At 70.1% G+C, this 57,671-nt stretch carries 42 protein-coding genes (1 of these 42 running past the window's edge); 16 read left to right on the top strand and 26 right to left on the bottom strand.

Translation table 11 applies throughout. The annotated features are described in order from the left end of the window. The coding region (locus tag ACOJUJ_RS15090) for a M16 family metallopeptidase (protein WP_420127719.1) at positions 1 to 1,433 on the bottom strand (1,433 nt) is incomplete at its 3' end. Then, positions 1,433 to 2,776 carry a M16 family metallopeptidase gene (locus tag ACOJUJ_RS15095; protein WP_420127720.1) on the bottom strand — a complete coding sequence of 448 codons (1,344 nt, stop codon included), beginning with the start codon at positions 2,774 to 2,776 and terminating at the stop codon, positions 1,433 to 1,435. The genes ACOJUJ_RS15090 and ACOJUJ_RS15095, both read right to left, overlap by 1 nt. A 478-nt stretch (positions 2,777 to 3,254) precedes the next feature. Between ACOJUJ_RS15095 and ACOJUJ_RS15100 the strand changes: the two genes are divergently transcribed. From ACOJUJ_RS15100 to ACOJUJ_RS15115, 4 genes are all read left to right on the top strand, one after another. Then, positions 3,255 to 4,709: a hypothetical protein gene (locus tag ACOJUJ_RS15100; RefSeq protein WP_420127721.1), complete on the top strand. Its 1,455-nt coding sequence runs from the start codon at positions 3,255 to 3,257 to the stop codon at positions 4,707 to 4,709. A 289-nt stretch (positions 4,710 to 4,998) separates the two neighbouring features. Continuing rightward, a complete protein-coding gene (locus ACOJUJ_RS15105) occupies positions 4,999 to 6,933 on the top strand; it encodes a M1 family metallopeptidase (protein ID WP_420127781.1) in 1,935 nt (644 codons plus the stop codon). A gap of 239 nt (positions 6,934 to 7,172) precedes the next feature. Beyond that, the gene (locus ACOJUJ_RS15110) at positions 7,173 to 7,448 is read left to right on the top strand and encodes a hypothetical protein (RefSeq protein WP_420127722.1); all 276 of its coding nucleotides are present in this window, start codon (positions 7,173 to 7,175) and stop codon (positions 7,446 to 7,448) included. A gap of 4 nt (positions 7,449 to 7,452) precedes the next feature. After that, positions 7,453 to 8,115: a hypothetical protein gene (locus ACOJUJ_RS15115; protein WP_420127723.1), complete on the top strand. Its 663-nt coding sequence runs from the start codon at positions 7,453 to 7,455 to the stop codon at positions 8,113 to 8,115. 95 nt (positions 8,116 to 8,210) lie between these two features. Here ACOJUJ_RS15115 and ACOJUJ_RS15120 read toward each other — a convergent pair whose 3' ends face one another. Further along, the gene (locus tag ACOJUJ_RS15120; protein ID WP_420127724.1) at positions 8,211 to 9,284 is read right to left on the bottom strand and encodes an LptF/LptG family permease; all 1,074 of its coding nucleotides are present in this window, start codon (positions 9,282 to 9,284) and stop codon (positions 8,211 to 8,213) included. Beyond that, positions 9,281 to 10,735, bottom strand: a complete 1,455-nt coding sequence (locus ACOJUJ_RS15125) for an LptF/LptG family permease (protein ID WP_420127725.1) — start codon at positions 10,733 to 10,735, stop codon at positions 9,281 to 9,283. The genes ACOJUJ_RS15120 and ACOJUJ_RS15125 overlap by 4 nt, the downstream gene beginning before the upstream one ends. A gap of 120 nt (positions 10,736 to 10,855) precedes the next feature. Between ACOJUJ_RS15125 and ACOJUJ_RS15130 the strand changes: the two genes are divergently transcribed. From ACOJUJ_RS15130 to ACOJUJ_RS15150, 5 genes are all read left to right on the top strand, one after another. After that, a complete protein-coding gene (locus tag ACOJUJ_RS15130) occupies positions 10,856 to 11,779 on the top strand; it encodes a M28 family peptidase (protein ID WP_420127726.1) in 924 nt (307 codons plus the stop codon). Beyond that, entirely contained in the window at positions 11,779 to 12,546 is a 768-nt protein-coding gene (locus tag ACOJUJ_RS15135) for a ComEA family DNA-binding protein (RefSeq protein ID WP_420127727.1), read from the top strand. The genes ACOJUJ_RS15130 and ACOJUJ_RS15135 overlap by 1 nt, the downstream gene beginning before the upstream one ends. Before the next feature lie 108 nt (positions 12,547 to 12,654). Further along, complete coding sequence (gene pilB / locus ACOJUJ_RS15140; protein ID WP_420127728.1) at positions 12,655 to 14,367, top strand: type IV-A pilus assembly ATPase PilB; 1,713 nt, start codon at positions 12,655 to 12,657, stop codon at positions 14,365 to 14,367. A gap of 347 nt (positions 14,368 to 14,714) precedes the next feature. Beyond that, a complete protein-coding gene (locus ACOJUJ_RS15145; protein ID WP_420127729.1) occupies positions 14,715 to 15,836 on the top strand; it encodes a type IV pilus twitching motility protein PilT in 1,122 nt (373 codons plus the stop codon). Positions 15,837 to 15,987: 151 nt separating this feature from the next. Next, complete coding sequence (locus ACOJUJ_RS15150) at positions 15,988 to 17,190, top strand: type II secretion system F family protein (protein WP_420127730.1); 1,203 nt, start codon at positions 15,988 to 15,990, stop codon at positions 17,188 to 17,190. A 162-nt stretch (positions 17,191 to 17,352) separates the two neighbouring features. On the opposite strand, the gene ACOJUJ_RS15155 is transcribed toward ACOJUJ_RS15150, so the two are convergent. From ACOJUJ_RS15155 to ACOJUJ_RS15170, 4 genes are all read right to left on the bottom strand, one after another. Then, positions 17,353 to 18,129 (bottom strand): Abi family protein, encoded by a 777-nt coding sequence (locus ACOJUJ_RS15155; protein ID WP_420127782.1) that lies wholly within the window; start codon positions 18,127 to 18,129, stop codon positions 17,353 to 17,355. Between the two features lie 349 nt (positions 18,130 to 18,478). Then, positions 18,479 to 19,888 carry a hypothetical protein gene (locus ACOJUJ_RS15160; protein WP_420127731.1) on the bottom strand — a complete coding sequence of 470 codons (1,410 nt, stop codon included), beginning with the start codon at positions 19,886 to 19,888 and terminating at the stop codon, positions 18,479 to 18,481. A gap of 374 nt (positions 19,889 to 20,262) precedes the next feature. After that, the gene (locus tag ACOJUJ_RS15165) at positions 20,263 to 21,744 is read right to left on the bottom strand and encodes a sensor histidine kinase (protein WP_420127732.1); all 1,482 of its coding nucleotides are present in this window, start codon (positions 21,742 to 21,744) and stop codon (positions 20,263 to 20,265) included. Between the two features lie 910 nt (positions 21,745 to 22,654). After that, positions 22,655 to 25,795: a BTAD domain-containing putative transcriptional regulator gene (locus tag ACOJUJ_RS15170; protein WP_420127733.1), complete on the bottom strand. Its 3,141-nt coding sequence runs from the start codon at positions 25,793 to 25,795 to the stop codon at positions 22,655 to 22,657. Positions 25,796 to 26,135: 340 nt separating this feature from the next. On the opposite strand from ACOJUJ_RS15170, the gene ACOJUJ_RS15175 reads away from it, so the two are divergent. From ACOJUJ_RS15175 to ACOJUJ_RS15185, 3 genes are all read left to right on the top strand, one after another. Continuing rightward, positions 26,136 to 27,017 (top strand): hypothetical protein, encoded by an 882-nt coding sequence (locus tag ACOJUJ_RS15175; RefSeq protein ID WP_420127734.1) that lies wholly within the window; start codon positions 26,136 to 26,138, stop codon positions 27,015 to 27,017. A gap of 74 nt (positions 27,018 to 27,091) precedes the next feature. Continuing rightward, entirely contained in the window at positions 27,092 to 27,952 is an 861-nt protein-coding gene (locus ACOJUJ_RS15180) for a hypothetical protein (RefSeq protein ID WP_420127735.1), read from the top strand. A gap of 272 nt (positions 27,953 to 28,224) precedes the next feature. Then, positions 28,225 to 29,595 (top strand): sigma-54-dependent transcriptional regulator, encoded by a 1,371-nt coding sequence (locus tag ACOJUJ_RS15185; protein WP_420127736.1) that lies wholly within the window; start codon positions 28,225 to 28,227, stop codon positions 29,593 to 29,595. Positions 29,596 to 30,174: 579 nt separating this feature from the next. On the opposite strand, the gene ACOJUJ_RS15190 is transcribed toward ACOJUJ_RS15185, so the two are convergent. From ACOJUJ_RS15190 to ACOJUJ_RS15270, 17 genes are all read right to left on the bottom strand, one after another. Continuing rightward, positions 30,175 to 30,516 (bottom strand): CU044_2847 family protein, encoded by a 342-nt coding sequence (locus ACOJUJ_RS15190; protein ID WP_420127737.1) that lies wholly within the window; start codon positions 30,514 to 30,516, stop codon positions 30,175 to 30,177. A gap of 158 nt (positions 30,517 to 30,674) precedes the next feature. Further along, a complete protein-coding gene (locus tag ACOJUJ_RS15195) occupies positions 30,675 to 33,776 on the bottom strand; it encodes an efflux RND transporter permease subunit (RefSeq protein ID WP_420127738.1) in 3,102 nt (1,033 codons plus the stop codon). A gap of 189 nt (positions 33,777 to 33,965) precedes the next feature. Continuing rightward, entirely contained in the window at positions 33,966 to 34,415 is a 450-nt protein-coding gene (locus ACOJUJ_RS15200; protein WP_420127739.1) for a hypothetical protein, read from the bottom strand. 54 nt (positions 34,416 to 34,469) lie between these two features. Continuing rightward, positions 34,470 to 35,504: a 6-bladed beta-propeller gene (locus ACOJUJ_RS15205; RefSeq protein WP_420127740.1), complete on the bottom strand. Its 1,035-nt coding sequence runs from the start codon at positions 35,502 to 35,504 to the stop codon at positions 34,470 to 34,472. 185 nt (positions 35,505 to 35,689) lie between these two features. Continuing rightward, positions 35,690 to 36,934, bottom strand: a complete 1,245-nt coding sequence (locus ACOJUJ_RS15210) for a 6-bladed beta-propeller (protein WP_420127741.1) — start codon at positions 36,932 to 36,934, stop codon at positions 35,690 to 35,692. Positions 36,935 to 37,513: 579 nt separating this feature from the next. Then, the gene (locus tag ACOJUJ_RS15215) at positions 37,514 to 37,900 is read right to left on the bottom strand and encodes a hypothetical protein (RefSeq protein WP_420127742.1); all 387 of its coding nucleotides are present in this window, start codon (positions 37,898 to 37,900) and stop codon (positions 37,514 to 37,516) included. A 98-nt stretch (positions 37,901 to 37,998) separates the two neighbouring features. Continuing rightward, a complete protein-coding gene (locus tag ACOJUJ_RS15220) occupies positions 37,999 to 38,199 on the bottom strand; it encodes a hypothetical protein (protein ID WP_420127743.1) in 201 nt (66 codons plus the stop codon). 56 nt (positions 38,200 to 38,255) lie between these two features. Next, entirely contained in the window at positions 38,256 to 38,726 is a 471-nt protein-coding gene (locus ACOJUJ_RS15225; RefSeq protein WP_420127744.1) for a hypothetical protein, read from the bottom strand. Continuing rightward, positions 38,723 to 39,760, bottom strand: coding sequence for a hypothetical protein (locus tag ACOJUJ_RS15230; protein WP_420127745.1), 1,038 nt, complete (start codon positions 39,758 to 39,760; stop codon positions 38,723 to 38,725). The genes ACOJUJ_RS15225 and ACOJUJ_RS15230 overlap by 4 nt, the downstream gene beginning before the upstream one ends. Before the next feature lie 311 nt (positions 39,761 to 40,071). Next, the gene (locus ACOJUJ_RS15235) at positions 40,072 to 43,236 is read right to left on the bottom strand and encodes an efflux RND transporter permease subunit (RefSeq protein ID WP_420127746.1); all 3,165 of its coding nucleotides are present in this window, start codon (positions 43,234 to 43,236) and stop codon (positions 40,072 to 40,074) included. A gap of 39 nt (positions 43,237 to 43,275) precedes the next feature. After that, entirely contained in the window at positions 43,276 to 44,643 is a 1,368-nt protein-coding gene (locus tag ACOJUJ_RS15240; RefSeq protein ID WP_420127747.1) for a TolC family protein, read from the bottom strand. A gap of 698 nt (positions 44,644 to 45,341) precedes the next feature. Then, positions 45,342 to 46,529, bottom strand: a complete 1,188-nt coding sequence (locus ACOJUJ_RS15245) for an efflux RND transporter periplasmic adaptor subunit (protein WP_420127748.1) — start codon at positions 46,527 to 46,529, stop codon at positions 45,342 to 45,344. Positions 46,530 to 46,767: 238 nt separating this feature from the next. After that, positions 46,768 to 47,451 carry a DsbA family protein gene (locus ACOJUJ_RS15250; protein WP_420127749.1) on the bottom strand — a complete coding sequence of 228 codons (684 nt, stop codon included), beginning with the start codon at positions 47,449 to 47,451 and terminating at the stop codon, positions 46,768 to 46,770. A gap of 100 nt (positions 47,452 to 47,551) precedes the next feature. Next, positions 47,552 to 47,734: a hypothetical protein gene (locus ACOJUJ_RS15255; RefSeq protein WP_420127750.1), complete on the bottom strand. Its 183-nt coding sequence runs from the start codon at positions 47,732 to 47,734 to the stop codon at positions 47,552 to 47,554. A 61-nt stretch (positions 47,735 to 47,795) separates the two neighbouring features. Then, a complete protein-coding gene (locus ACOJUJ_RS15260; RefSeq protein ID WP_420127751.1) occupies positions 47,796 to 47,978 on the bottom strand; it encodes a hypothetical protein in 183 nt (60 codons plus the stop codon). 126 nt (positions 47,979 to 48,104) lie between these two features. After that, a complete protein-coding gene (locus ACOJUJ_RS15265; protein WP_420127752.1) occupies positions 48,105 to 49,208 on the bottom strand; it encodes a sigma-54 interaction domain-containing protein in 1,104 nt (367 codons plus the stop codon). Positions 49,209 to 49,247: 39 nt separating this feature from the next. Then, positions 49,248 to 50,309 carry a 6-bladed beta-propeller gene (locus ACOJUJ_RS15270; RefSeq protein WP_420127753.1) on the bottom strand — a complete coding sequence of 354 codons (1,062 nt, stop codon included), beginning with the start codon at positions 50,307 to 50,309 and terminating at the stop codon, positions 49,248 to 49,250. A 616-nt stretch (positions 50,310 to 50,925) separates the two neighbouring features. Here ACOJUJ_RS15270 and ACOJUJ_RS15275 point away from each other — a divergent pair. After that, complete coding sequence (locus ACOJUJ_RS15275; RefSeq protein WP_420127754.1) at positions 50,926 to 52,998, top strand: carbon starvation CstA family protein; 2,073 nt, start codon at positions 50,926 to 50,928, stop codon at positions 52,996 to 52,998. Between the two features lie 241 nt (positions 52,999 to 53,239). Here ACOJUJ_RS15275 and ACOJUJ_RS15280 read toward each other — a convergent pair whose 3' ends face one another. Then, complete coding sequence (locus ACOJUJ_RS15280) at positions 53,240 to 54,784, bottom strand: peptidase (protein WP_420127755.1); 1,545 nt, start codon at positions 54,782 to 54,784, stop codon at positions 53,240 to 53,242. 411 nt (positions 54,785 to 55,195) lie between these two features. Between ACOJUJ_RS15280 and ACOJUJ_RS15285 the strand changes: the two genes are divergently transcribed. The 3 genes from ACOJUJ_RS15285 to ACOJUJ_RS15295 form a co-directional block, all read left to right on the top strand. Then, the gene (locus ACOJUJ_RS15285; RefSeq protein ID WP_420127756.1) at positions 55,196 to 56,128 is read left to right on the top strand and encodes a glycosyltransferase family 9 protein; all 933 of its coding nucleotides are present in this window, start codon (positions 55,196 to 55,198) and stop codon (positions 56,126 to 56,128) included. 167 nt (positions 56,129 to 56,295) lie between these two features. Beyond that, the gene (locus ACOJUJ_RS15290; RefSeq protein WP_420127757.1) at positions 56,296 to 57,027 is read left to right on the top strand and encodes a hypothetical protein; all 732 of its coding nucleotides are present in this window, start codon (positions 56,296 to 56,298) and stop codon (positions 57,025 to 57,027) included. Beyond that, positions 57,024 to 57,671 carry the start of a sodium:solute symporter gene (locus ACOJUJ_RS15295; RefSeq protein WP_420127758.1) on the top strand. 801 nt of this gene lie beyond the right edge of the window, so 648 of the gene's 1,449 nt are visible here — the first part of the coding sequence; the start codon lies at positions 57,024 to 57,026; its stop codon lies off the right edge, out of view. Before ACOJUJ_RS15290 ends, ACOJUJ_RS15295 begins: the two co-directional genes overlap by 4 nt.

Below are 57,671 nucleotides of genomic sequence, written 5' to 3' on the forward strand. Positions count from 1 at the left end.
ACGAACTCCGTCACCTCGCGGATCTCCACCGGGCCCACGTTGGCGGCGCGGACGGCGGCTTCCACCACCTGCCGGTCACCGACCACGACCACCACCGCGCGTTCGGGGTGCACGTACTGGTTGGCGACGCGCCGCAGGTCCTCGGCGGTCACCGCCATCACCCGCTGCACGTAGTCGTCATAGTACGACGCGTCCAGCCCGTAGGTCTCCAGCCCCGCCAGCTGGCCGGCCATGTCGGAGGTGGTCTCCAGCTGGTCGGGCAGGCGCAGCGCCACGAAGTTCTTGATCTTGTCCAGCTCCTGCGCCGTAACGGGCTCGGTGCGGATGCGGTTGATCTCGCGGAAGAACTCGACCAGCGCGCTGTCGGTGGCGTTGGTCTGCACCCCGGCCCGCGCGGTGAACGGCCCCGCGCCCTGCAGGAACTGGAAGCTGCTGCTGGCGCCGTACGCCCAGCCGTGCGTCTCGCGCAGGCTGGTGTTGAGCCGGCTGGTGAAGGTGCCGCCCAGCATGGTGTTCATCACCAGCACCGGAAAGTAGTCCGGGCTGCTGCGCGGCACGCCCGGGTGGCCGATGCGGATCTCCGACTGCGCGGCGCCCGGCTTGTCGATCAGGTACACCACCGTCCGCGTGATGCTGGGCGGGGTGGGCAGCTGGCCCGCCGTCCCCGCCGCGCCCTGCCCGCGCCACGCGCCAAACGCCTCGGCGATCAGGGGCTGCATGGTGGCCGGGTCCACGTCGCCCACCAGGATGAGCGTGGACGATTCCGGGCGGTAGCGGCTGGCGTGAAAGCCCTGCACGCGGCCGCGGTTAAGGCCTTGCGTGCTCTCCACGTTGGCGGTGCGCCCGTACGGGTGCTGCCCGCCGTACACCAGCGAGGCGAACGCGTTATTGGCGATGGTGACCGCCTCGTCCTTGGCCCGCGCCAGCGCCGTAAGCCGCTCGTCGCGCAGGCGGTTGACCTCGCGCTCGGGAAAGTCCGGGCGCGTCACCACGTCGGCCATGATGCGGACGGCCGCGGGAAAGTTCTGCCGCAGCACGTACAGGTTCGTCTGCGCCGCGTCCGTCCCGGAACCCGTGGAGAGCGACGCGCCCAGCAGGTCCAGCGCGTCGGCCAGGGCCAGCGCATCGCGGCCGCCGGCGCCTTCGTCCAGCATGTTGGCGGTGAACGAGGCCAGCCCCGGCGCCTCGGCCGGCTCGCCGGCGCTGCCGGCGCCGCGGGTGACCAGCACCGCGCTGACCACCGGGAGCTCCGCCTGGCGCACGTACATCACGGTAAGCCCGTTGGGCAGCCGCATGCGCGTGGGCTCCGGCAGGTCCACGCGCGGCGCGCCGGCGGGGCGCGGCGGCGTGGTGGGAAAGTCCTGCGCATCCGCGGCGGGGGCCCCGGCCAGCAGGGCGGCGCCCGCGGCGAGTGAAAGGATGGTACGCTTCATTACTGGTTCTCCTGGGCGGCGAGCTCCGTCTTGCCCTGCGGCACGATGCTGATGACCACGCGGTTGCGGCCGGCCAGGTACTGCTGCGCCGCCCGCTGGATGTGCGCTGGGGTCAGCGCGCGGTAGCGGGCCAGGTCCTGCTCGGCGTACCCCGGGTTGCCGGCGTAGTAGAGGTAGTCGTTCAGCCGGTCGGCCTTGCCTTCCACCGTTTCCAGCACGCCCACGAAGCCCGTCACCAGGCCGTTGAGCACGCGGTCCAGCTCCTCCTGCGACGGCGCCGTGGCGGCGAGCTTCGCGATCTCCTCGTCCACCGCCGCCTCGATGCGGTCCAGGTCCACGTCGGGCTTGGCGCGGATGCGCATCATGAAATCACCCGACAGCAGCTGGGCGTCATTGCCCGAAACGGTAAAGGTCGCCACCTGCTCGTCGTACACCAGCCGCTTGTACAGCCGCGCGCTCTTGCCCTGGGTAAGGATGGCGCCCAGCGCGTTCACCGCCGCCTCGTCCTGCGAAAAGCGCGGCCCGGTGCGCCAGAACATGGTCACCTCGGGCAGGGTGACGCGGTCTTCGCGGGTGGTGTAGGTGGTGCGCGCCAGCGCCGGCGGCGGAATCTGGGGCCGCTGCACCTCGGTGCCGCGGGGGATCCAGCCAAAGTAGCGCTCCACCCACTGCCGCACCTGCGCCGGGTTCACGTCGCCCACGATGGCGATGGAGGCGTTGTTGGGCGCGTAGTAGGTGCGGAAGAACTGGTTCACGTCCTCCAGCTGCGCCGCGTCAAGGTCGGCCATGGAGCCGATGGTGGTCCACGAGTACGGATGGCCCTCGGGGTACAGCAGGGGCGGCGCGGCCTCCCACAGCAGCCCGTACGGCTGGTTCTCGTAGCTCTGCCGCCGCTCGTTCTTTACCACGCCGCGCTGCCCCTCGAGCTTGCTGGGGCTCATGGCGTCCAGCAGGCCACCCATGCGGTCCGCCTCCAGCCACAGCGCCAGCTCCACCGCGTTGGAGGGCATCACCTCGTAGTAGTTGGTGCGGTCGTTGTTGGTGCTGCCGTTGTTGCGGGCCCCGGCCGCCTCGAGCCAGTTGTCGAAGTCGCCCTCGGGAACGTTCTTGCTCCCCTCGAACATGATGTGCTCGAACAGGTGCGCGAAGCCCGTGCGGCCGGGGCGCTCGTAGCCGGAGCCCACGTGGTACCACACGTTCACCGCGGCCAGCGGCGCGGAGTGGTCTTCCGCCACGATCACCCGCAGCCCGTTGGGGAGCGTAAAGGTGGTGTGGGGAATGCTGACCTGCTGCGCCGCTACCGGAAGCGCCAGCAGGTTCAGCAGCAGGATGAGGCGTTTCATCGTTGCTGCCTCTTTCAGGGTAAGGGTGGTCGATACCGGGAGTGTACTGCCCCGCGGCGGTTCCCGAAATAGGAGCCGGAGGGGAACCTGCTAAAATCTTGGCATCCCGAGCCGCGGTTGTACCCGTCCGGCGGACAAGGTTCCGGGCCGCGCATCCAGGATCCGCCGTCCCGACGGACGATCCGGATCGCACCGCCTGCCTCGCCCGCGGGGCGTCTTCCCGCTGGCCGGAGACGTGAGCGCAGGAGGCTGCATCCCGCGGGGCCAGCCGTTCGGCGGCAAGACCCACGCGGCGTGGCACGGCGTGGCACGGCGGAGCATCGGCATCGTGCGGCATCGGCGCGGACGGAGCGGGCGATGTCCCAAGGTAGCGGAGATGCTAAAAAATTGCCACACCTTTGAATCTGCTTGCCTCGTCCGGCCGTATTGCGCATGTTTCCGAGGCTTGACCTCCCCTTCAACACCCCTTCCCCGAGCCATGACCAATCCAACCATCGTCCGCGCCTTCGCGGCCGCGGGCGCCGTGCTTTTCGCCGCCGCGCCGGCGGCGGCGCAGCGGCCCACCCTGCCCGTGGAGCTGTTCGTGGGGCGGCAGGAGTTCTCGTCGGAGCTGCGCGTGCTGGACCAGGACATCGCCGGCATCCGGCTGGGGATGGACCTGGCCGACTACGCCGGCATTCGCGGCTACTACTGGCGCGCGCTCAACGAGGACCGCGACGGCCCCGCGCCGCTGCAGTCGTACGGGGTGGAAGCGCAGCTGAACCTGAACTCCGGGCGCGGCATCACCCCCTTTCTGGTGGCCGGCGTGGGGCGCGTGGACTTCATGGACAGCTTCGAGGACATCGACGGCAACCAGCCGGACGACCGGGACGCGGCCATCCTGGGCGGCGGCGCGCGGCTGGACCTGGGGCGCGTGGGATTGATGGCGGCGGCGCGCGGCTACCTGTTCCAGGCGCCCGACTCGCTGAGTGACGATCTGCGCTCCAACCTGCAGCTGACGGCGGGACTCAGCTTTCGCCTGGGCTCCTCCGGCCGCCGCGCCGCCGGGGTGTCGCCAACCGTCCTTCGCGAAACGCCGGACACCGTCTACGTGAGCCGCGAAGGCACGGTGGAGCGGCGCGAGGACGATCCGCGGCAGTTCGTCACCATCCCCATCCCGCGCGAGGGGGAGATCTACCTGCGCTACGGACCGGCTGACTCGGCCGGGGCGGCGGGACGCCCGAGTATCGGCGCGGGTGCGGTGACGGCGGGGCAGCTGGAGGCGGTGCGCCGGCAGGTGCTGGCCGATCTGGAGCCCCTGCTGCGCAACCTGATGGCGGCGGAGCGCAGCGAGATGCGCGAGATGGTGCGCGACGAGCTGCGGCGCATCGGCTCCGCCGGGCTTACGCCCGAGGTGGAGCAGCGCCTGCTGGAGAACCTGGAGGCGCGCGTGGCGCTGCGGGTGCAGGACCGCGTGGGCCGCGTGGACTCCGCCGGCCGCCCCGCCCGCCCGGGCTTTGAGCCGCGGCTGCGCGAGTGGCGGGTGTACACGGGCGGCAACGTGGACCGTCCGCGGCAGTTTCTGCTGGGCGGACGGCTGGACCTGGGCCCGCTGGACCCCCGCAACCCGCAGCTGCGCGTGGTGCCGGAGCTGGCCGTCGGCGGCGGGCAGGCGGGGATGTCGGTGCTGCTGGCGGGGAACCTTCAGTACGACTTCATCCCGCTGCAGGTGCGCGGAGTGCCGCTGCAGCCGTACGGGTATGGAGGCCTGGGCCTGCTGGTGCTCAGCGACCCCAACCCGGGCCGCGCAAAGCGCGAGGCCGTGCTCAACCTGGGCTACGGCGTGAACTTTCCCGTCCCCGGGCGTGACGGCGGGCCGCGGCTCTTCCTGGAGCACCAGGCCATCGACCTCTTCGACCTGAACCGCCTGATCCTGGGCATCCGTTTCCAGTAGAGGATGGATGACGTACGACGAAGCCCCCGCCGCACCTTCGCGGCGGGGGCTTCGTCGTAGATCGGCGGGGGAAAAGGATGGAGGGGTACAGAGGGACAGACAAAAGCCAGAGATACAGAGGAAGGCGATACCTCCGTATCTCTGGCTTTCTCTGTTCCTCAGTACATCCTCGACGTCCTTTTCCGGGTTCCTCCGTACCTGGCAACCGGATCAATGACGGCTGGGGATGGTACTTGCAGGCCCGATCGGCCGCGGAAGGCCCATCCACCGAAAAACCAAGATCCACATGATGACGATGACGTCGTTCGATCGATCCACGCGTGCCGCCGTTCTGGCGCTCGCCTGCGCCGCGGGGCTGGGCGGATGCGCGCCCGCGACGGTCGCGCCCGCCGTGCAGCCCGGGGCCGCGCCCGCGCCCTCCGCGCAGGCGATGATCCCGCTGCCGCGCGACATCCACTCGTTCGCGCGGCCGGAGCAGGCGCGCGTGACGCACGTGGGGCTGGACCTGCGCGCCGACTTTGCCAGCAAGACGCTGGAGGGCACGGCTACGCTGGACGTGCAGGCCGCGCCGAACGTCCACGAGATCGTGCTGGACACGCGCGACCTGGAGATCCGGAAGGTGACGGACGGCGCCGGACGGGAGATGCCGTGGGAGTTCGGCCAGGCGGACGAGGTGCTGGGGCGGCCGCTGACCGTGGGCGTTCCGGATGGGCGGCGGATCGTCATCCACTACCGCACCAGCCCCGGCGCGGGCGCGCTGCAGTGGCTTACCCCCGAGCAGACCGCGGGAAAGCGGCACCCGTTCCTGTTTTCGCAGGGGCAGGCCATCCTCACGCGGACGTGGATCCCCACGCAGGACTCGCCGGGGATCCGCCAGAGCTACGACGCCCGCATCACCGTCCCCGCCGGGCTGACGGCGGTGATGAGCGCCGACATGCTGACGCCGCAGGGCGAGGCGGTGCAGGGCGGCCGGGCCTTCCGCTTTCGCCTGGACACGCCCGTTCCACCGTACCTGATCGCGCTGGCCGTGGGCGACCTGGCGTTCCGTGCCACCGGCCCGCGCACCGGCGTCTGGACGGAGCCCGTAACGCTGGACCGCGCCGCGAACGAGCTGGCCGAGCTGGAAAAGTTCGTGGACGCCGCCGAGGCGCTGTACGGGCCCTACCGCTGGGGGCGCTACGACGTGCTGGTGCTGCCGCCCTCGTTCCCCTTTGGCGGGATGGAGAACCCGCGCCTGACCTTTGCCACGCCCACGATCCTGGCGGGCGACCGCTCGCTGGTGTCGCTGATCGCGCACGAGCTGGCGCACTCGTGGTCCGGCAACCTGGTGACCAACGCCACCTGGGCGGACTTCTGGCTGAACGAAGGGTTCACCACCTACTTCGAGAACCGCATCATGGAGGCCCTGTACGGGCCGGAGCGCGCCGCCATGCTGGCCAGCCTGGGGTGGGGCAACCTGCAGACCGCCATCGGGGACGCCGGCGGCCCCGGCGCGGCCGACACGCGGCTGCACATCGACCTGGCCGGCCGCGACCCGGACGCCGGGATGACGGAGATTCCGTACGAAAAGGGCGCGACCTTTCTGCGCACGCTGGAGCAGGCCGTGGGCCGGGAGCGGTGGGACGCGTACCTGCGCGCCTACTTTGACCGCCACGCCTTTCAGCCGATGACCACGGAGCGCTTCCTGGCCGACCTGCGCGCCAACCTGATCCGCGGCGACGCGGAACTGGAGCGGCGGTTGATGCTGGACGAGTGGGTAAGCGGCACCGGCGTGCCTTCCAACGCCGTGCGCCGCGAATCCAGCGCCTTTGCCCGCGTGGAAGCCGAGGCGCAGCGGTTCCTGGCCGGCACGCCCGCGGCGCAGTTGGCCACCGGCCAGTGGAGCACGCAGGAGTGGCAGCACTTTCTCGGCGCGCTGCCGCAGGGTCTTACGGCCGCGCAGCTGGGGGACCTGGACCGCGCCTTCCGCCTTTCGCAGCAGGGGAACAGCGAGATCCTGTTCGCCTGGCTGCAGATGGCCGTGCGCCACCGGTACGAGCCCGCGCTCCCCGCACTGGAGCGCTTCCTGACCAGCCAGGGCCGGCGCAAGTTCGTCCGCCCGCTCTTCGCCAGCCTGATGGCGCAGGGCGAGTGGGGCCAGGCGCACGCGCGGCGCATCTACCAGCTCGCGCGTCCCGGTTACCATCCTGTCACTTCTGGATCGGTAGACGAGATCGTCCGGTAGTCAGGGAACCCATCCGGAACGGCAAGCGCCCGCCTCCAGCCTGGAGGCGGGCGCTTTTTCGCGCTCCGACCACTTTGCTACCACGCTGGCCGTGTTCGCACGCACCCTGTCTTGAACAGAGTGAACACCCTTAGAATCCAGCCCTCACCTGACCGTGGGCCGAGTCAGTGGGGTCTTGACCACGTACGGCGGATGCCGTACAATTGTGGAGGAGCGGGATGGGGTTCAAGGATGCTCGGATGCTGCTGATCGAAGCGCTGAAGTCTCGTCAGTATGGCTACGAAGACCGTGCAGATCTCGAGGAGAAGAACCTGCTCGCGGCCCAGCAGGTCACCCCGGGCTTCGTCATCCATCTGCTCTGGCGGTGCGGCGGCCTGGAGTACGAGTCCCGCAAGCACCACCTGTATCCGCACCTGCTGTGTCACGTGTTCAAACCCGTTGTCGACGGCGAGCGGTGGTACGTGAAGGCATACTTCGTCTCCACGCGCGCCATTTTCATCAGCGTACACAGGTAGTCCCATGTATCTGGTCAAGGAAGGCGACGCGTCCGAGGCGATCTGCCCGCACTGCAAGACGCTGGTGACCACGCACTACCGCACGCGCACCTACCGCCTGGCCAGCAGCGGGGTAGACGTGCCCGGTGCGCTGGTGGCGGTGTGTGACCTGTGCGACCAGGTCGCCACCATCCCGGCGCAGACGACGCCGCGCATCGGCGAGGCGCTTCGGCTGCGCAAGGAAGAGTCGCTGGAGGTGCGGATCCCCACGCACCTGGAAGACGTGATCCGCCTGCTGGCGAGCCATTACGAAGCACCGGTGCAGACGTTCCGCCCCGGCCTGCTGCGCTTTTACCTGCGCGAGCTGGCCAGCGACGCGCAGTTCGCCGAACGCGTAAACACCCTCGCGAAGTCGGACATGGCGCGGGGCCCGGCGCGCGCCCGCCTCTCGCTGCGTGCGCCGGAGCCGCTGCTGGCCGAAGCGCGCGAACGGGCGCGCCGGGTGGGGATGGACACGGATGCCCAGATGCTGCGGGGGCTTCTGCTGGCGGCCAAGGAGGACGTGCTGGACGGCGGCGATTCGCAGCGCACGCTGCGGCTGGGCGGCGCGGCGCAGGCGGAGGGCGCCGCGTGCCCCCGGCCGGCGCCACCGGCTCGCCAACGGCGCGCCCGGGCGCGGGCGCGATAAACGCAGCGGCGCCGGAGAGAATCATCTCCCCGGCGCCGGTGTCGACCGCGTCTTCTTGCCGCACCTCGGGCGGCGCGCGAGCCCCGCGGATTTCGCTAGGTGCGGACGCGGAGCATGAGGATGATGCCGGCAACGAGGAAGAGGAGATTGGGGCCCCAGGCGGCCATCATGGGATCGATGGCGCCGCTGCTGCCCAGCGCCTTGCCCACGCGGAACAGCAGCATGTAGACGATGGTGATGCCCAGGCTTATGCCCACGCCGTAGGCCGCGCCGCCGCGGCTGCTGCTGGTGACCAGCGGCGCGCCGAAGAGCACGATGACGATCACGGCCAGCGGCACGGAAAGCTTGAGCGCCTGCTCTACCCGCAGCGGCAGCGCGTCGCCGCCTGAGCGCTCGATGGCGCCCACGAAGCGGGTGACCTCGGCGTAGCGCATCTGCTCGGGATCGCGGGGCTCCGCCATCAAGTCTTCGGGCTCCTCGACCAGGTTGGGGACGGAGAGCGTGTCGAATTTGACCGCCTCTTCGCGGCCGTCGGGGTGCAGCGTGCGGTTCCAGCCGTCTTCGAAGCGCCAGCCGCCCCGCTGCCGCCACACGGCGCGCCGCGCGAACAGGTGCTTGCCGGGCGTTTTTTCGGTGGCGTTGCGCTCCAGCGACACCTCGCTCAGCTCGCCCGTCCCGGCGTCCAGCCGCCGCGCGGTAAGCACCCCCTCGCGCTCCGTCTGAAAGACGAAGTTGATGCGCGGGCCGTTGGCCGTCGTGGTCACCGCCTCGCCGCGCAGGGAGGCGGCCTTGCGCAGCGAGGCCGGCACCACCTCGCTGAGGCCGAAGGCGCCGGCGCTCAGGACGATGGACAGCAGGCTGATGGGGATGAACAGGCGCCAGAAGCTCACCCCGCCCGCCTTGGCGGCCGTGATCTCCTGGTGGCGCGTAAGCCCGCCGATGGTAAAGACGGTGGCGACCAGCGCCGCGATGGGAAAGGCGTAGACCATGAACTGCGGGAACTGGTACACGTACGCCAGCCCCAGCCGGCGCAGCGGCACCCCGCGGTCCATGTAGGTGTCGATGTTGTCGGTAATGTCACCGATGATGAACAGCAGCGGCAGCCCCAGCACCAGCATGAAGAAGGTGACCAGGAACTGCCGCGTCACGTAGCGGTCCAGCAGCTTCATGAGGGACGCGTCCTCCGCAGGCGGGCCAGCGGCGCCGCGTCGCGCACCGCCTGCAGCAGCTGGTCCCAGGCGCTGGAGCGGGACGTGGATGTCTCCCGCCCCATCGTGGCGAGGCCGAAGATGCCCACGACCAGCATGAGCGCGTTCATGATCCACATGGCGAACACGGGGGTCACGATGCCCCGTCCCGCCAGCGACTCGCCGCCGATCAGGCCCACGTAGTAGAGCGAGAACACCGCCATGCTGGTGGCGATCACCATGCCGATGCCGCCGCCGCCAAAGCGCAGGGCCAGCGGCGCACCTACGATCACGAAGACCAGAGACGCCACCGCGATGGAGTACTTCTTGTGGATCTCGACCAGGTAGTTGCGAATGCTTTCTTCCAGCTGTCCCACCTGCCGCCCCTGGTTGGCCAGCATGTCGGCCGTGCGGCGGGTGCGGGTGCGCTGGTTGCGGCGCTCCGCCTCCATGGCGGCGGCCATCTCGGGCTCCATCTGCACCTGCCCCTCCGCCACGGCGCCGGGGCCCGGCACGTCCGTCTGCGGGTCCTTGCCGGTCATGGCGAACTCAAGGTCCTGCAGCGCACTCTGCCGCAGCGTCTTCGTTTCCTCCGCGCGCTGCCGCGTAAGAGTGTCGATCTGCGCCTGCAGCATGCCGATGGTCATCTCGCGGTCGCCGCGGTAGCCGTCGGGGCGGTCGTTGCGCTGCAGCTGGTTGCCCACGTCGGGAACGCCAAAGACCTGCTGCTTGAAGTAGACGCGGCGAAAGTTCTGCGGCTCGCCGGCGCTCACCTCGCGGGTGTGCCCGTCGTACAGCTGCAGGATCATGTCCGTCCCGTTGCCGCTGAACGCGGCGCGGCCGCTGTCGGCGTAGACGGTGTGCAGGGTGGCCGGGTTGCTCACGTCGAACATCTGCACGTCCCACATGCGGTTGGTGCCCTGCTCGATGCGCGCCGCGCGCAGGTAGTACACCTTGCCGCCGCTCTGCGGGGTGATGCGGTTGAGGGTCTGCTCCTCCAGCAGAAAGGTGGGCGTCTTGCGGCCGATGTCGATGATCAGCTGGCTCCACCGGTGGTTGGACTCGGGGAGCACGCGGTCGTTGAAGACGATCATCCCCGCGGTGATGACGCCGGCGGCGACCAGCAGCGGGGCCAGCATGCGCCGCAGGTCAACCCCGCTGGCCTTGAGCGCCGTGATCTCGTTCTCCGCCGTGAGGTTGGAGAAGGTGAATAGCACCGCGACCAGCACCGCCATGGGAAAGGTGAGGGCGATGGTCGCCGGCAGCGCCAGGACGAAGAACTCGAGGATCACCCGCGGCGGCAGCCCCTTGCCGGCCAGATCGGCCAGGCGGCGCGCCAGGGTGTTGATGAGGATCACCCCCGTAAGGGCGAAGAAGGCAAAAAGAAACGGGCCAAGGTGCGCCCGCATCAGGTACCGCGTAAGGATCTTCATCCGGGCCGATCGGGACTTGCCGGTGGTGAGGGCCGCCATGTAAGATACGCGGCGGACGGGGACGGTACAACCTCTGCCGTCCACTCCGTCCGCAAACTCCCCTTCTCCGTCTCCGATCCCGTGATACCGACTCGCGGCGCCGTGCGTTCCGCGGCGGTGCTCGCCGCGCTGCTTCTGGCCGCGTGCGGCGACCGCCCGCCCCCCGCGCCGGAGTTCAGGCAGGACCGTGCCTGGTCTCACCTGGTTCGGCAGATTTCCTTTGGCCCGCGCTACGCGGACAATCCCGGGCACCGGCGCCAGCTGGCGTGGATGGTGGAGGAGCTGGAGTTCCGCGCCGACACGGTGATCCGGCAGGAGTTCACGGCCGCCGACTCGGCGGGCAGGCCGCTGAAGATGACCAACCTGGTGGCGCGCTTTCGCCCGGAGCTGGCGGACCGCGTGCTGCTGGTGGCCAACTGGGACACGCGCCGCCGGGCCGACGGCTCGCCGGAGCCGCTGGACCGCAAGTATCCCGTCCCCGGCGCCAACCTGAACGCGTCGGGGGTGGCGGTGCTGATGGAGATGGCGCAGATGTTCAGGGACCAGCCCCCGCCGGTGGGGATCGACCTGCTGCTGGCGGACGGGGACGACTATTCGCGGGAGGTGCAGATGAGGGGGACGAAGCACTTCATCCAGTCCATGCCGGGGTACCGGCCGCGCTACGCCGTGGTGCTGCAGGCCGTGGCCGACGTGGAGGCGAAGTTCCCGATGGACGCGGGCTCCGCGGCGGAGCCGGCGCGGCGGATGTGGGACGCGGCGAAGCGGCTGCGCTACGACTCCGTCTTTGTCGCGGAGACGGCGGCCGCGGCGCCCAACCAGGGGCCGCTCCTCACCGCCGCGGGGATCCCCACGGTGGTGGTGACCGACCGGGAGTACGGCCCGCTGAACATGCGCTGGCACGCCGTGGCCGACCTGCCGCCCGTCCTGTCCCGGGAAACGCTGGGCCTGGTGGGCCGGACGCTGGTAGCGACGATCTACGCCGAGACGCCGGCGGAGGTACGCTGATGGCCGCGACGCCGCAGGAACGGCTGGCGCTGGGCGTGGCCGCGCTGCTGCTGGCGGGCGGCGCGGTGGCGCGCACGCTCCAGACCGGGCCCGCCGATGCCGCGCTCACCGGGCCGCCCGCGATCGAGGCCTCCGCCTCGAAGCTGGCGGCGCAGGTGGCGGACTCCGTGGAGCGGGCAGAGCGCCGGCGCGCGCCGCTGGCGCCAGGGGAGCGAATCGATCCCAACACCGCCAGCGCGGACGAACTGGACCGGCTTCCCAAGATCGGCCCGGCGCTGGCGCAGCGCATCGTCGTCTGGCGGGGGAGCCACGGCGCGTTCCGGACGATGGCGGACCTGGACTCCGTCCCCGGTGTGGGGCCGGCCGTGCTGCGCGACGCGGGGCCGCACCTGGCGCTGGCGGCGGCTCCCGCTGGGGAACAAGGAAACAAGGAACCGGGAACACGGAATCGTGGGCAGGAACCCGCAGAAGCTCCACGCTCCGCACGTCGCTCTTCCCAATCGGCTGCTTCCGTAGCAGATTTGGACCGTTCTCCCCGATCTTCGTCTTCTTCCGCCGGCGCGGACGGCACCCCGGTGGACGTGAACCGGGCCACCGCGGACGAGCTGGCCACGCTGCCGGGGATCGGCCCGGCGCTGGCGCGGCGCATCGTGGAGTGGCGCGGGGCCAACGGGCGGTTCGCCACCGTGGACGACCTGGACAAGGTGCCGGGGATCGGCCCGGCGACGGTGGAGCGGCTGCGCCCGAGGGTGCGCGCTACGCCTTGACACCCCATGCACTTGCGGCGAAACTAGTACGGATATCCCCCGCAATCTGACCGGACCGCGCGCAACTCCACCGCGGTCCGTGAAATCCCGCCCGAAAAACAGGGCTAGATGGCCGTTTCAGCCCCCGCAGACCGGATCGGCGAACAGCTGATCCACGAAGGACTGGTTACCCGCGAGCAGCTGAGCCGCGCGCTGGACGACGCGCGCAGCAACGGCACCCGCGTGGGCTTCAGCCTGGTCAAGCTCGGCTTCATGGGCGAGCAGGACCTGGTGCGCGCGCTCGCCCGGCAGCACCGCATTCCCGCCGTCGACCTGGAGCGGGTCAAGCTGGACCCCAAGATCCTCAAGCTGCTTCCCAGCGAGATCGCGATCAAGCACCAGGTGCTCCCCCTGCGCCGGGTGGGACGCACGCTGACGGTGGCGATGGCCAACCCCACCGACCTGGGGGTGCTGGACGACCTGAAGTTCGTCACGCGGCTGGACATCGAGCCGGTGATCGCGGGCGACTTTTCGCTGCGCAAGATCATCGACAAGGAGTACGACGGCGGCAGCGACGACCGCATCAACGACCTGCTCAAGCAGATCGAGTCGGAAGAGGTCGAGGTCGTCGAGGACACCGAAGAGGAGATGTCGGTCGGCGCGCTGACGGCCGCCGTCGAAGAGGCGCCGGTGGTCAAGCTGATCAACGGCATTCTGACCGACGCGGTGCAGAAGGGCGCGTCGGACATCCACTTTGAGTGCTACGAAAAGGACATCCGGGTCCGCTACCGCATCGACGGCGTGCTGGCGGAGATCATGCGGCCGCCGATCAAGATGAAGGCGGCGCTCATCTCGCGCTTCAAGATCCTGAGCGACCTGAACATCGCCGAGCGGCGGGTGCCCCAGGACGGGCGCATCAAGCTGCGCCTGGGCCGGCGGGTGATCGACTTTCGCGTATCGACACTCCCCACGCTCTTCGGCGAGAAGATCGTGCTCCGAATCCTCGACAAGGGCAACCTTACGCTCGACCTCGAGAAGTTCGGCATGGAGGAAAAGGCCGAGAAGGACTTCATGCGCGCCATCATGAACCCGTACGGGATGGTGCTGGTGACCGGCCCCACGGGCTCGGGCAAAACGACCACGCTTTACAGCGCGCTCAGCCAGATCAACACCCCCGAGGTCAACATCATGACCGCGGAAGATCCCGTCGAGTACAACCTGCACGGGATCAACCAGGTGCTGGTGCGCACCGAGATCGGGATGACGTTCGCGGCGGCGCTCAAGGCCTTCCTGCGCCAGGACCCCAACATCATCATGGTGGGCGAGATCCGCGACCTGGAAACGGGCTCGATCGCCATCAAGGCCGCGCTCACGGGCCACCTGGTGCTTTCCACCCTGCACACCAACGACGCCCCGTCCACGATCACCCGTATGATCGACATGGGGATCGAGGCGTTCAACGTGGCCAGCGCGGTGAACCTGATCACGGCCCAGCGCCTGGTACGCCGCATCTGCCAGAACTGCAAGGAAGCGGTTACGTATCCGCGGGAGTACCTGGAGGCCGCGGGCCTTACCGACGCCGACGTGGAGGGGATCACCTTTTACCGCGGCTCCGGCTGCGAAACGTGCAACGGCAGCGGCTACAAGGGACGGCAGGGCCTGTACGAGGTGATGGCCATGAGCCCCACGCTGCGCCGCATGGTGCTGCAGGGCGCTTCCACGGCGGAGCTGCAGGCGCAGGCGATCGCCGAGGGGATGCTCACGCTGCGGATGGACGGGTTCGTAAAGCTGCGGAAGGGGATCACCACGCTGGAAGAGGTGATCAAGGAGACGGCGGGATAGGCAGGGAATAGGGAATAGGGAATAGGGAATAGCGGGAACGGCGCGCGACGGAGGTCGGGGCGCGCCGGCATGGATCCGGGCGGCGGCGCTGTCGCCATCCGTTTATTCGATGCCTGCGATCTTTCCCTGTAACCTCTTTCCCGGCCTTCTTTTCCGGTGCGGCACACAACTTGGTTACCTCACCCGCCGAACCGCGAAAACTCGCGCAGTTGCCCAACCGAAGGCGCCGGGCGGTGTTGCACCCTGCAAGAAAGCTTGCGGAGTGCGGCGCCGCGGCGCCGCACCGCACTCCCCCGGGGCCCTGGCCGCACCCGATTTGAATCTCAGGACTCCGTCATCGCGAGACCATGACCATGACCGCCGAGGCCACCCGCGTGGCCGCTCCCGAAGCCCGCAGCCTGAACCTGCGCGCGCTGCTGGAAGAGATGATCGAAAAGGGCGCCAGCGACCTGCACGTGACGGCCGGCGAGCGCCCCAAGCTGCGCATCGACGGGCACATCACGGACAGCGGGGCCGACCATGTGCTCACGCCCAAGGACTGCATGCAGCTTACGTACAGCATCCTTACCGAGAACCAGAAAAAGCGGTTCGAGACCGAGGACGAGCTGGACTTCAGCTTCGGCATTCAGAACCTGGCGCGCTTTCGCGGCAACGTGTACCGGCAGCGCGGGTGCGTGGCGCTGGCCATTCGCCAGATCCCGTTCAAGATCCAGACGTTCGACGACCTGCGCCTGCCCCCCATCATCAGCAAGCTGGCCGAGAAGCCGCGCGGGCTGGTGCTGGTGACGGGGCCCACGGGCAGCGGCAAGAGCACGACGCTGGCGGCGATGGTCGACAAGATCAACAAGGAGCGCAAGGGGCACATCCTCACCATCGAGGACCCCATCGAGTTCATTCACCGCCACCAGGGGTGCATGGTGAACCAGCGCGAGGTGGGAAGCGACACGCAGTCGTTCTCGCGCGCGCTCAAGTACGCGCTGCGGCAGGACCCCGACGTGATCCTGGTGGGCGAGCTTCGCGACCTGGAGACGGTGCAGGCGGCGCTGACCATCGCCGAAACGGGCCACCTGTGCCTGGCCACGCTGCACACCAACAGCGCGGCCGAGACCATCAACCGCGTCATCGACGTGTTTCCCGCGCACCAGCAGCCGCAGATTCGCGCGCAGCTGGCCTTCGTGCTGGAGGGCGTGGTGACGCAGCAGCTGCTGCCCAAGGCCCGCGGCCGCGGCCGGGCCATGGCGTGCGAGATCATGGTGTGCAACCAGGCCGTGCGCGCCTGCATCCGCGACGACAAGATCCACCAGATCTACTCCATCATGCAGGCCGGCAAAAAGCACGGCATGCAGACGCTGAACGACTCGCTGTACCAGCTGTACGTGCAGCGCGAGGTGGCGCTGGACGAGTGCCTGAAGCGCACGTCGGACCCGACGGAGCTGCAGCGCATGCTGGGCGAGCCGGTGGTGAGCTGAGCGGTACGAAAGTACGAGAGTACGAAAGTACGGAAATACGGAGTCCGAGAGTACGAAAATTCGCTGGAGAGACGGTACGGGAGCGGCTTGTGGCCGGGGTGGCCGCGGCCCGTTCCCGGGTCCCTGTTCCCTCTTCCCCCTGTAGGGCCCCATGCCCGTTTTTGCTTACAGCGCCCGGTCTACCAACGGCGACCTGACGAGCGGCGAAATCGACCTGCCCAGCCGCGACGACGTGGTGGGCTACCTGGTGCGCCAGCGCCTGCGCCCGGTCTCGGTGAACGCCAAGGCCAAGGACATCAACATCCAGTTCGGCACGGGGATCAAGACCCGTGAGGTGGTGATCTTTACCCGCCAGTTCGCCACGATGATCAACTCGGGGCTGCCGCTGGTGCAAAGCCTGACCATTCTGGCCGAGCAGACGGAGAACAAGATCTTCTCCAAGATCATCACGCAGGTGCTGAACGACATCCAGGCCGGCCAGACGCTGGCCGACGCGATGAAGAAGCACCCCAAGGTGTTCACCGAGTTGTACACCAACATGGTGGCGGCCGGCGAGGCGGGCGGCATTCTGGACGTGATCCTGCTGCGCCTGGCGACGTTCCTGGAAAAGAACGACGCGCTGGTGCGCAAGATCAAGGGCGCCATGACCTACCCGGCGGTCATGCTGTTCGTGGTGATCTGCGCCACCACCATCCTGCTGTGGAAGGTGGTGCCGGTGTTCGCCGGCATCTTCAGCGAGGCCGGGCTGGAGCTGCCCGCGCCCACGCGCGTGGTGCTGGCCATCAGTGTGTTCCTGCAGAACTACATCTTCTACTGCGTGCTGGCGATCGTGGCGTTTGTCTTCATGCTGCGGCGCTACTACAAGACGGACAGCGGCCAGCTGGTGATCGACCGCACGATGCTGCACATGCCGGTGCTGGGCTCCATGCTGCGCAAGTCGGCGGTGTCGCGCTTCACGCGCACGCTGGGCACGCTCATCAGCTCAGGCGTAAGCATTCTGGAGGGGCTCACCATCACGGCCCGCACCTCGGGCAACCGGGTCATCCACGACGCCGTGATGCAGTCGCGCGCAAGCATCGCCGGCGGTGCCACCATCAGCGAGCCGCTCAAGTCGTCGGGCGTGTTTCCGCCCATGGTGGTGCAGATGATCAACGTGGGCGAGCAGACGGGCGGCCTGGACGACATGCTCTCCAAGATCGCCGACTTCTACGACGACGAGGTGGACGCGGCGGTGACGGCGCTGACCTCCATTCTGGAGCCGATCATGATCGTGGTGATGGGCGTGGTGATCGGCGGCATGGTGATCGCCATGTACCTCCCCATGTTCGACATGATCAACGCGGCGCAGGGGTAGCACGAACGCCGCGGCGGCGGATCACCGCCGTCCCGCAGCACACGCGATGAGCCCGGCCGGGGAGCGATCCCCGCCGGGCTCATCGTATCAGGTGCGTACTCCGCACCTGACCGGAAGGGAGCCGGCCCGTGCCCTGGAAGCGATCTGCATTGCCACGTTGCTCTACGGCGCCGGTTTGCCCAGAAGCAGGCGCTCCGCCGACGGCCGATATGGCTGGTGGCCGCTCGCGAGCACGGCTGGAAATGTATCGAGGGCGCTAACCGCCTCATGCATCCGGACGCTCATCCACCCGAGGATCTCCAGCATTCTGTCGTAACGAGTCTGGAGGTCAATATCCCAGAGAGGTTCGTGGTGCGCGATCCGATTGCGCAGTTCGCGAACCTCATGGAGCCTGTCGAAAATCATCTCCCGATCCCCGTGATCGGGCACGATCTTCTTGGAACTCATGGGCCACTTGAAAGGAAAGACGTAGGGAAGTCCCCGAGGCCACAGCCGCGGACCGTCGGCCCTGAGCTCGTTGTAAACCCTGGCGGTCAACTGCACCCAGAAACCGAAGGTCAGCTTCGCGATCAGGTGCCCCGGCGTTCTCCGCTGCGCGTCTGTGCTCAGGTACGTCTTCGCCCGCCGGACTTCGGCGCGTTCGTTCTCATACAACAGCGTCGAGTTCTCGGCATCCAGCCAGCAGGGGATGTCGGGAATCTGAAGCTTGCTCGTGTCGACAAGCTTCACGGACGTGTTGAAGATCGCATTCCTGAGTGTGACCTCGAAGATGTGAAGCGTGGAATGGAGAGCGCTGCTCAGCGCCATGTTCCACATGTAGCGCGCCACGCGGTCGACCTCGTCCCGGTCAGATTCCTGCGTGTACGAATCCAGTCGCTGCTCCGAGAGCGCCCGATGCAAGCCGGCCAGCGTGATGATCGGGGATTGCGTGGAGGGCATCTCCGTCACTATATTCAAGGCGTTATTCCCCGATACGTGATCGCTGCGGCAGTGGCCCCCGGGTCAGCAACCGATCATGCCGGGGTAGGAAGGCCACCCACTGGGAAGTGGGTGGCCTTCCTTGTTTCTCAGGAAAACTCTTCCCACGCCTGGCCCGTCGGCTACGCTCGAGGATATCCCCGGGTCGCAAAGCGGGCAACGGCACCCACCGCGCTGGGAGGCATCGATGGGAAAGCCCGACCGGGACATCGATTCCCCGTCGGGCTTCCCGCGTTTTTGGACGGACGTGGCGTACCCGATGAGTTGACCGTGGCCCCCGAGTGACACCGCGCGGCGCGATTTCCTTCCCTCAGACCTCCAGGATGCCGCTTTCCGAGGCGCCGCGCGAGCAGTTGACGATGCCTTCGCCATCGCCTTGCGGGAGCATGCGCAGCCAGCCGCCGGCATACCGCCACCCGGTGCAGAACAGGCCCCAGACGACCGTCTGGGGGACCGGCGCGGCGCCAGGGCGCGGCGGGTACAGGTACGGCCGGGATTCCACGCGCTCCTGCACGATCCATCCGCCCTGCTCCACCGCCTCGCGCACCCGCGCCTCCCACGCCTCCGGCGTAATGTACCGTCCCACGTGCACGTCGGCGCCGCCAGAGCTGCGCCCCAGCTTGAGGACCATGTCGTCGCGGTGCTCCAGCAGAAAGCCCGGGAACTGCACGGCCTCGCCGCGCCAGGTGGTGGTGCGCGCAGAGACCAGCCGCGTCCAGGGAATGTGGTCGCGGATGAGCGCGCGGTACTCGTCCTTCCACCCCGCCAGCGCCTCGTTCTCGGAAAGGAGGGCGAGGTTGCGCTTGTCCACCCACAGGTACGTGAGGCCGCCGTTGTACACACGGATGGCGCCGGCGATCTGCGCGCGCAGCACTGCGGTGGGGACAGGCTCGTTGGTGTAGCCGTAGAAAACGTGCACCCGCCGCTCGCCGCGGTATACCCTGGTGCCACGGACCACCAGTTCGTCCGCGGGTGCGCGGGAGAGCCAGAGCTCGCCCGTGATCCCCCGCCCGGTCCTGCGCAGCAGCTCGGCGTAGAGCTCGCTGGTCACCCGCCGCGCCTCCTCACTGGGCTCGACGTCCAGCGCCATCATCACGTTCAGCTCACCCCCTTCGTCGATCACGCGGCTGTTCAGGGCGTCGTCGATCATGTGCTCGCAAAGGGTGAGGAGCACGTCCCGGCCGCGCGGGGTGATCCCTTCGCGCGCGCAAAAGTCGGTGATGACGGGGTGAGGCAGGTAGTGCTCGCTCCAGAACCGGTGCTCCCAGCCTCCGAGGTTGGTGGCCATGTTGACCTCGCAGCACTTGAGCCCGTCCGGCGTATCGATGAAGTCGCAGCGGGCAACGGTGCTGTCCGTGTGGTTGGGCGCGGCGAACAGGATCTCCAGCATGCCGGGATCCTCGTATCCGTAGAACCGGGCGATGGCGTCCAGATCGCCGCCGAAGACCACGGCGGGGATGGCCTTGATGAGCCTGCACACGCCCGCCGTGGCGCGCTCCATCTCCGCGACCCGGCGCGCGTCCACGAACGTGGGCCAGGTGAGGCGGGTGATGTCGTTGAAGATCATCCACGGGGGAAGCCCCTTTTCGAACCCCTCCAGCTGACTCCCCTCTTCGGGATGCTCCAGCAGGTGCTCGAGAAAGCGCTCGGCGGCGGGGGAAAGTCCCTGATAGGCGTCCCGGACGTCCGGGGGGATCTGCGGGGGGGCGGATGCGATCACGGCGGCTCGTCCGGTGAGAGGCGAGAAACGCGCGCGTTGGGCCATCACGCGTGCACACGTGATTGAATCTTCACCTTGTTCCATCTACCGGCAAGCGGAGGATGGCATCCGCACGTAGCCACGCACGCATAGTACACGCACGTTTTAGAAATATCCGGTGGATTCCGGTTCGCTTCGTGAGATCCCTCGGCGCAACCGGGACTCAGAATGTCCATGAGAAAAACCCTTCTGCCCGGCACGAGGCGCCGGCGCTCACGCGGCGTGAAACATTTTGTTTATGAAAGAGAGTGCCCGGCCCGAGCAAAGGCTCGGGCCGGGCAGGCGAAGACTGCGGGCAGGGCGGCGTGCGGGAAGAAGGAGGGGAAGCCGGGCCCTCAGGCCCTGGCGAGGGGAAGCGTAAAGGTAAAGGTGGCGCCCTGGCCGGGCTGGCTCTCGGCGGTCATGCTGCCGCCGTGGGCTTCGACGATGGCGCGGCTGATGGCCAGGCCCAGCCCCGCGCAGCCGCGGCAGGTGCCGCTGGTCCAGAAGCGGTCGAACACGCGCGGCAGGTTCTCAGGGCGGATCCCGGCGCCGCTGTCGGTCACGGAGAGCCGCACCAGGCCGTCTTCGGCGCGGGCGGAAAGGGTGATGGTGCCACCGGCGGGGGTGTGGCGCACCGCGTTGCCGATCAGGTTGGCGAACACCTGGTGCACGCGCTGCTCGTCCAGCATCACCGTCAGCGCGGGGGTGCCGGAGACGGAGAGGGTGATCCCCTTCTGCTCGGCCAGCGGACGGTAGACCTCCGCCGCGCCGTTCAGCAGCGCGCCCACGCGCGCCGGCTCGGGCGAGACGGAGAAGTTGCCGGCGTCCATGCGTGACAGGTCCAGCAGGTCCGTCATCAGCCGGCGCATGCGGTCGGCGCAGTCGGCGATCACGCCGATCTGGCGGCGCTCGGGAAGGAGCGAGGCGTCCGCCGGCCACGCGCGCAGCAGCGCGCCGCTGGCGATGGAGATCACCTGCAGCGGGCCGCGCATCTCGTGCGACACGGCGGCCAGTGCCTGCTCGCGGCAGCGCGACGCGGCCTGCGCCTGCACGAAAAGGCGGGCGTTGTCCAGCGCGACGGCGGTGGCGCGGGCCACGTCCTGCGCCAGCCGCACGTCGTCGGCGTCCAGGCCGGCGCCGGTGGTGCCCAGCGTCATCACGCCCAGCGTGCGGCCGCGTGCCCGCAGCGGCAGGCAGGCAAAGGCGCCAAAGCCCGCCGGAACCGTGCGGCCGGCCAGCACCACTACCGTGCCGTCGCGGGCCACGCGCTCCGCCAGCGCCGGGGCGCCGTCCGGCATCCACCCGTCGCGGCGGGCGGGGCCGTTGTGCACCACGGCGCCAGCCTCCAGCGTGCCGTCTTCGCGCAGCATGTCGATGCGGACAAAGTCGGCCAGGGTGGGGACCAGCAGGCACCCCAGCCGCGACAGCAGTTCCGACGCGCCCGCCGCCACCGTGTCCGGCGACGCCTCCAGCACCTCGCTCACCGCCGACATCAGCCGGGTCCGGCGCTCAAGCGCCTCCAGCCGCGCCAGCGTCCGCGCGTTCGCGACCGAACGGTCTCGCACAACCTCCGGCTGCGTGTCGGTGACGGTGCGCAACGTGACGGCCGGCCGGGTGTCGAGCACGCGGCGAAGGAGCGGGTCGGTGGCCAGCTGTGTCCAGCGGGACGTGGCGCCGACGGGGCTGGACGCCAGCTGTGCGGTGCGGTTCTGCGCCAGGAGAAGCAGCCCCAGGCGGGCCTGCAGGATCTCGGCGGCGGCGAGCGCCATGGGGGCGGCGCCATGGGAGTCGGCCTCGTGGCGGCGCGATGGGCGGGGGCGGCGGGTGGTGCGCATTGCGTTAGCCTCGGTCCAGCGGTCTGGGGGGACTCTGCCGATCGCGCCCCGGCTGCTCTGCCCCTCGTCAGGGCTGCGGTGCCGGTCTCCGTCGCGATCTGGACCCAAAGCTAGTCCTGGGTGCTCAACGCAATCGCCCATCCACATCAACCTATCTATCAACCAATCAACCTGCCCCCATACAACGGCTTAGCTGGTTGATTCCGCACCCCATCCACTCCTCTCCGGAGGTTGATGGTTCACATCTTCACAGAGGGTGATAGCGCGGCGTCCGCGACTGTCCTGTTCTGCGGACATGTAACGGGGAGGTACACCCGCCTGGAACACTCTATTACAACCGCCGCCACAGACATCCTCCTCGACCGTCCAGATAAGCGGGGGCCAGGGATCGGCCCGTCTGATCCGGCGGTCACCTGTGCCTCTTTGGGACCGATTGGTCCCTTTCGATCCGCATTCCTGATTGTGGAGTAGGATACGGCTCTCCAGATCGCGCATCAGGTGGTGTGATCGACGTACGTTCGTGCGCTCCGGAATGGCGTTCATCGATCCCCATCCTCCTCAAAAAAACGCGGATGGCCCCCTGCCGCATTCCATCTACCTCCCGTTCCCGACACCTCTACAGAAGAGTGTGCCTCGTCGACATCCCTCACCCGCACCCGACACTTGGGAATCCGCCTACATCATGTAAGCGGAGGAAACGACGCGAGCAAACTCTGTTGACTCTGCTAACTCTGTGTGAGGCCAATCTTTTGGCGGACCCGGCACGACCCCGGCGAAAACGGCACGAGAAAACTCCGTGGACTCTGTTGACTCCGTGTGAGACTCATCTTTTCTCGGCAGGTGCAACAAAACGATGCGGCCCGCCGGAGTGTCCGGCGGGCCGCTCGCGCATGAGAAGGAGAAGAACGCGTCAGTCGATGGTGCGGCGCAGGCGGGCGTCGCCGCCGGACCAGAGGGTGGCGAGGGCGGTGCGCCAGCGCGTGGCCGTCCGCTGGTCCCCACGAACTTCGGCGAGCTGCGCGCGCAGGCGCATGGCCCGCAGCAGCCCACCCGTCTGCTCCGTTCGCGTAAGCACGCTGGACGGCATCGCTTCCAGCGCCAGCAGCGCACGGTCCAGCTCCTCCAGTGCCCGGGCCGTGTCGCCCAGGGCCAGGTGCAGCTCCGCCTCGGGATAGGTGAAGTCCAGCGTGACGTCGCCCGGGACGCGGGCGCCGCGGCCCTGGGCCAGCGAGGCCAGGCGCGCCCGCGCGCCCGCCGCGTCGCCGCGGGCGAGCATCTGCTGCATCTCCACCACAAAGTCGGGCGTCTCCAGCGGCGCCGCGCGCACCCGCGCCACGTTGCCGCCAAAGGACAGCCGGCGCGACTCGTTGAGCACCGCCGCGCGCACCTTGGCCCGCTCCGCCGGCTCGAACCAGGCGTTCACCAGCCCCGTCAGCGCCGCCTCGGTTTCGCCCGTCTCCGGCTCCAGCCCCAGCCCGGAGTACACCATCGCGTCCGCCAGCGCCCGCTGCACCGGGGCGGGCAAGCTCACGCTCTCCCCCATGGGCGTGGTAAAGCGCATCTGCGGCGTGGCGGTCTGCAGCAGCGCGCGGGCCTGCTCCACACGGCCCGTAAGCAGCGCCAGCGGAGCCAGCCGCAGCGCGTCGACGGGCCCGGGGTTTCGCCGCTGCTGCAGCACCGAATCGGCGACCGCCCGCGCGCGGCGAAAATCCTCGACCCGCAGCCACAGCCGCACCTGCACGATCCCCAGCCGCAGCCGCTGCTCCGGGTCCGTCGTCAGCGTTCGCGCCTGGGCCAGCTCGGCAAAGGCGGAGGGGGCGCCCTGCCGCACGTTGCGCAGCTCCCCCAGCGCCTCAAGCGCCAGCGCCAGCCCCTCGTGGGCGTCGGCGCTCTGCGGAAAGGCGCGCGTCCACTCCAGCGTGATGCGGCGCAGCTCCCTGCGGCTGTACTGCGTGGCGGCCCGGCGGGTGGGCGGCACCGTTCCCGGGCGCACCGCGGCCACGTCCGCCATGGTCCAGGGGACAAAGGCCAGCGTGTCGCCGGCCAGCGACGGGTAGGCGGCGAACCCCTCCACCGCCGCCCCCACCCGCCGGTAGCCGGTGCGCAGGTTCGTCTCGTCCGTGCGCAGCAGCTCGTTGAGCCGCGCGAACCCCGCGCCGCGAAACGCCAGGTGCGACGAGGGGATGGTGCGCAGCGCGCGGCTGTACGCCTGCACGGCGCGGTGGTAGCTGCTCTCGAAGCGAAAGCCGGACGGGCTGGTAGGGTCGGCCACCACCAGCTGGTCGTCGCGGGTGCATTCACCCAGGCCGAACCAGGCCGCGAAGTCGCTGCTGTCCCGGGCCACCAGCCGCTCGTAGACCCCGCACGCGTCCGGGTAGCGCATCTCCCCCAGCGCCACCAGCGCGCCGGCCAGCATCCGCTCGCGGCCCGAAAGCTCCGCGCTGTCGGCCAGGGCGCGCGCGGCGTTCTCGCGCCAGCTGGTCTTTTGCGCCAGCCCGCCCCACGCCACCGCCTGCGCCAGCCACAGGTGGGCCGCCGCGTACCCGGGGTCCAGCTGCACCGCGCGCTCCAGCTCCGCCCCCGCGCGCTCCAGCTCCCACCGCGACATGGCCAGGCGCCCCCGCTGGTACGCCTGCCACGCCGCCAGCGAGGTGGTGCCCGCCGCGTCGCGCGCGTCGCCCGTGCGCCCCAGCAGCGACCACGCCAGCGTGCCGAACCGCGCCGAGATCGCCCCCAGGTCGCTCCCCACGCGGATGGTCGCGGATTCCACCGGGTCGCCGCCGCGGGCCACGTCGTACAGCGCCGCGCGCACCATGATGCTGTCGCCCAGCGGGGTGATCTCGCCCCACACCAGCTTTCCCGCCCCCGCCGACCGGGCGATGCGACGCGCCTCGCGCAGGCTCTCCGGCGGCCCGTTGCGCGAGAGCAGGTCGCGGGTGCGCTGCGCGTCCACCAGCTGCAGGTCCGACCACCGCGAAAAGGCGTCGTGCAGCAGCAGCTCCGCCTGGTCCGGCGTGACCGGCGACGTGCCGCGCTGGGCAAAGGGAAGGACGATGTAGACGGACGCGTTCACCGGCTCGCCCTCCTCGCCCCCGCGCCATGCGACCAGCCCCACCACCACCGCGGCCAGGACCGCCACCAGCGCGAGCGCCGGCGCCAGCCACCTTCGGATCCCCGGCGCGGCGGACGGCCGCGGGGGCGCCTGGGGCTCCACCGCCTCCGCCGCTTCGGGGTGCGGCACCGCGTCCGGCACGGCGGCGGGCGCCTGCACCGGCGTGGCCACCGCCTGCCCGCCGGGCGCGGCGGCGAACGTGGGCATCGGCGTGGGCTCGGCGCTGCGCGGGGCCTCGCGCAGGCGCAGCGCGAACTCCTCCACCGCCGCGTCGGGCTCCGCCTCCATCTCCGCCCGCATCAGCGCCGCGTGCGCGGTGGCGTGGCGGATGGCCGCCGCGCGCTCGCCGCCGGCCTCCAGCGCCTGCATGGTGCGCAGGGCAATGCGCGAGCTGAACGGGTCGTGCCGGGCCAGCTGCTTCCACCACTCCGCCGCGCCGCGAAAGTCGCCCTCCGCCTCGCGCCCCTCGGCCAGCTGCTCCAGCGCCCGCGCAAAGGCCCGCGCGTGGCGGTCGCGCTCTTCCTCGGCCCAGCGCTCGAATTCCGGCGCGTCCGCCACCACGAACCCGTCCAGAAACGGCCCGCCGTACGCCGCCACCGCGGCCTCGGGGTCGTCCGCCTCCAGCGCGGCAAGGAAATCCGCCAGGTCGCTGCGCACGGTGGCCGGGTCCAGCGCGATCTCGTCGCCGGCGGAGACGAACATGTCCTCCCCCACCGCCTTGCGCAGGATGTACAGCGATTCGGAAAGCAGGTGGCGCGCGGAGTCGCCCGGGTGCTCGGGCCACAGGTAGCCGATCAGCCGCTCCCGCCGCACCATGCGCCCGCGCGCGGAGGCCAGCAGGGCCAGCAGCGCCAACCGCCGCCGGTGCACGGCGCGGCCGGTCACCGGGACCCCGCCACGCAGCAGCGCGGCTCCTCCCAGCACTTTCAGCACGAACATGGGCAGGTTGTCGGGCGGGTTGACGGCCGCGGGAAACAAGGTTGAGCGGGTGCCCCCATACTGTACCCGCGAACAGGGCCGCGCAAGCGCGGGGCCGGAGCCGGAATCGGGAAAATGGCGAGAAGCGGCGTCATCAGGATCGTCCCGTACTCCCGGCGCGGCCAGCGGCGTTCCGACGGACCGGCGGGGCGCCGGTAGCAGATTCAAACAGTTTGTTTTGTCCGGTACACGGTGTACCTTGCCCGGCATCCGCGCGCCGTGGACGGTGCGCCGGTACCGCGGTCCCCCGCCCCATCGAGGCGCGGACCCTTCCCATCACCCCCATGGAGGGATACGAACGATGCGTACGTCACTGGCAGGACGCGCCGGCGTTGCCGGCCTCACCCGCGCCCTTTTGCTCGCGCTGGCGCTGGGCGCCTGCGGCGGAGGGGAGGACGAAGGCACCAGGGGCGACGCGAACCCGTCCGCCGACACGCGGGCCGCCACCGCCGCCACTGAGTCGGCCCCCGCCGCCGCCGACACCTGCACCGGCCCGCCGCCCGCCTTTGCCCACGCCGTGCTCACCGGCTCGTGGAGCGCCCTGCAGGACTCGCTCAAGGCGCACAACGTCACTTTTCCCAACACCCCGGAGAACGTGGCCGTCGACACCGTCCAGCTGTGCAACGGGTGCAAGCAGATGGTGCCGGTGGAGATCCGCTCCACCAACCTGACGCCCTGCCTGAGCCCGGCCAACATGAAGGAGTCGCACCCGCACATCGTGGGGCAGTTCACCGTCCTGGACACCGTTCCGCCCGAGGCCGGATGGGCCGACACGCTGTACCCGGGTGCCACCCTGCTCCTTTTCGCCAAGCTGGCCGCCGGGCCCGCCACGCTGGTCTACCAGGACGGCGCCAACGGCAAGACGGCGCCGCCCACCGCGTGGATGTTCTGGTACTGCCGCGACGCGCATCCGCGCGGCAAGGTCGCACAGGCGCGGTGGCGTCCGCGCAACGGCTCCGACGTCACCGGTGCCCCCGGCCCCGTCCATCCGCCCAAGGGTGGGATGGGGGATGACGAAGGCGGCGGCGCCTACGGGTGGATGGCGTGCGCCAGCGGCTGCTGCCAGTTCTACACGCCTCCGCCCAACCCCATCATCACCGAGGAGATTCCGGGGCAGGGGAAAGGCCCGGAAACCAACCCGGGAAGCAGGCGGCCCACCTGGTGCCCGGCGCCGACCACCTGAGCCCGCCCTCCATCCGGAACCGCCCTCGAACGGGGGCGGTTCCCCCGCACACACCCAGGTTCATGGAGCCGACCATGCGAAGCTCGCTCACACGTCCATCAGGCGCGGCGCGGCTCGGATCCCGCCTTCTGCTGGCGCTGGCCCTGTGCGCCTGCGGCGGCGGCGCGGACGACGACGCCCCGGAGGCGCGCCAGGCGGACGCGGCCGCCGCCTCCGCCAGCCAGGCCACGGGCCCGGCCGCCTGCCCCGCCCCGCCCACGGTGACGGACCCCAAGCTGTTTACGGGGCCCTGGGCCGTCTTCAGCCGGCACATGACGGAGATCGGCGCGCGCTTCGCCGAGCCGTCGGACAGCAGCACGGCCACCGTCCGGTTCTGCAAGGACTGCGGCTCGGCGGAGGTGCAGATCGTTTCCGAGGCCACCACCTACTGCACCACGCCCGAGCAGATGGACAGCGGTGGCTCGCGCATCCTGGCCATCATGGTGCTGAAGAGCGCCTACGCGGGCAATCCCGAGCAGGGCTGGGAACCGATCCCCGCCAACGACAGCATCTTCATGTTCGCGGGCAGCACGGACGGCCCGGCGACGCTGGTGTATCGAAGCAGGGACCGCCGGAATGCCGTGGTGGCGCCCGAGAGCAGCTGGACCTTCTACTACTGCCGCGACAACCACCCCCGCCCCGCCGGTGCCCGGGCCCGTTGGCGGCCCCGCACGCCGGTCCTGCCCGGCCCGGGGGACGATGACGGCGGCGGCGCCTACGGCTGGATGGCGTGCGCCAGCGGCTGCTGCCAGTTCTACACGCCTCCGCCCAACGAGGCCGAGACGTACCGGACCACCCCGCCGCGGGCGAATCCCAACGCGCCCGACTCGGCACGCAGCGGCCGCGGCTGGGGCCGCCCCCCCTGGTGCCCGGCCGACAGCGCCGGAATCCCCTGAGCCGTCGCTGAACCCCTCTCCTCCCCGGCAAGTGTCGCGCGGGGGGAGGAGAGGGGACCTACCCTCTTACGCCATCAGCGACAAGCTTGCATCGAAGCGTTGCAAATGCAACGTTTCGTTGCGGCGCCGCGCGGAATCGTATCCGGACGTAAATCCGGGAAACCCGCTGGTGGGGCGGAGAATCCCCCCGCCGCCCCCGCGGTTCGGGCCTTGCCCCTGCGCGTGAAGCGGCGCGCCCTCCCGTCGTGGACACCCCCACCCCGATCCTCCCCGTGAGCCGAAAGCTTCTGCTGGTCGACGACGATCCCGCCATGCTGGTGGCGCTGGAGTTCCACTTCATGCGCGCCAACTTCGAGGTGCGCACCGCCGCCAGCGCCGAAGAGGCGCTGGGCATGCTGCACGAGTACCGCCCCGACGTGGTGCTTACCGACGTGCAGATGGGCGGGATGAGCGGGCTGGAGCTGCTGGACGCCGTCAACAAGGGGATGCCGGAGGTGGACGTGATCGTCATCACCGGCTACGAGGACATGCGCACCACCATCGACGCCATCCGCAACGGGGCGTACGACTACCTGGTCAAGCCGGTCGACGTGGACCAGCTGGAGCTGGTGGTGAACCGCTGCCTGCGCGACCGCGCCGCCCGCCGCCGCGGCGGCGAGGCCCCCGAGGGCCCGCCCGCGGGCCGCCCGGTGGACGCCGGCGTGGGCCGATCGCCGCAGATGATCGAGATCTACAAGCTCATCGGCATGCTGGCGTCGTCGCGCACGCCGGTGCTCATCCGCGGCGAGACGGGGACGGGCAAGGAGCTGGTGGCCACCGCCATCCACAACTACTCCCCCTGGAGCGGCGAGCCGTTTGTCGCCATCAACTGCACCGCCCTGGCCGAGTCGCTGCTGGAGTCGGAGCTGTTTGGCCACGTGAAGGGCGCGTTCACCGGCGCCATGGGCGACCGGCGCGGCAAGTTCGAGCTGGCGGGAAGCGGCACCATCTTCCTGGACGAGATCGGCGACACCACGCCGTCGTTCCAGGCCAAGCTGCTGCGCGTGCTGCAGGCCCGCGAGTTCTACCCCGTCGGCAGCGAGCGGCCGCGCAAAACGCAGGCGCGGGTGATCGCCGCCACGCACCGCCCCATCGAAGAGCTCATCCGCTCCGGCCAGTTTCGCGAAGACCTGTACTTTCGCCTGCGGGTGGTGGAGATCAACGTCCCCCCGCTGCGCGACCGCAAGGAAGACATCCCCATCCTGGCCGAGCACCTGCTGGCCCGCGCCTCACGCGAGCTGGGCAAGGACGTGCGCATCATCCCGCCGCGGGTCATGCAGTTGCTGCAGGAGCACGCGTGGCCCGGCAACGTGCGGGAGATGGAAAACGCCATCACCCGCGCGGCGGTGCTGGCCCACGGCCCCGCGCTAAGCCCCGACCACTTTGCGCTGCACGAAGCGAACGGCAAGTCCGCGCCGGAAGCCGCCAGCGAGGAGGACGAGATCGGCACGCTGGCGCAGGCGCAGCGGCGGCACGTGGAGCGGGTGCTGGGGCACACCGGCGGCAACAAGAGCCGCGCCGCGCGCATCCTGGGCATCTCGCGCCCGCGCCTGGACCGCCTGCTGGCCCAGTATCAGGACGGCATTGTCGAAGTGGAGGTCTGATACCAAATCCGGCAAAACACCTCACCTCAAGTGCGACTACAGGAAACAGAGGTCAGGATACAGAGGAACCGGGAACAGCCAGAGGAACAGAGGAGGAATGCGGATCACCTCTGTTCCTCTGGCGGTTCCCGGTTCCTCTGCACCTTCCGATGTAGTTTTTCCGGATTCGGTATGATCCTGATGCCGAGCCCCCGCGGATTGTTTACGCGCTGAGTCCGGAACGGCGTGTCACGCGGAGACGCGGAGGAACAGAGAAGACGCAGAGAACCGCATCGGTTCACTGCGTCTTCGTGCTTCATCTCTGATTGAACCGACACGATCCGCGGACGGTGTCATTCTGAGCGAGGCGCACCCGCGCGTATGTGGGGTTGCACCAGAGCCTGTGCGCCGACCGCAGAATCTGCCGGATGGCCCTGTTGGTTACGACCGGCTTGGGCGCGAGGACCCGCGCGTTTCCGAGAGAGATTCTTCGGTCGGCGCACGGGCTGCCGCGCGTTTCCGCACGCTCGTGCTGGGCGCCTTCCTCAGAATGACAGTGATCGGCCCCACCCACTGCTTTCGGGATCCGGGAGCAGGACGTCACGCGTCTGAGGACGCCTCCGGCTTCTTCCACAGCGCTTTCACGGTAAACGAGGCCTCACCCGCCGCCTTGGCCAGGATCAGGCCGTTCGCCTCCATCGACGCCTTGATCCCGAACTCGATCTCCAGCTCGTCGGGGCGGTCGGGAAAGGCGTCGCGCAGTTCCACGATGGCCGTCGCGACGGTCTGCTTTACCGCGCCCAGCGCTTCCTGGAACGAGCGCTGCGCCCCCGCCACGGGAGTGCCGCCGCGCATGGTGGAGCGATGACGCACCATCGGCTCGGCGTCGGTTTCCATCTCGACTTCCGTTCCGTCATTCAGCACAAAGCGCATGTAGGGCATGGTATCCGTCCGGGGAGGGAGACTGGGTGCAGGCTATCCTGTATTAGTAGGCCAGACCCTCCGGATTTTCACGGAAATAAACCGGGACGCGGAGAACACCCAGCCGTTCTCCGCGTCTCGTCTTTTCCTCCGCGCCTCCGCGTGAAACCGCAGCAAAGCTACGCCGTCTCCGCCGCGGCCTCCGCGACGCGCGCACGCCTGCGCTCCGGGCCGCGCTCGAAGAGCAGGTACAGCGCAGGCGTCACCGTCAGCACCAGCACGGTGGAGCTCGCCAGGCCGCCCAGCAGCGCGTAGCCCAGCGCGTTCCAGATGTTGGCGTCGGCCGCCTCGCTGGCGATCACCAGCGGCAGCAGGCCCAGGATCGTCACCGCGCTGGTCATCAGGATCGGCCGCACCCGCTCCAGCGTGCCGCGCAGCACGGCGTCGTGCAGCGACACGCCGGCCTCGCGGCGAAGCTGGTTGACGTGATCCACCAGCAGCGTGGCGTTGTTGGTCACCACCCCGCCCATCATGATCACGCCGATGAACGCCTCGCGGGTAAAGCTGGCGCCGGTAAAGAAAAAGGTGAGGAACACGCCGATCAGCGCCATGGGCACCGTAAGCAGCACGCACAGCGGCTGCCGCAGCGACTCGAAGAGCGCCGCCGTCACCATGAACACCAGCACCAGCGACACCGCCAGCACGCCGTAGATCTGCCGGCGCTCGTCGTCCGACCACTTCCACTCTTCACGCCCCACCAGCGTGTAGCCGGCGGGGACGCGCGTGGTCTTCATCACCGCCTCGTGCACCTTGTCGCCCAGCTTGTTGGGCCCGCGAAACTCGTAGCTCACCGTGCGCTGGTACTGCTGGTCTTCGCGGATGATGCGGCTGAGCACCTCGCGCTCCCCAACCCGCGCCACGTCCGCCAGCCGCACCGACCCGCCGCCCGGCGCCGGGATGGGAAGCTGCTGCAGATCCTGCACGTCCAGCCGCTCGTGCCCGTCCAGCGCCACCGAAAAGCGCACCTCCTCGTCGCCCACGCGCAGATAGCCGCGCTGCCCGTTGCGCCCCACCGCCGCCGTCACCCGGCCCACCACCTCGCTGGCGGTAAGCCCGTGCGCCGCCAGCGCCGCGCGGTCCACGTTCAGCACCACCTCCGTGGCCTTGTCACGCTCAAACCAGGCGCCCGACGAGTTGGTGTCCACGTCCTGAATGCGCGAAAAGCCCTGCAGCCGGCGCCCCAGGTCCTCCGCGATCTCGCGCACCTTTTCGTAGTTGTAGCCCAGCACCTGGATGCTGTAGTTGGGCGGCGACGAGCCTCCGCCGTAGAACGACGGCCCGTACCCCGTCACCCTCACCTCCGCGCCGCCGTACTGGTGGCTGTACGCCTCCATCTGCTCCTTTACGGAGAGCGGCACCGACGTTTCCTGCAGCGAGTCGGGAAACTCCACCTGCATCTGCGCCGCCTGCGGATACACGTTGGTGGTGAACCGCGCCACCTCGGGCATCGCCTTGAGCCGCTCTTCGAAGTACCGCACCAGCGCGTCGGTGCGCTGCAGCTCTTCCCCGCGCGGCAGGTCGAAGGTGATGCGGATGTACGAATCCTCCTCGTACCACGGCCGCCACACCGTCCCGCGCGTCACGTACTTGTCGAACAGGTAGCCGGACCCCGCCAGCGCGATGAGCGACGCCGCCACCGCCACCCACGGCCGGCGCAGCGTGGCGCCCACCAGCGCCGCGTAGACCCGCGCGTACACCGGCGGCCGCTCGTCGCGCGCCCGCTCGCGGATGCGCTTGACCCGGCTCCCCAGCAGCCGCCCCGCCAGCGCCGGCGTAAAGGAGAACGTGACCAGCAGCGACGCCAGGTTGGTGAAGCCCACCACGATGGCCAGCGGCACGTAGAACAGCCGCAGCTCGCCCTGCAGGTACACGAAGGGGATGAAGACGATGATGGTCGTCAGCGTGGCCGCCAGCACGGGAAGCACCATCTCCCGCGCGCCGCGCTCCGCCGCCGCTTCCGCGTCCGGCGCCGTGCGCGCGTGGCGAAACACGTTCTCAAGCACCACGACCGCGTTGTCGATGATGAGCCCGAACCCCATCGCCAGCCCCATCAGCGTCAGCACGTTCAGCGTCAGCCCGCCAAAGTAGATGAGGTTGAGGGTGATGAGCGCCGCGAACGCGATGCTCGAAAAGACGATCGCCGCCGAGCGAAAGGAGCGCAGGAAAAAGAAGAGGACCACGAAGACGATCACCGCCGACGACAGCGCCCGGCCGCGCAGGTCCGTGAGCTGGGCGCGCACGGCGTCGCTCTCGTCCTGGTCCAGGATCACCCTGGCGCCGCCGGGAAGGCGCTTTTCCACCTCCGTCATCCGCGCCTTGGCGTCGTCCGCCACCTGGACCACGTTGGTGCCGATCTCCTTGACCACCTGAAAGCTCACCGCCGGCTGTCCGTCGATGCGGTAAAAGGTGCGCGGCTCTTCGTAGGTGTCGCGCACCACGGCCACGTCCTCCAGCCGCACCACGCGCCCCTGGTCCGTCAGCAGCGGCAGCCTGCGGATGCGCGCGGCACTCTCCGCGTTCTCGCGCACCGCCAGCGCGTACAGCATCCCCCCGCGCCGCACTACGCCCGCCTCGCGCACGTCCTCCAGCCCGCTCACCTTCTGCCGCACGGCGTCCGGCGTAAGCCCCAGCGCCAGGATGCGCCGCTCGTCCAGGGCGATCTCCAGCACCCGGTCACGCCCGCCGTACCCCTGCACGTCGGCCACCCCGTCCACCTGCCGCAGCTCGGGGACGATCTGCTCCTTCAGCAGCGTGCGCAGCGCCTCGGGGGTAAACGGGCCGGTGAGGGTGTAGCTCAGGAAGGGGCGGCTCTGGCTCTGAAACTCCTCGGGGACGTACGGCTCCACGAGCGGACGCAGCGCGCCTTCGGGAAGGTTCTCGTCCAGCGCCGCCAGCTGCTCGCTCAACTCCAGGCGCGCAAAGTCCATGTCGGCCTCGCGCCCGAACTGCACCTCGATCACGCCGCGCTCTTCCTGCGACGTGCTGGTGACCTTTTCCACCCCGCGCACCTGCTGCACCGCCGCCTCGATGGGCGAGGTGAGGAACGCCTCCGTCACCTCCGGCGACGCCCCCGGCCACTGCGCCGTGATGCGCAGCCGCGGCAGCTCCGTCTCCGGCAGCAGCTCCACGGGCACGTTGAGCCACGACGCCACGCCCAGCAGGGCCAGCGCCGCGTATAGCATCCCCACGGCCACGGGACGGCGGATGGAAAAGCGGATCATCGGGTACGTCCAGGCATCAGCAGGCGGGTGCTTTGGGGCGGAACGGGGATCGGACGGCTCCCGGCCGCGCGAAGCGGTCCGGGAGCATGGAGGGCACGGGTCCGATGGCGCCGGCAAGGGATTCCAGCTCAGAACGATCGACTACGCTGCCTCGGCGCGCCCGCTACGCTCGCGGGCGTAGCGGGTGGATCACAGCCTCAGCGTGCGTGACGCGTCGCGAATGGCAGCCACTTCCGCCGCCGCGTAGTACCGCGCCACGACCACGCCGCTGCAGTGCCGGGCGACGGAACGGCCGTCCCCGGCCGCCTCCCAGCGGGTGGTGCCGCCAAGGTCCTCGTCCGGCCGCGCGGCCGGCTCTTCCGTCTGCTCGCCGGAGGGGCCGTCCGCCTCCACCGACGCCAGTCGCACGACGGAGCCGTCGGGAGCAAAGTACAGCCGCGTAACGTTGCACCCGCTCACCACGCATCCACTGCCGCTGGCGTCGCAGCGGGAGCCGTTGCCATTGGAGTTGCACCCGCACGCACTGCCCATGCAGGCGCACCCCCATGAGCACTGCGCGTCTGCCCGGGCGGGTGCCAGGGCAACCGCCGCCGCCGACAGCGCGGCGGCGGTCCAGAGGGAAAGTATCCAGCGTTGCATGTTGATGCCTCCGGTTCAGGGGTGGGTGCCGGCGCCCCGGCCCGAATTTCCCCCTCAGCGAACCAGCCGCTGTTCGTACACCAGCACCTCCGGATACTCAAGGTTGCGAACCGCCACCATGCGCGACCCAGCCGTCCGGAGCACCATGAGCGGGGCCTGCGTCACCGTACGCCGCAGCAGCCGGCAGTCCGCCGTGATCACGTCCATGGTGGTGCGGTCGCTCTCCGGGTCCAGCACCAGGTTCAGGTACAGCCCGTTTCCAAGGCTCACCACGTTGTAGGAGTGGGTGTAGCCATCCCAGTTCAGGGCGGTACGTCCGCCGCCGGTCTCCACCACGCTGGCGGGGCTGGTAGTCCACTCCCGCTGGCCCTGGCAGCGGCTGTGCGGGGTTCCGTCCAGGCCAAAGAACCACAGTTCGTACGGGCTCTTGACGGAGTAGACGATCCCGCCGCCCGTAACTTCCGCGCTCCCTCCCAGCAGACTGGACTCGAAGCCGGACAGGGCGGGGGCGTTGAACCCGGGGCCGAACGTGCGCTGCACCTGCCCGGTGCGGCTCAGCACGTGCAGCGTCCCCCGCTCGTTGCGCCCGTACGCCGCCAGCAGCAGCCTCCCGTCGGGAAGAAACCGGATGCTGCTCACCACCCAGTGGGGCGGAACGCCAAAGCTGCGGGCGAATCGCAGGTTGCCGCCAAACACGCTGATCCGCGCCTGCGCCACGTCCCACACAAAGATGCTGTCACTGGCGTCGGTCGCCACGCGCCACGGGCTCTCGAACTCGCCGGGCCCCCGCCCGCGGCGGCCTATGGTTCCCACGTACCGTCCGTCACGGCCGAACACCCGCACGTGATGGCTCTGGTCGTCCGCTACCAGTATCCGCCCGGCGCGGTCCAGCGCCGCGTCCATCACGCGGCCAAACGCGTCGTGCTCGCCGTCCATGCTCCCCAGCCGCACCACCTGGGTCAGCTCCAGCGTGGGCGCGTCGCGCGCCGCGAACGTGATGGGCCGCGAGGGTACCGGCTGCCCCATGGCCCCGGGGGCAGCGCCCGCCCACACCAGGAGCAGCGCGAAAGCCGTTTCGATGCGTCGCATGGGCACACGGGGAAGAGGTGGACCCGGCCCGCCGCGAACACTTGCCCGCCTTCAGCCGGGAAGGCGCACGCCCCTCCAGGAGCGCGGTGGATCCATCCCGTTTGTGCCGCAATTCACGGTCCACCCCAGCACCCACGGGCGCAAAAGGAACGCACCCACCAACTCAATGGGAGGACAGCCCAGGATCACGGGCGCGGCTTCTCGAGGCGATGGACGCGGACGTGGGGAACGTCCATCTCGTCGCTCCAGGTGCCCACGATGAAGTCGGCGCCGATCTGCGTCACCCGCAGCCCGGCGGGCGTGGTCACGGTGCCCAGCAGCCGCCCCTCGGCGTCGAACACGTCCCACGGCGTCTCCGCGTCGGGGTCCGCGGGGCGGCGCACCCAGGCGTTGCCGGCGGGGTCCATCCGCAGGTCGGTAAAGAACGGCTTGTGCTCGGGAAAGGTGATGCCCTTGATCAGCTGCTCCTGGATCTGCCGGAACCGCGGGTCATCCATCCGCTCGCGGCGAAGCGCGATCGCGGCGTCGCGGTCTGCCTGCGTCACCGGCTCGCGCTCGCCGGCGCGGCGGATCAGCCGCGCCACCGCGCCGTCGGGCCGGCGCTCTACCAGCTCGTAGCGTGCGGGATCGCCCACCAGCAGCCGCGTGCCCTGCACCGCGAACGAGGTCGCCAGGCCGAAGGGAGGCTGGTCGCGGACCATCATCTGGTTGCCCCCCTCGCCCCCCGTAATGGTCACCGACTCCTCGCCCGGCACCCGCCCCAGCGAGGCGGCCTGCGTGCCCGCGGCGGAGTACACGGCCAGGGCCACCGTGTCGCGCGTGCGCCGGGGGCTGTCGACAAAGTTGGGATTGTACAGCGGCTTCACCAGCATCCGCCCGTCGCTGAAGAAGCCCAGCGGGCGCGGCGGCAGCTTGCCGTCCACCGGCTGCAGGGTCACGCCGCGCACGAACGCACCCGTGGGCGCAAAGTAGGAGAGGCGGCCGCCCATGTAGTCGAACACCGCGACGGTGTCGCCCGGCAGCAGGTACATCAGCTCCACCGCCTTGAACTCCCCCGGCCCGCCGCCCGAGCGCCCCACCGTGCGCAGGTACTTCCCCTGCGCGTCGAACGCCCGCAGCTCGTTCGCCTGCCCGTCCGCCACCAGCAGCGTGCCATCCGAAAGCCGCTGCGCGTCCGCGATCCGCGCGAACTGCTGGTGCACGTCCCCCTCCGCCACGCCGATGTCCGTCACCGGCTCCGCGGAAACGCGCCACTCCTGCCCCTGCTTCCACGCCGGCGCGTCGTTCTGCACGATGCGGATCCCCGCGCTGTCACGGACGCTCGGCCCCGCGGCCGCCGCGTCGCCGCCGCACGCCGCCAGCGGAAGCAGGAGCGCCGCCGGGAGGATGGACGGGAGGCAAGCACGTGAAAGGAAGGGAATGCGGATCATGGCGGCCGGAGGGTTCGACGGCGTCGTGTGCTTCGAACGGAGTAGAAGATTGGAGGCCGCGCGAGCAAGAAAGGATGCCTGCCACGAAAAGCGTCGCCACGCCCGTGGACCGAGGAATGAGAAGATTCGGCGAAGTCGCACACCCGTGCGGTGCGAACCCCCGGCGCATCCGTCACGCTCCATCGTCCTGCGGACGCACCGCACGAGGCTGGCTTACGTCCGCAAGCCCGAGCCGCGGAGCCCGGCATCAGACGCCCCGCACGTCATCGCCGAGCCTGGACCGCCGGCGGTTTCCGTAGAGCGGCGCGAAAGGACGGACGTGTCGTCTGGATCTTCTCCCCGCCAGGTGCGTCACGCAAGCACGCCGGCGACCATCCAGCCACGGTGCATCCGATGGGTCCGGTCGATCGCGTGCTCCCGGCAGCGGATCAGCTTCGGCGCTTTTGACCTGGAGGGGACATTACGCGTGGATCTCGCCGCGGGCGCGATCCCAAACCCAGCGCGCGCCGGACACCCGCGTATTGTGCGGGAGGCGGCGCCGTTCGCGGAATCGCGGAGGCATTCACGCCGGATCCCGGCTCAGGGCGCGCAGCCGCCGTAGCGGGCGCGTACCGCCTTTACCGGCAGCGTGGTCCACGCTTCGCCGGCGCTGTCCAGCGGCAGCTTGACGGTGCGGCGCCTGCCGTCTTCTCCGGCCAGGCCGTCGAACCGCGTGCTGACCCGCAGCTCACGCAGGGAATCGATGCGGACTACGCGAAAGCCGCTGGCGCTGTCCCAGCTGTCGGGGACCATCAGCGCCGTGCACTCCTCCACCCTTCCCACGATGCCGCCCGTCCACGTGGGTGATCCGGGGGCGATGAACTGCACCCGGGCGCCGGGCGCAAGCTCGGGGGGTGCCGAAGGCGCGCGGGTGCAAGCGCCCAGGGACAGCGCCGCACCCGCGGCCAGAACAAGAATCCTCTCCATTCACCGGCTCCGACAAAGTGCGGGACCCTCTGCCGCGCGGAGGCAGAAGTTTGCGAGCGGGAGACTACCGGGGGCGCGGATGGGAAGGACCTACCGCGTCAGTGCTCGTTGATCACGATGGTGCAGCAGATGTGCCGATCGGAAAGGCACCCGCCGCTGCAGCTTTCGCCCTGCGTTCCCAGGTAGTACTGATGTGAACCGCCCTCGGCCTGGGAACTGGAAACGCCACCACCCGTCGTCAGGCCGGCGGGCGTAATGACCGCCAGCGCCAGCATGGACCGCTTCAGAAAGGTACGCATACATCGCTCCTTCGAAAATGGTGTGGGGTTCCGCGCCCCGGTACTCGCCCGCCCGCCTACTCTACACCCGAAAGGACGCGCGACAGCTCGCCCTGCTTCATTTCCGCCCGCTCCACCACCGAGAACGACCCGCGCACCCGCGTGCCGTCTACCACGTACAGCGCCGACACCGGCCCGCGCCCGAACTCGCGCCGGAACACGTCCGGCGTCACCGCCACCACGGTGGCCTCCAGCCGCTCCCGGGCCACGAAGGCGCGAGCCCACTCCGGGTGGCCACCTACCGCCAGCAGGGTAAGGCCGATGCCGCCCCCGGCCTGCCGCTGCACGCGGCGAATCTCCCGCGCGTGCGAGGCGCACTGCAGGTAGTCGGCAGGCTGAAGCACCCACACCAGGCGGTTGCCGGGCGCATCCCCCGGCAGCAGCCGGCCCGCCAGCTCGCTGCCGAGCTCGAACGCGGCCGGCCGCGCCGTGCCGCAGCCAGCACACGCCAGCAGCAGGGCAAGCCCCAGGATGACGCGCCGGCTCATGGGCGCACCAGCCGCGCGGCCCGCCATACGTTGGGCGTTTCCGATCGAGGGGACACGAAGTACAGCAGCCCCGACGCCCGGTCCGCCGCCAGCAGCATGGGCGAGTCGACCACCTCGAAGGTCTGCCGGCCGTCGCGCCCCATCCCCACCAGGCGCCAGCTGGGCTGCGGTCCGGTACGGTCCTGGAACTGGACAAGAAAGGTGTCGCCCATCCAGAACACGTCCGACATCAGCGAGAACGAGCCGAACCACTCGCGCGCCGCCACCAGCCCCCCACGCGCGTCGGGAAGCGGCCGCGCGGGGTCCAGCCGGCGGAACGCCCTGGAAGGGAGGGGGATGCGCTCCAGCATACGTCCGCCCGTCGTCATCAGGTACACCGTGTCGGCCAGTGACGAGACCACGGCCAGCGTGTCGCCTCGCCGGTCCACGCCTACCCACCCCGCCGAGCCCGCGGCCATCACGTGGGCCCGCGACGGGAGCGCGGGGGTAAAGAAGCTGGCCAGCAGCGAATCCGACTTCAGGTTCCAGACGTGGATGCGCAGGTCGTTCTCCGTTCCGTCCGCCAGCCCGCCACCCAGCACCACCAGGGAATCGTCCAGCAGGGTTACCGAGTGCAGCGGCGCCACCGGTGTGCGGGCGGTGCGCACCACCCGGGTGCCGGCCGAGTCGAAGAACGCCACCTTGTTGAAGATGTCGAACGCGGCCAGGGTGCCGTCGGGAAGCCGCAGAACGCGCAGCAGGTTCATGAACTCGCCCGGGCCCGACCCCTTGCCCGCGAACTGGGCCAGCAGCCTGCCCCCCGAATCGTACCGGCGCGCGAATCCTTCCTGCTCGTCCGCGATCAGAAAGCCTCCACGCGGGTCCAGCTGCGCGCGGACGATCACGTTCACCGTCTCGTCGCTTTCCTGCAGCGTGAACTCGCGCTCCCACGTGACCGCGCTTTCCATCGTCCCCTTTGGCGCAGCGGGCGCGGTCGTGGCCTCCGGCCGCGCCCGGCCGGAGTCGCGCCCGCACGCCGAGATCAGGAGCGCCACGGCCAGTGAGCAGACGGTCCCCGCTCCGCTCCCGAAAAGCCGTCGTGGATCGAATCCATTCCGGATTGGCATCAAGAACGCGCTCCTGGAGAGGAAGTGGCCGTTGGAGGCCGGGAAAATAGTGCCAGCCGTTGACGGCTTTGCAGATGGAGAACGAATCTCTCACGCAAGTCCGCACACATCGACGAAACGAAGGGAGGCGCGCCCATCGGGGGCGTGACTCCCGCGTGCGGTTCCGCCTGGCCCAACCCGTTGATGTGGAAACGCTTGCCTGCCGGGAGCGCCCATCGGCCCTCGGGCGGAGGGCCCGGTCAGTCCCCCGCGGCCAGGCCAGCCGGCACCTGCACCTCCGGCTCCGCGTGCACCACGGCGGGGCGGCCAAAGAAGACGCGAATCCGCTCCCCCGCCTCGTCCAGCAGATCATACGCAACGGGAATGACGACGAGGGTCAGCGCGGTCGCGGAAAGCAGCCCGCCGAAGACGGCGATCGCCAGCGGCGCCTGCAGCTCCGCGCCGGGGCCGATCGCCAGCGCCATCGGCAGCAGGCCCAGCATGGCGGTGATGGTGTTCATCACGATGGGCCGCATGCGCGCGTGGCCGGCCGCGTAGATGGCCTCCCGGCGCGCCATCCCCCGTTTTCGCGCCTGGTTGATGAAATCCACCTTCACCACCGCGTCGTTGTCCACAATGCCCACTAATATGACCATCCCGATCAGCGACATGGTGTTGATCCCCGCGCCCGTCACCCACAGCGCCAGCGTGGCGCCCACCGCCGCAAGCGGAACGGCGAGCAGGACGATGAAGGGCAGGAGCAGCGACTCGAACTCCGCCGCCAGCAGCATGTAGACAAGGAGAACGGCGAGAAGGAAGGCGAAGCCCAGGTCGCGGAAGCCCTTGCGCATCTCCTCGTTCTCGCCGCCGATCTCCACCCGCAGCCCGTGCGGCGCCGGCGTGGCGCTCAGCGCCGTCTGCACCGTGGCCACCGCCTCGTCCACGCCGCCGGACGCCACGTCCGCGTGCACCGTCACTACCCGCGACTGGTCGATGCGCCGGATCTCCGCCGGCCCCGCCGCGTCGTACACGCGCACCAGCTCGCGCAGCGGCACCCCGTCGATCGTCAGCTCCTCCAGCGTGCTGGCGCTCCGCCGCGCCTCCTCCGGCAGCCGCACCACGACCGGCACCTTGCGGTCGAACTCCACCAGGTCCGTGGCCGCGTCGCCCTGCATGTAGTCCTGCACCGTCGCGGCGATCCGGGCCGGGTCAACCCCGAACGCCGCCGCGCGCTCGCGGTCGATCTCCACCCGCATCTCCGGCTGCCCCATCTCCGTGCCCACCCGCACGTTGCGCAAAGCGGGCTCGCGCGCCAGCCGGGCCTGCGCCGCCGCCGCGTACGCCATCGCCTGGTCCAGGTTCTCCCCGCGCACCCGCACCGCCAGGTCCGCCTCCCCACCACCCAGCAGCTTGCCCAGCGCCGTCGCCTGCCCCGCCTCCATCGTCACCGCGCCGGCGGGAAAGGTCCGCAGCCCGTCGCGCAGCCGCTCCAGCGCGGCCGCCGTCCGCTCGCCCTCCTTCAGCCGCACGTCCACCACCGCCGTGTTCAACCCGCTCTCACGATCGTCCATCCCCGCCACCGCCACCTGCCGCCCCACGCGGGTGAACGTCGCCGCCACCCCGGGATCGGCCGCCAGCAGTGTTTCCAGCCGCGCCGCCTCCTCCGCCGTGCGCTCCAGCGGCGTTCCCTGCGGCAGCTCCACCCGCAGGCGAAACTGCCCCTGGTCCACCTCCGGCAGCACGCCGCGCGGAAGGGAGAGGCCGACCAGAATACCGACCGCCAGCAGCCCGAACGCCACCGCCATCGTCCGCCCCCGGTGCGCCATCCCCGCGTGCAGCGTGCGCTCGTAAAAGCGGGCGAAGCGCGCAAACCCGCGGTCGAAGCCGTCCAGCAGCGGCGCGAAGAAGCGTGCGATCCGCCCCTCGCCCACCCGCTTCGTCTCCCCCTCCCATCGCGCGGCCAGCGCGGGGAGCAGGGTGACGGCGACCAGGATGGAGGCGAGCAGGGAAAAGGCGACGGTAAGGGCCAGCGCACCCAGCAGCTCGCCCGCGACCCCTTCCACGTAGACGATGGGGCCGAAGACGGCGATGGTGGTGAGGGTGGACGCGGTGATGGCGCGCTGCACCTCTTCCGCGCCCACGGCGGCCGCCAGGCGGGCGCGCAGCCCCAGCTCGCGGTGCCGGAAGATGTTCTCCAGCACCACGATGGAGTTGTCCATCAGCAGCCCCACCCCCAGCGCCATCCCGCCCAGCGACAGGATGTTGAGCGACACGCCGGCCGCCTGCATCATCGCGAAGGTGGCGATCAGCGAGATGGGGATGGCCAGGGCGATGGCGACCGGGTAGCGCGCCTCGCGCAGGAACAGGAAGAGGACCAGGAACGCCAGGATGCCGCCCAGGATGACTTCCTGCACCACGTTGGTCAGCGCGTCGGAGATGAAGCCGGCCTGGCTCATGGCCACCTCCACCTGGACGTCCGGGTACTCCCGGCGCAGCTGCCGCAGCGTGCGATCCACCTCCCTGGCCACGCGGACGGTGTTGGCGTCCGCGTTCTTGAACACCATCAGCCCCACGGCCTCCTGGCCGTTGTAGCGGGCGATGGACTCGCGCTCGCGAAAGCCGTCCTCCACCCGCGCCACGTCGCGCATCAGCACCAGCGCGCCGGTGGAGTCCATCTTCGCGTTCGCCTTGCGCAGCGGCACGGCGGCGATCTCCTCCGTCCCCTGCAGCTCGCCCAGCGTGCGCAGCGCGTAGCGGTAGCGGCCGCGGCGGATGGTCCCCCCCGGCGCGGCCGCGTTGGCGTCCTTGAGCGCCTGCGACACGTCCTGCACGGTCAGCCCGAAGCTTTCCAGCGCGCGCGGATCCACCTCCACGTGGATCTCGCGCTCCACCCCGCCCGTCACCTGCGCCAGCGCCACGCCGTCGATCTGCTCCAGCCGCCGCTTGAAGACCAGCTCCGAAAGCTCTTTCAACCCCGGCAGGTCGCGCCCGCCGGCCACGCTCAGCGCCAGGATGGGCTCGCTGCGCGGGTCGGTGCGAAGGACGACGGGGCGGGTGGCCAGTTCGGGAAGGTTGTCGCGGATGTTGTCGAGCTTTTCGCGGACGTTGAGCGCCGCGAACTCCATGTCCGTCCCCCACGCAAAGCGGGCGGTGACGAGCGATGCGCCCTCGCGGGTCACGCTCTCCACCCCCTGCACGCCGGGGACGGTGCTGATGGCCTGCTCCACCGGCTCGGTGATGAAGCGCTCCACCTCGGCCGGGGCGGCGCCCTGGTCGGTGGTATAGACGACCAGCCGGGGGTAGGCGACGTCGGGGAGGAGGTCGATGGGGAGCCGCGCGAACGACAGCAGCCCCAGAAAGACGACGCCCAGGAAGAACATGGCCACGGCCACCGGCCGCGAGATGGCGACGCGCGGAAGCGACATGGGAGGAGGGCTGCCGGACGCGGAGGGTGGGACCGCGGATCAGGGGCGCACGGGACGGCCCGCGCGCTCCTCCAGGGTGGCCAGCGCCGTGGCGAACTCAAAGCGGGTGCGCAGCACGTCGCGCTCGGCGCGGGCGGCGCGCTCCACCGCGTCCGTCAGGTCGTTGAGCGTAAGTCCGCCCACGCGGTACTGCTCCTGCGCCAGCTGCAGCCGCTGGCGGTTCAGCCCCAGCGTGCGCTCGGCGTTGACGGCCGCGCGATAGGCGTTGTCCAGGTCCACCAGCGCGCCACGCACCTCGCGCTCCAGCGACAGCCGCTCGCCGCGCGCGTCCTCGGCCGCCGCGTCGCGGTTGGCGCGGGCGGACTGCAGCTGGTACGCGGTCTGGTAGCCGTTGAACAGGGGCATGGTCACCCCCAGGGTAACGCCGGCGCTGCGGTTGTCCGGGTTGAGCGTGTGAAAGCCGGTGAACGGCTCGCGAAACGTCTGGCCGCGGCCCACGCTGGCGCCCAGGGCCAGGCGGGGCAGACGGGTGGCGCGGGCCGCGGCGAGCCGCTGCTCGGACTGGGTGATGACGTAGTTGGCCCGCTGGGCGCGCGGGTGCACGGCCAGCGCGTGCTGCACCAGGGCGTCGGCGTCCAGCGCCGCCGGGTCGAACATGGCGGCCGGCTCGTCCGTCAGGCGCAGCCAGCTGCCGTCCATCACCCCCATCGCCTGCCGCAGGTCCAGCTGGGCCACGCGCGCCTCGCCGCGGGCGCGCTCCAGCGCCTGCTCCTGCTCGGCCACGGTGATCTCGGCGCCCAGAACGTCCAGCGGGCCGCGCACGCCCACCCGCACCAGCGCACGGGCAATCTCCAGCCGGTCGCGGGCGCTTGCCAGAAGCTCCTCTTCCAGGCGAAGGCCGCGGTCGGCGCGCACGGCGACCCAGTAGCGCCGGGTCACGTCGGCCTGCACGGTCAGCTCGGCGCCCTCCACGCGCGCGGCGACGCCCTGCTCTCCCGCGCGTGCGGCGCGCAGTTCGCGCAGCCGCTGCCCTCCGTCAAACAGCGTCACCTGGCCCAGCGACAGCGACTGGGTGGACGAGCTGGTTTCGCTGATCAGCACCGTCGGGCTCTCCAGCGGCTCGCCGAAGGGGCCCGTGGCGCTCACGCTGCGGCTGAAGTTGGCGCCGGCACTCAGGCTCAGGCTGAGCGACGGGAGAAACGCCCCGCGTGCGCGCCGGACGTCGGCGCGGGCCGTGCCCACCTCGGTAAGGGCGCGGCGGTAGGTGGGGTTGTTCTCCTCGGCGATGCGCTGGGCCTGCTGCAGCGAAAGCGCGGCGGTGTCCGGCTGCTGGGCGCTCTGCGCCACGAGCGGCGCGGGCGAGGCCAGCAGCAGGGCAAGAAGGGCAGACGTGTGCGTGCGGGTCATGCGTGGACCAGGATTGGGGAAAACGTCGTGTCGAGACGGACGCTGGCTCACGCTTGCCGGATCAGCGCGTAGTCCAGCCGTACCATCGGATCGGATTGGTTGATACCACCAGTTTGCCGCCGGGCTCCGGATGGCGAGCCATCGTCCGGAAAGACGCGCCGCCGCGTGAATCCGGCTTCGAACAGGGCCAGATCTCGTGCCGTCCGCCTGCCCGGGCGCCCGACGTGAAATCGGGGAAAACCTGTGCGGCCCGCCTGCCTGGGCGAATAAATTCGCGGCAACAACTACACAAAGTCCACCTGCGTGGACTCGGCGGCCCAGCCGTGTGCGGCGTTCCAGGCACCGGCGCGTCCGCAGCCGGGGCGGCGACGCGTCATCGGAGAGGCCCGTGCAGTTCGCCGGCTGGGGTCCCGACCCGTAGTTGGAAAGGCCCGTGCGATCCGCCTGCAGGAGCGAATAAATTCGCGGCAACAACTACACAAAGTCCACCTGCGTGGACTCGGCGGCCCGGCGGTGTGCGGTGTTCCAGGCACCTGCGCGTCTGCAACCGGGGCGCGTTCTTGCTGCTTTTCTCGCGGTTGAAGCCCCGCGCAGTTTGCGGGGCTTTCCGCTTTTGTTGCGGCGAGTTTATCCGCTCCCGCCAAACCCGGCGGGCACCGCCATCACCCGTTCACCCGTTCACCCGTTCACCCGTTCACCTACTGCGGCCGCCCGCCTTCCTGCTTCGCGTCTTCCACCAGCCGCACGCGGGCGTCGTGGATCAGCGTGTAATGGCCTTCGGTGAGCACGATCTCGCCGGCCTTTACGCTGTCCGTCTCCACGCCTTCGGAAAGGATCTCCACGTGCGTCTGGTTCTGCAGGCCGGTGGTCACGTAGCGCCACTTGGCCAGCCCGTCCGCGCTCCCCGGCTCGTACACAAAGAGCATGGAGCGGCGGTCGCGCTCCAGGATGGAACTGCGCGGCACCAGCACGCGATCGGCGTAGCGCTGCGCCTGCAGCGAGACGCGGGCGTACATGCCGGGAAGGATGCGGGCGCCGGGGTTGCTCACCAGCACGGTGACGCGCGCCGTGCGGGTGCCGCTCTCCACGATGGGGTTGATGGTCTGCACGCGGCCGGTGAACGTCTCACCCGGAAAGGCGGCAAAGCTCACGTTGGCGGTGCGGCCGGGGGACAGGTGCGAGATTTCGCTCTCCAGCACCTGCACCTCCACGCGGATCGGGTCCAGCGACACGACCGTCATCAGCTCGTCACCCTGCCGCACCCACTGCCCGGGCACCACCTTGAGCGTCGCCACCCGCCCCGCGAACGGGGAGGCGGTGCGGATGCGGGTAAGGTCCAGCTGGGCGCGGCGAAGGCGCACCTCGGCCGCGGGCACGCCGCTGCGGATGCGGGCCGCCGCCTGCCGGTCGGCGCGCACGGCCGGGTCGGAGATGGTTTCATCGAGCAGCGTGGCCTCGCGCAGCTTGTTCTGCGCGTCCGCCAGCGCGGCCTGGGCCTCTTCCACGGCCAGCGCGTACTCGGCGCCGTCCAGCCCCACCACCGTCTGTCCGCCGCGGATGGCGTCGCCCTCGCGCACGCCCAGCGAAACGATGCGTCCGTTCACCTGCGCCGCCAGCACCGTCTTCTGCCACGCCTGCGCCTGCCCGGCCGCGCTCACCGACATCACCAGGTCGCCGCGCAGGGCGGGCGTGCCCTGCACGGGGATGGCGACGTCCGTGGCAAAGGTCCCCGACGCGGAGGTCTGCACCAGCGGCGCGGTGGAATCCTTCGCCGTCTCGCCGGAGGCGGCGTCCGCGCTCTGGATGCGTCCGTAGACGGCGATCCCGCCGGCGGCAAGGACGACCGCGGCCACGGCGGTGGTGGTGAGGGTGCGTCGGGAGGGCATCATGCTCACGCGGCGAAATTGCGGGAAGGGACTCGGCCGGCAAGTGGACGGAGCAGGGCCGTAAATTTAACCGGGGCAGCGGTTAACCGCAATCGGTCGGCAAAGGCGCGCTACCTCTCGGCCGCACCTTCCACATCCGGCCACGAGGAGGTAGACACCGGCTGGGGTGCCACGGTTGCCCCGCGAGGGCGGCCTTCATCCAACCGTAACCTGCGCCGGCCGCGCCCACCCTCACGGATCACTCTGCCCGGGTTGGCGTCCCGGCGCCGCGGAGTGCCGCGCGCACGTGCTCATCCAGCTCGTCCGCCGTCACCATCCCCGCCACACCGCGCCCATTGATGATCAGGGTGGGCGTAACGCGCAGCCCGATCCGTGCCGCGGCGTCGGCGTCGCGGCGTACCGTGGCCGCATGCTTTCCCGTCCGCATGCACTCCCCGAAGGTGGCCAGGTCCGGCACCCCCGCGGCACGCGCGAAATCGTCCCACGACGCCGTGCCGATCTCGTCCTGCCGCGCGAACAGGGCGTCGGCGTACGGCTCGAAACGGCCCTGGTCGCCCGCGCAGGCGCTGGCCTCGGCGGCCTTTGTGGCGTGGGGGTGGATGGCCGTGAGCGGAAAGTGCCGGAAGACCACCGCCACGTCGTCGGGGTGGCGCCGGCGCACCTCGGCCAGCGAAGCCTGCACCCGTGCGCAGAACGGGCACTGGAAGTCGGAGAATTCGATGATCTGCACCGGCGCGCCGGGACGTCCCAGCACCACGCCCTCGCGCGAGACGCTGCGCCAGTTGCTGAGGAACTTCACCTCCGGAGCGGCGGCCGCCGCGGGCGGGGGACCCGCGAGCTCGTTCTTCACCACCAGGCCGGTGACGGCCAGGGCGCACACGGCCATCACGCCGGTAAACAGGTCGGAGAGGGCAATCTTCATGGATGGGCCGGCTGGCTGCGGGGGAAGGGGTCGGAGCGGCGGAGCTCCGTAAACGAGGCTGGCCGCCCGCGGAAGCTCCACGGGCGGCCAGCCGGACGTGTCACCAGGCGCTGCACGAGCTCGCGTCGGCCTTGCAGCCCGCGTTTCCGCAGCACTTGTCGCCGTCGCCGGCGGTGCAGCAGACGCCGCCGTTGTCCACGGGGGCGATCTGCTGGGCCTGCAGACGCGCGGCGCCGCCCAGGATGAGGGTCAGGGCGAACAGGTTGAGGAAGGTGCGCTTCATGGAAATCTCCTGGATGGGTGTTCGTGAAGGACGTCGTGGACCGGTGTGGGTGGAGCCGCGGCTACCAGGCCGAGCAGCCCGCCTGGCCGGCTTCGCAGCCCTTGGGTCCACAGCACTTGGATCCGTTGCCGGCGGTGCAGCAGATGCCGCCCTCGTCGACCGGGGCGATCTGCTGGGCCTGCAGGTGCGCCGCGCCGCCCAGGATGAGCGAAAGGGCGAACAGGTTGAGAACGGTGCGCTTCATGGGTCACCTCTGGACAGGGTGTGTACGTTCCGCCACCCGCTCGGGTGGCGCCCCCTGGAAAGGCAACGCGGATGCCGAACGCACGCGTTCGCGGCCGGAACGCGCAAACCTCTGTCAACGCGTAGGTTAGTCATCACCCACCGCCCTCTTTCCCCCGTGGATGGGAAGGACCAGGGGGGTATTTGCACGCTGTCCAAACACGTTTGGACGCTCGTCCTCGCCGGCGTCGCCGTCCAGCCGCAGGGCGTAGATGCGCAGCTTCATCCACAGGGCGCTGCGCGACATCCCCAGCCGGCGCGCGGCCCGGGTGCGGTTGCCGCCCTCCAGCCGGAGCGCCTGGCGGATGAGCTCACACTCCTCCGCCTGGGTGGCCGGGGGCCGGTAGCGCGGCGCCGGCTCGCCGTTGGCCGGGGACGGGGACGGGGACGCGGCGAGCGATGGAGGGCGGCACAGCGGCTCGGGAAGGTGCCGGGGCTCCACCGGCGCGCCCTCGGCCACCACGGTGGCGTACCGCAGCACGTTCTCCAGCTCGCGCAGGTTTCCCGGCCACGCGTGCGCACGCAGGCGGCGCAGCGCGTCGTCGGTGAGCGAGGCGGAAGGCACCCCGGCCGGCGCGTTGCGCTCCATCAGCCCGGCGGCCAGCTCGTCCAGGCGGTCCAGCCGTTCGCGCAGGGCGGGGACGCGGTGCTGAAAGGCGCAGCAGCGAAAGTACAGGTCCTGCCGAAAGGCTCCGGCGCGCACCAGCTCCGCCAGGTCGCGGTGGGTGGCCACCATCACCCGCGCGTCCACCACCGTCTCGCGGGTGCTCCCCAGCCGGCGGAATGCGCCCTCCTCCAGCACCGTCAGCAGCTTGGGCTGCAGCGAAAGGGGAAGCTCGCCGATCTCGTCCAGAAACAGGGTTCCGCCGTGCGCCGCCTCGAGAAACCCGGCCGACGCCTCGTGCGCGCCGGTAAAGGCGCCGCGGGCGTGGCCGAACAGCTCGCGCTCGAACAGCGATTCGGGGATGGCCGCGCAGTTCACCCGCACGAACGGCCCGGCCGCGCGGGGGCTGGAATCGTGAATGACGCGCGCCAGGTGCGTTTTTCCGCACCCGGTTTCGCCCAGCAGCAGCACGGGGTGCGCGTGCCCCGCCGCCTGCGCGGCGAACCGCAGCGACTCGGGTGCCAGAAGGCCGGGAGAGCTGACGGGCTCCGGCCGCGCGCGCGCGGCCGGCCGTATGGGGTTGCGCATGGGGGGACCTTCCGGTCGGAGTGTCTCGGTCCGGAAAGGTCAGCGAAGTCCGTCCAGCCGGTACACCACCAGCCGGGGCACGTCCAGCTCGTCCACGTGCACGGCGTACACCCGGCCTCCGGCCACGCGCAGCACGTCGGTGCCGGCGGGGAGCACGGCCGAGCCGGCAAAGCGGCCGTCCGGGTGGTACACCAGCCACTCGCCCGCCGCGTCGCGCGGCGCGGGAAGCGCCAGCCAGGCGCGGCCCTCGTCGTCCACCACCAGGTTGCGCAGCGCCGGCCAGCTTCCCGGCGCCGCCTCGACCAGCGAGTTGCGGAACCGTGCCCCGTTGGGACCGAGCGCCGTGACGGCGGCGTCCACGTCCTGGTCCGTTACCCGCGGCGCCTGGGCGCGCAGCGTGAACCCGCCCGCGCCGGTGCCGTCCAGCGAGGTGATGCGCACCCCCAGGGTGTCCGTCCAGGCGTGGTACACGCGCCCGCCGGGCCCCAGCCGTACGATGGCCCGCCGGCCGAAGGGATTGGACGTGACCGAGACGGCACCCGGAGCGCGCAGCACCAGCGAAGCGGGCGAGGGATACACCAGCAGCGAGTCGCGCACCGTTTGCCGCCCCACGGTAACGACGCGCACCACGTCCTTGCGCAGGTCGTCGTCGCGGCCGTTCTCGTGGCTGGCAAAGGGCCGGCGGTATACGGCCAGCAGCCGGTCGGTGCCGGGCACCCGCTCCAGGTAGTGCGCCGACCCGCCCCGCGCCGCCAGGTTCACCGTGTACGCCACGCTGTCGGCTCCGGGGCCAAACACCGTCAGGCGGTCCTGCTGAACGTCGTACACCTGCACGCTGTCGCCGGGAAGCACCTGCACGCCGGACACGTTGGCGAACTCGCCCGGCCCCTCGCCCCGCCGGCCAATGCGCCGCACCACCTTTCCCTCCGGCGACAGCACCGTGACGAACGGGTTTCCCCAGTCGCCCACGTACACCTGTCCGCGGGAGTCCACGTCCACCCCGCGCACCAGGGTAAGCGGAACGGAGTCGCCGGTGCGAAAGAGCTCGGTAAGCGCAAGGCGGGCCGCCTGCCGCTGCTCGGGCGAGGCGAGCTCCGCCATGCCGGCGGGCGGGGCGTCACCACGGCACCCGGCGGCGCCGGTCAGGATGGCAAGAGAGAGGAACAGTGCGCGGCGGGCAGTTGTGAAAACGTACATGAGGGCCTCCAGGAGCCACTGCGGAAGAGAGGGACCGGGCTGCCCGCCGGGCGGCGGGAAGCGGACGGCGGGCCGGCGGACTGGTAGGAGCTACGGGTGCTTCAAACAGATGGTTTCGGGGCAAAAGGCAGACCGGCTCGCACCCATGCGGACACTCCAGGCGCAAGCCTTTGCAATACAAAGTGTTGCGATTTTTTTAGCATCCTGGCGCGAGCGGCAGGGAACCGGCGCATGTGTCCGGGATTGGACATGCCCGTTCCGCAACCGTACAGAAGAGTACGTGTCAGCGTGACACGACGTCCCGCGGCAGGTGGGGATCGGGGCGCGCCGCGGCGGCTTCAGTCCGGGGGTTCCGCTCCCCGCGAAAGGCGTCGCTCCGCGGCGCCTCCGGGCGCACCATCGGCCCCTCCCCCGGCGCCGTTCCACGCCGTATACTGTTCCCGCTCGCGAACACCGGGACGCACTTCCGTCGGTGCGGCCGCGCCCTCTCTGCCGCACCCCTCCCCCTCCTCCTTCTCCGATGCGTACGCTTCTTCCAAGGTTTGCATGGGCCGCCGTCGCCGTGCTGGGCGCCGTGTCGCTGGGGCTGATCGCCCTGCACCGCGGCGAAACCATCAACGCCGCCTGGCTGGTGATCGCCGCGGTGTGCACCTACGCCGTGGGCTACCGCTTCTACGCCCGCTTCCTGGCCCGCCGCGTCTTTGAGCTGGACGACCGGCGCGCCACCCCGGCGGAGCGGCTGGACAACCACGTCGACTTTGTCCCCACTCACCGCTACGTCCTGTTTGGCCACCACTTTGCCGCGATCGCGGGGGCCGGGCCGCTGGTGGGGCCCGTGCTGGCGGCGCAGTTCGGGTACCTGCCGGGGACGCTGTGGCTGATCATCGGCGTGGTGGTGGCGGGGGCGGTGCAGGACTTCGTGATCCTGTTCGCCAGCATGCGGCGGGACGGCAAGTCGCTGGGGCAGATGGCGCGCGAAGAGATCAACCCCACCGCGGGGTTCATCGCCATGATCGCGGTGCTGTCGATCATGTCCATTCTGCTGGCCGTGCTGGCGCTGATCGTGGTCAACGCGCTGGCGCACTCGCCCTGGGGACTGTTCACCATCGCCTGCACCATTCCCATCGCGCTGCTGATGGGGTGGTGGCTGCACCGCTTCCGCCCCGGCAAGGTGCTTGAAACGTCGCTGATCGGCGTCGTCCTCACGCTTTTCGCCGTGTTCGCGGGCGGCTGGGTGGCGGACAATCCCGCGCTGGCCGCCGTCTTTACGGTGGAAAAGACGACGCTGGTGTGGCTGATGGCGGGGTACGGCTTCATCGCCAGCGTGCTGCCCGTCTGGGTGCTGCTCTGCCCGCGCGACTACCTGTCGACGTTCCTGAAGATCGGGACGATCCTGGGCCTGGCCGCCGGCATCCTGCTCACGCTGCCGACGGTCAAGATGCCGGCGATGACGCAGTTCGTCGACGGCACCGGCCCCGTGTTCAGCGGCAAGCTGTTCCCGTTCGCGTTCATCACCGTGGCGTGCGGGGCCATCAGCGGGTTTCACGCACTGGTGGCCAGCGGGACCACGCCCAAGATGCTGATGCGCGAGGGCGACGCGCGGCTGGTGGGCTACGGCGCCATGCTGATGGAGTCGTTTGTGGGGGTGATGGCGATGGTGGCGGCGGGGATCCTGGACCCGGGCGTCTACTTTGCCATCAACGCGCCGGCCGGCGTGGTCGGCGCCACGCTGGGCGAGGCCACGCAGACCATCGCGGCGTGGGGCTTCGTGGTGACGCCGGAGCAGATGACGGCGCTGGCGGCGCGCGTGGGCGAGGAGTCGCTGCTGGCGCGCACGGGCGGCGCGCCGTCGCTGGCGGTGGGGATGTCGGAGATCTTCTCGGGGCTCATCGGCGGGCCGGGGATGGCGGCGCTCTGGTACCACTTCGCCATCATGTTCGAGGCGCTGTTCATCCTGACGACCATCGACACGGGAACGCGCGTCGGGCGCTTCATGCTGCAGGAGATCCTGGGGCACGTGTACAAGCCGCTGGGGCGGACGTCGTGGTATCCGTCCATCGTGCTGTCCAGCGCGCTGGTGGTGGCCAGCTGGGCGTTCTTCCTGTACCAGGGCGTCACCGATCCGCTGGGCGGGATCAACGCGCTGTGGCCGCTGTTCGGCATCAGCAACCAGCTGCTGGCGGCGGTGGCGCTGTGCGTGGGCACTACGGTGCTGATCAAGATGGGCAAGGCGCGCTTTGCATGGGTCACGCTGGGTCCGCTGGCGTGGCTGGCGATCGTGACGTTCACGGCCGGCTGGCAGAAGGTGTTCTCTCCCGATCCCAAGCTGGGCTTCCTGGCCCAGGCCAACTCCATTCGCGCCACCCTGGCTGAAGGCCGCCTTCCCGCCGCGGCCAAGACGGTGGAGGCCGCGGAGCGGATGATCTTCAACGCGCAGCTGGACGCGGTGGTCGCCATCATCTTCATGGCCGTGGCGGCGATGGTGATGATCGTCTCCGCGCGCGAGTGGATGCTCATCGTGCGCCGCCGCAAACCGGCCGTGATGCACGAGGCGCCGTTCGTCCCCACGCAGCTGGGGCTGGCGGGGGACTGACGGGAAGGGGGGCCTCACACGGAGTCAACGGAGTCAACGGAGTTTGTATCATGCGTCCCTCCCCCCTCGTTGCACGGCTGAGAAACAGAAGGGGAGGAACGGTGGATGACTCCACCCTTCCTCCCTTTTACTCATCCTGAACGCTACGAAATGCTGGTGCCTCGCACGGATGTGGCGGGCCGCGACGAAGTCCGTACTCCGTTAACTCCGTTGACTCCGTGTGAGGCCCATCTTTTCCGTTCTACGGCGTAGGGCCGCTGCCGGAGCGCAGCCAGGCCTCGCGGAGGCGAAGCTGCTCGGGTGTGGCGGCGGGGTTGGGCACCAGCCGCTGGGGCAGCCCGCGCTCGTCCAGCACCAGGTCGATGCCCAGGAGCGCGAACGACTCGCCCAGCGGCGGGTGCTCGGTGCCGTCTACGTAGCGCGCAAAAAAGTCCAGCACCTGCGGCGAGGTGCGCGCGGCGATCACCTGGTACAGCGAGTCTTCCGCGAACGGGCGGCTGGGGCCGTACGCCCGCGCAAGGTCCAGCATCAGGTCGCGCAGGCCGTGCTGGCCGTTGGACAGCTGCAGCAGGCGGATGTCCAGCAGCCCCGCCACCACCGCGCCGCGCTGGTAGATGTTGCCGTACTGCCGCGCACCCGCGGGCGTGTACGAGGTAAGCGCCAGCTGCCGCAGCGAAACCGTGGTGTCGAAGCGGGCACGGTCCACGCGCATCTTGCGGACGACGCGGTCCAGGTACTCTTCGAGCGTGATCAGCCCGCCGTCCAGCTGCATCTTCTCCGACGCCCACTCCGTCACTCCCTCGTACAGCCACAGGTGTTTGGACGGCACCGGCGTCTGAAAGTTGAAGTGCTCGATGATCTCGGAGTGGATGTTGAGCGGGGTGACCACGTGAAAGAACTCGTGCGCGGAGATGTCCACCGCCCCCTGCCCCACCGCGGGGCTGAACGGCGCGTCGGGCAGCACGTACTCCGAGCTGTAGCTGTGCTCCCACGCGCCCATGGCCTGCCCTTCGCGCGGCGGAACGTAGCGGAAGAGAAAGATGTAGCGGTCCACCGGCAGGCGGCCCAGAAACTGGCCGGCGGCCGCCAGCGTTCCGCGCATGGATTCGCGCAGCTCGTCGGCCGTCACACCCTGGCTGCGCGAGTACGCGGCGATGCGCACGGGCACGCCGGCCACCGTGAGCGACGAGGTGGTGATGCGCGCACCCAGCAGGAACGGCGAGTCTACCGCGTGGTCGTAGCTCCTCGCCTCGTACCCCTCCGGCCCCTTCGCCAGCGGCGTCTCCACCGTCCAGCCCGGCGGATGGTGAAAGCGGATGGTCAGCGGCCGCGCCTGCATCCGCAGGGGAAAGCCCAGCATGGCGTGCGTGTTCAGCAGCGCGTGGTCAGCCTCGATGGCGGTGCCGGCCATGGGGTAGACGGGAAGCTCGCCGGCCGGCGCGTTCCACGTGTCCTGCACCTGGTACGTCACCTGGCGCACGCGCGCGGGGTCGCCGAACACCCACGTGTTCACCGACGTCTGCCGCACCGGGACCGTCCGTCCGCGCGCATCCGCGGCGCGCAGGCCGCGCACGAAGCGCCCGATGTTCATCGTCTGGTACGTTCCCGGCGCCGTGGCGGCAAACTGGAACACGCTGTCCGCCGCCGTGAGCGAATCCACCCGCAGCGTTACGGTGGCGGTGTGCGTGGCGGGGTCGTCCAGGTCAACGGTGTATCGCAGCTGGGCCGCGGCGGGCGCGGCCCACGCCAGCGGCAGCGAGCACAGGATTCGTGTGAGTCGGGTCATGGGCGTACGGAGGTGAGGTGAGCCGGGAGCGTCGCCCCAAGCATACTGCCCCACGCCGCGCGGGGCCAATTACGTTTCGGTGAAATGACGCCGCGCTCCGGTTGCGGAGGCCTCGCCCAGCCCCACTTCGCACCTCGTCGACACCGCGGCCCCGCCCGCCTCACAATGGACGCCGCCCAGCGCACCCCGGGCTGAAGCCCGGGGCTATGACGGCCATAAGCCCTGCCCTGGGCTCGCGGAGCTCGCCCGGCGGGGCTTCCCGGCTCGGGACGTCCGGGGCCGGCGCGCCTCGCCGAATTTCGGTGGGAGCCGATGGATTCGTCCGGTTGAGCACGGGTTATTGATCCGGCACGCGATTTGGATGCACCGCGGCGCGGCGGTTGGCGGCGGATTCTCGGGCCTGGAGGATGGATGACGGGTGGTGCGGCGGACGTGGTGGTGGTGGAGGACCCGGGCGCGGCGTGGATGCGGCACATGCGCACGGGCCAATGGGACGCCGCGTGGCGCGTGAGCGACCGGGTCCTCGCATCGCATGCGGGGGAGCCGTGCTGGGACCGGCCCCGTCACCAGCAGTGGATCTGGGACGGCACCCCGCTGGACGGCAAACGTGTGCTCATCCGCTGCTATCACGGCCTGGGCGACACGCTGCAGTTCATCCGCTTCGCCCCGCTGGTCAAGCAGCTCGCCGCCGAGGTCATCGTCTGGGCGCAGCCGCTGCTCATCCCGCTGCTGCGGACGGCGGACGGCATCGACCGCCTGCTCCCGCTTCACGACGGCGACGTGGGGATCGAATACGACGTGGACGTGGAGGTGATGGAGCTGTCGCACGTCTTCCGCCCCACGCCGCATACGCTTCCCGCGGACGTCCCGTATCTCCACGTCGCCCCCGCCCCGCTGCCGGCCGACGGAAAGCTCGCCGTCGGCCTCGCATGGAAGGCGGGCGACTGGGACGGGCGGCGCAACGTCCCCTATCCCCTGCTCGCGCCGCTGGCCGAAGTGCCGGGCGTGGAGCTGCACGTCCTGCAGCGCGGCGCCGGCCTGGCGGAGCGGGAGGAAGGGTTCGGCGTCGTCGCGGGGTCGGATGATCCGTACGAGGCCGCGCGGGTGATGCGGGCGCTGGACCTGGTGATCTCCATCGACAGCATGCCGGCGCACCTGGCCGGCGCGCTGGGCGCCCCCGTCTGGACCCTGCTGCACGCGGACCCCGACTGGCGCTGGATGGTGGACCGCGACGACAGCCCCTGGTATCCCACGATGCGCCTGTTTTGCCAGGAGCGGCCGGGGGATTGGGAATCCGTCATCGCCCGGGTGGCGGCGGAACTCGGCCGGCTGCGCGGCGGATGAGCATCCGCTGACTCCGGGGGGGCGGCGGCCCATCGCGTCCGTCCGCCATCCCCGTCGTGCATCGGCGCGGCGCGGGCGTTTCGCGGGCCGCGCCGGGCGCGCTATACTGTCCCGCGGCATCGTCCATCATCGCGCGGCACCTACGCGCACCCCGTCTGCATCCATCCATGCACATCATCCAATCGAACAGCACCCGGACGCGTCGCGCGGCTGTGGCGGCGGCGCTGTGCCTGCTCTCCGCCTGCGGCGGCGACCGGGCGGAGGACACCCAGAGCGGCGCCGCGGCCGCGGATCCGGCCGCGGCAGACACGTCGGCGATGGGGATGGCGCGTCGGGCGCTGGGGCCCGAGGTGGCGATGGCGCTGGGCTTTCGCATCCCCAACCGCGACCCCCGCTTTGTCGCCGCCGCACTGCCGGTCATGGAGTGGGTGCCGGACGTGGCGCGCTCCGGCAGCAACGTGGCGCCCGGCGGCTTTGAGCTGGTGATCGTGGAGGTGACGCCGGAGTCGCACGCCGTCCACAAGCCCGGCCTGTACGCATCGCGCGAGCCCTTTCTTCCGCGCCTGGACGACACCGCCACCGCGCCCCCGGCCGACTCGGCGACGCTGTCGCGGATGATGGGCGTGGAGGACGTGGACGGCGACGGCACGCCCGAGGTGTGGGCGGCGCAGTACACCGCCTCGCCCGACGGCGGCCACACCTGGGACCTGCGCGCCTACGACCGCAACAGCCGCACGATGTACCAGGCGTCCGCCGCATACGGCAGCGTGGCGGGAGGCGAAGGCACGCGACAGACCTTCTCCGCGTCCGTGGACCAGAACCCGGCCACGCGGCCGTGGCTGACGGACCGGCTGATGCGGCTGGAGGCTGCGCGGCCCGGAGTGGCGGCCGGCCGGTGAGCCTCAGCCCGCTGGACCTGGTCATCATCCTGGCCTACGTGGCGTTCGTCGCCGTCCTGGGCGGCGTGCTGGGCGGAAAGCAGAAGGACGCCGGCGACTACTTTCTGGCCGACCACGCCATCCCCTGGTGGGCGGCCTGCTTTTCGGTCGTCGCGACGGAAACCAGCGCGCTCACCGTCATCAGCGTGCCGGCGACGGCGTACACGGGCGACCTGTGGATGCTGCAGCTGGCGGCCGGCTACCTGATCGGCCGCATCGCCATCTCCGTCTTTCTTCTTCCCCGCTACTTTCGCGGCGAGATCGCCACGGCGTACGTGCTGCTGGAGCGCCGCTTCGGCAACGGCACGCGGCGGCTGGCCTCGCTCGTCTTTCTGGTGACGCGCGTGCTGGCGGACGCCGTCCGCATCTTTGCCACCGCCATCCCGCTGGCCGTGATCGCGCGCATCCCGGTGTGGCAGAGCATCGTGGCCATCGGCGTGTTCACGCTGCTGTACAGCTACTACGGCGGCCTGCGCGCGGTGGTCTGGGTGGACGTGGCGCAGATGTTCATCTACATCGTGGGCGGGATCGCGGTGCTGTGGGTGCTGATCGGCCTGGTGCCCGGCGGATGGAACGGGATCACGACGGTGGCCGGGGATGCGGAC

The sequence above is a fragment of the Longimicrobium sp. genome (genome assembly GCF_048594345.1).
Lineage (GTDB): Bacteria > Gemmatimonadota > Gemmatimonadetes > Longimicrobiales > Longimicrobiaceae > Longimicrobium.

What these genes read in the sequence shown, in the direction of transcription:
- ACOJUJ_RS15095 (WP_420127720.1), bottom strand. Translation starts at nt 2,776, where the DNA reads ATGAAACGCCTCATCCTGCTGCTGAACCTGCTGGCGCTTCCGGTAGCG.
- ACOJUJ_RS15100 (WP_420127721.1), top strand. Translation starts at nt 3,255, where the DNA reads ATGACCAATCCAACCATCGTCCGCGCCTTCGCGGCCGCGGGCGCCGTG.
- ACOJUJ_RS15105 (WP_420127781.1), top strand. Translation starts at nt 4,999, where the DNA reads ATGACGATGACGTCGTTCGATCGATCCACGCGTGCCGCCGTTCTGGCG.
- ACOJUJ_RS15110 (WP_420127722.1), top strand. Translation starts at nt 7,173, where the DNA reads ATGCTGCTGATCGAAGCGCTGAAGTCTCGTCAGTATGGCTACGAAGAC.
- ACOJUJ_RS15115 (WP_420127723.1), top strand. Translation starts at nt 7,453, where the DNA reads ATGTATCTGGTCAAGGAAGGCGACGCGTCCGAGGCGATCTGCCCGCAC.
- ACOJUJ_RS15120 (WP_420127724.1), bottom strand. Translation starts at nt 9,284, where the DNA reads ATGAAGCTGCTGGACCGCTACGTGACGCGGCAGTTCCTGGTCACCTTC.
- ACOJUJ_RS15125 (WP_420127725.1), bottom strand. Translation starts at nt 10,735, where the DNA reads ATGAAGATCCTTACGCGGTACCTGATGCGGGCGCACCTTGGCCCGTTT.
- ACOJUJ_RS15135 (WP_420127727.1), top strand. Translation starts at nt 11,779, where the DNA reads ATGGCCGCGACGCCGCAGGAACGGCTGGCGCTGGGCGTGGCCGCGCTG.
- pilB (WP_420127728.1), top strand. Translation starts at nt 12,655, where the DNA reads ATGGCCGTTTCAGCCCCCGCAGACCGGATCGGCGAACAGCTGATCCAC.
- ACOJUJ_RS15145 (WP_420127729.1), top strand. Translation starts at nt 14,715, where the DNA reads ATGACCATGACCGCCGAGGCCACCCGCGTGGCCGCTCCCGAAGCCCGC.
- ACOJUJ_RS15150 (WP_420127730.1), top strand. Translation starts at nt 15,988, where the DNA reads ATGCCCGTTTTTGCTTACAGCGCCCGGTCTACCAACGGCGACCTGACG.
- ACOJUJ_RS15155 (WP_420127782.1), bottom strand. Translation starts at nt 18,129, where the DNA reads ATGCCCTCCACGCAATCCCCGATCATCACGCTGGCCGGCTTGCATCGG.
- ACOJUJ_RS15165 (WP_420127732.1), bottom strand. Translation starts at nt 21,744, where the DNA reads ATGCGCACCACCCGCCGCCCCCGCCCATCGCGCCGCCACGAGGCCGAC.
- ACOJUJ_RS15170 (WP_420127733.1), bottom strand. Translation starts at nt 25,795, where the DNA reads ATGTTCGTGCTGAAAGTGCTGGGAGGAGCCGCGCTGCTGCGTGGCGGG.
- ACOJUJ_RS15175 (WP_420127734.1), top strand. Translation starts at nt 26,136, where the DNA reads ATGCGTACGTCACTGGCAGGACGCGCCGGCGTTGCCGGCCTCACCCGC.
- ACOJUJ_RS15180 (WP_420127735.1), top strand. Translation starts at nt 27,092, where the DNA reads ATGCGAAGCTCGCTCACACGTCCATCAGGCGCGGCGCGGCTCGGATCC.
- ACOJUJ_RS15190 (WP_420127737.1), bottom strand. Translation starts at nt 30,516, where the DNA reads ATGCCCTACATGCGCTTTGTGCTGAATGACGGAACGGAAGTCGAGATG.
- ACOJUJ_RS15195 (WP_420127738.1), bottom strand. Translation starts at nt 33,776, where the DNA reads ATGATCCGCTTTTCCATCCGCCGTCCCGTGGCCGTGGGGATGCTATAC.
- ACOJUJ_RS15200 (WP_420127739.1), bottom strand. Translation starts at nt 34,415, where the DNA reads ATGCAACGCTGGATACTTTCCCTCTGGACCGCCGCCGCGCTGTCGGCG.
- ACOJUJ_RS15205 (WP_420127740.1), bottom strand. Translation starts at nt 35,504, where the DNA reads ATGCGACGCATCGAAACGGCTTTCGCGCTGCTCCTGGTGTGGGCGGGC.
- ACOJUJ_RS15210 (WP_420127741.1), bottom strand. Translation starts at nt 36,934, where the DNA reads ATGATCCGCATTCCCTTCCTTTCACGTGCTTGCCTCCCGTCCATCCTC.
- ACOJUJ_RS15215 (WP_420127742.1), bottom strand. Translation starts at nt 37,900, where the DNA reads ATGGAGAGGATTCTTGTTCTGGCCGCGGGTGCGGCGCTGTCCCTGGGC.
- ACOJUJ_RS15220 (WP_420127743.1), bottom strand. Translation starts at nt 38,199, where the DNA reads ATGCGTACCTTTCTGAAGCGGTCCATGCTGGCGCTGGCGGTCATTACG.
- ACOJUJ_RS15225 (WP_420127744.1), bottom strand. Translation starts at nt 38,726, where the DNA reads ATGAGCCGGCGCGTCATCCTGGGGCTTGCCCTGCTGCTGGCGTGTGCT.
- ACOJUJ_RS15235 (WP_420127746.1), bottom strand. Translation starts at nt 43,236, where the DNA reads ATGTCGCTTCCGCGCGTCGCCATCTCGCGGCCGGTGGCCGTGGCCATG.
- ACOJUJ_RS15240 (WP_420127747.1), bottom strand. Translation starts at nt 44,643, where the DNA reads ATGACCCGCACGCACACGTCTGCCCTTCTTGCCCTGCTGCTGGCCTCG.
- ACOJUJ_RS15245 (WP_420127748.1), bottom strand. Translation starts at nt 46,529, where the DNA reads ATGCCCTCCCGACGCACCCTCACCACCACCGCCGTGGCCGCGGTCGTC.
- ACOJUJ_RS15250 (WP_420127749.1), bottom strand. Translation starts at nt 47,451, where the DNA reads ATGAAGATTGCCCTCTCCGACCTGTTTACCGGCGTGATGGCCGTGTGC.
- ACOJUJ_RS15255 (WP_420127750.1), bottom strand. Translation starts at nt 47,734, where the DNA reads ATGAAGCGCACCTTCCTCAACCTGTTCGCCCTGACCCTCATCCTGGGC.
- ACOJUJ_RS15260 (WP_420127751.1), bottom strand. Translation starts at nt 47,978, where the DNA reads ATGAAGCGCACCGTTCTCAACCTGTTCGCCCTTTCGCTCATCCTGGGC.
- ACOJUJ_RS15265 (WP_420127752.1), bottom strand. Translation starts at nt 49,208, where the DNA reads ATGCGCAACCCCATACGGCCGGCCGCGCGCGCGCGGCCGGAGCCCGTC.
- ACOJUJ_RS15270 (WP_420127753.1), bottom strand. Translation starts at nt 50,309, where the DNA reads ATGGCGGAGCTCGCCTCGCCCGAGCAGCGGCAGGCGGCCCGCCTTGCG.
- ACOJUJ_RS15275 (WP_420127754.1), top strand. Translation starts at nt 50,926, where the DNA reads ATGCGTACGCTTCTTCCAAGGTTTGCATGGGCCGCCGTCGCCGTGCTG.
- ACOJUJ_RS15280 (WP_420127755.1), bottom strand. Translation starts at nt 54,784, where the DNA reads ATGACCCGACTCACACGAATCCTGTGCTCGCTGCCGCTGGCGTGGGCC.
- ACOJUJ_RS15285 (WP_420127756.1), top strand. Translation starts at nt 55,196, where the DNA reads ATGACGGGTGGTGCGGCGGACGTGGTGGTGGTGGAGGACCCGGGCGCG.
- ACOJUJ_RS15290 (WP_420127757.1), top strand. Translation starts at nt 56,296, where the DNA reads ATGCACATCATCCAATCGAACAGCACCCGGACGCGTCGCGCGGCTGTG.